61 protein-coding genes, 1 pseudogene and 1 riboswitch (2 of these 63 only partly in view) are annotated in these 52,955 nt (G+C 68.3%); of the genes and pseudogenes, 33 read left to right on the forward strand and 29 right to left on the reverse strand.

Annotation, left to right across the window (positions count from 1 at the left end; all coding sequences use genetic code 11):
• Positions 1 to 978, reverse strand: the 5' portion of a protein-coding gene (locus OMW55_RS08290) for a hypothetical protein (RefSeq protein WP_264882335.1). 105 nt of this gene lie to the left of the window's left edge; the window shows 978 of its 1,083 coding nt (coding positions 1-978); the start codon lies at positions 976 to 978; its stop codon lies off the left edge, out of view.
• Positions 979 to 1,113: 135 nt separating this feature from the next.
• Between OMW55_RS08290 and OMW55_RS08295 the strand changes: the two genes are divergently transcribed.
• Positions 1,114 to 1,461 (forward strand): DUF3140 domain-containing protein, encoded by a 348-nt coding sequence (locus tag OMW55_RS08295; RefSeq protein ID WP_264882336.1) that lies wholly within the window; start codon positions 1,114 to 1,116, stop codon positions 1,459 to 1,461.
• Between the two features lie 32 nt (positions 1,462 to 1,493).
• On the opposite strand, the gene OMW55_RS08300 is transcribed toward OMW55_RS08295, so the two are convergent.
• Complete coding sequence (locus OMW55_RS08300; RefSeq protein ID WP_264882338.1) at positions 1,494 to 1,901, reverse strand: hypothetical protein; 408 nt, start codon at positions 1,899 to 1,901, stop codon at positions 1,494 to 1,496.
• A 113-nt stretch (positions 1,902 to 2,014) separates the two neighbouring features.
• Complete coding sequence (locus OMW55_RS08305) at positions 2,015 to 2,389, reverse strand: DUF1801 domain-containing protein (RefSeq protein WP_264882340.1); 375 nt, start codon at positions 2,387 to 2,389, stop codon at positions 2,015 to 2,017.
• Between the two features lie 224 nt (positions 2,390 to 2,613).
• On the opposite strand from OMW55_RS08305, the gene OMW55_RS08310 reads away from it, so the two are divergent.
• Positions 2,614 to 2,754, forward strand: a complete 141-nt coding sequence (locus OMW55_RS08310; protein ID WP_264882342.1) for a hypothetical protein — start codon at positions 2,614 to 2,616, stop codon at positions 2,752 to 2,754.
• 263 nt (positions 2,755 to 3,017) lie between these two features.
• Here OMW55_RS08310 and OMW55_RS08315 read toward each other — a convergent pair whose 3' ends face one another.
• On the reverse strand, positions 3,018 to 3,566 hold the full coding sequence (locus OMW55_RS08315; protein WP_264882343.1) for a hypothetical protein: 549 nt from the start codon (positions 3,564 to 3,566) through the stop codon (positions 3,018 to 3,020).
• Positions 3,567 to 3,671: 105 nt separating this feature from the next.
• On the opposite strand from OMW55_RS08315, the gene OMW55_RS08320 reads away from it, so the two are divergent.
• The 5 genes from OMW55_RS08320 to OMW55_RS13965 all read left to right on the forward strand — a co-directional run bounded on the left by OMW55_RS08320 (position 3,672) and on the right by OMW55_RS13965 (position 5,443).
• On the forward strand, positions 3,672 to 4,070 hold the full coding sequence (locus tag OMW55_RS08320) for a DUF1810 domain-containing protein (RefSeq protein ID WP_264882344.1): 399 nt from the start codon (positions 3,672 to 3,674) through the stop codon (positions 4,068 to 4,070).
• 1 nt (position 4,071) lies between these two features.
• Positions 4,072 to 4,518 (forward strand): YaiI/YqxD family protein, encoded by a 447-nt coding sequence (locus OMW55_RS08325; protein ID WP_407822149.1) that lies wholly within the window; start codon positions 4,072 to 4,074, stop codon positions 4,516 to 4,518.
• Between the two features lie 73 nt (positions 4,519 to 4,591).
• On the forward strand, positions 4,592 to 5,017 hold the full coding sequence (locus OMW55_RS08330; RefSeq protein ID WP_264882346.1) for a hypothetical protein: 426 nt from the start codon (positions 4,592 to 4,594) through the stop codon (positions 5,015 to 5,017).
• Positions 4,966 to 5,154 (forward strand): hypothetical protein, encoded by a 189-nt coding sequence (locus tag OMW55_RS08335; RefSeq protein ID WP_264882348.1) that lies wholly within the window; start codon positions 4,966 to 4,968, stop codon positions 5,152 to 5,154. Before OMW55_RS08330 ends, OMW55_RS08335 begins: the two co-directional genes overlap by 52 nt.
• A gap of 142 nt (positions 5,155 to 5,296) precedes the next feature.
• Positions 5,297 to 5,443: a DUF1810 family protein gene (locus OMW55_RS13965; protein ID WP_407822150.1), complete on the forward strand. Its 147-nt coding sequence runs from the start codon at positions 5,297 to 5,299 to the stop codon at positions 5,441 to 5,443.
• Positions 5,444 to 5,474: 31 nt separating this feature from the next.
• On the opposite strand, the gene OMW55_RS08340 is transcribed toward OMW55_RS13965, so the two are convergent.
• The 3 genes from OMW55_RS08340 to OMW55_RS08350 form a co-directional block, all read right to left on the reverse strand.
• Positions 5,475 to 5,639: a hypothetical protein gene (locus OMW55_RS08340; RefSeq protein ID WP_264882349.1), complete on the reverse strand. Its 165-nt coding sequence runs from the start codon at positions 5,637 to 5,639 to the stop codon at positions 5,475 to 5,477.
• Entirely contained in the window at positions 5,639 to 7,555 is a 1,917-nt protein-coding gene (thiC, locus tag OMW55_RS08345; protein ID WP_264882350.1) for a phosphomethylpyrimidine synthase ThiC, read from the reverse strand. The genes OMW55_RS08340 and thiC overlap by 1 nt, the downstream gene beginning before the upstream one ends.
• Positions 7,556 to 7,582: 27 nt before the next feature.
• Positions 7,583 to 7,726: riboswitch (TPP riboswitch) on the reverse strand.
• A 35-nt stretch (positions 7,727 to 7,761) separates the two neighbouring features.
• Entirely contained in the window at positions 7,762 to 8,250 is a 489-nt protein-coding gene (locus OMW55_RS08350; RefSeq protein ID WP_264882351.1) for an EF-hand domain-containing protein, read from the reverse strand.
• A gap of 168 nt (positions 8,251 to 8,418) precedes the next feature.
• Between OMW55_RS08350 and OMW55_RS08355 the strand changes: the two genes are divergently transcribed.
• Positions 8,419 to 8,715, forward strand: a complete 297-nt coding sequence (locus tag OMW55_RS08355) for a hypothetical protein (RefSeq protein ID WP_264882353.1) — start codon at positions 8,419 to 8,421, stop codon at positions 8,713 to 8,715.
• A 95-nt stretch (positions 8,716 to 8,810) separates the two neighbouring features.
• Here OMW55_RS08355 and OMW55_RS08360 read toward each other — a convergent pair whose 3' ends face one another.
• The 4 genes from OMW55_RS08360 to OMW55_RS08375 all read right to left on the reverse strand — a co-directional run bounded on the left by OMW55_RS08360 (position 8,811) and on the right by OMW55_RS08375 (position 12,893).
• Positions 8,811 to 9,668: a MipA/OmpV family protein gene (locus OMW55_RS08360; RefSeq protein ID WP_264882354.1), complete on the reverse strand. Its 858-nt coding sequence runs from the start codon at positions 9,666 to 9,668 to the stop codon at positions 8,811 to 8,813.
• Positions 9,669 to 9,729: 61 nt separating this feature from the next.
• Positions 9,730 to 10,068 (reverse strand): ferredoxin FdxA, encoded by a 339-nt coding sequence (gene fdxA / locus OMW55_RS08365; protein ID WP_264882357.1) that lies wholly within the window; start codon positions 10,066 to 10,068, stop codon positions 9,730 to 9,732.
• Between the two features lie 30 nt (positions 10,069 to 10,098).
• Positions 10,099 to 10,383, reverse strand: coding sequence for an RNA-binding S4 domain-containing protein (locus OMW55_RS08370; RefSeq protein WP_264882359.1), 285 nt, complete (start codon positions 10,381 to 10,383; stop codon positions 10,099 to 10,101).
• Positions 10,383 to 12,893: a helicase-related protein gene (locus tag OMW55_RS08375; protein ID WP_264882360.1), complete on the reverse strand. Its 2,511-nt coding sequence runs from the start codon at positions 12,891 to 12,893 to the stop codon at positions 10,383 to 10,385. Before OMW55_RS08375 ends, OMW55_RS08370 begins: the two co-directional genes overlap by 1 nt.
• An 83-nt stretch (positions 12,894 to 12,976) precedes the next feature.
• Here OMW55_RS08375 and OMW55_RS08380 point away from each other — a divergent pair, with 83 nt between their 5' ends.
• The 4 genes from OMW55_RS08380 to OMW55_RS08395 all read left to right on the forward strand — a co-directional run bounded on the left by OMW55_RS08380 (position 12,977) and on the right by OMW55_RS08395 (position 16,520).
• Positions 12,977 to 14,389 carry a M23 family metallopeptidase gene (locus tag OMW55_RS08380; protein ID WP_264882361.1) on the forward strand — a complete coding sequence of 471 codons (1,413 nt, stop codon included), beginning with the start codon at positions 12,977 to 12,979 and terminating at the stop codon, positions 14,387 to 14,389.
• 66 nt (positions 14,390 to 14,455) lie between these two features.
• Positions 14,456 to 14,962: a hypothetical protein gene (locus OMW55_RS08385; RefSeq protein WP_264882362.1), complete on the forward strand. Its 507-nt coding sequence runs from the start codon at positions 14,456 to 14,458 to the stop codon at positions 14,960 to 14,962.
• 43 nt (positions 14,963 to 15,005) lie between these two features.
• On the forward strand, positions 15,006 to 15,881 hold the full coding sequence (locus tag OMW55_RS08390; RefSeq protein ID WP_264882364.1) for a hypothetical protein: 876 nt from the start codon (positions 15,006 to 15,008) through the stop codon (positions 15,879 to 15,881).
• Between the two features lie 87 nt (positions 15,882 to 15,968).
• Complete coding sequence (locus OMW55_RS08395; protein ID WP_264882366.1) at positions 15,969 to 16,520, forward strand: PilZ domain-containing protein; 552 nt, start codon at positions 15,969 to 15,971, stop codon at positions 16,518 to 16,520.
• A 164-nt stretch (positions 16,521 to 16,684) separates the two neighbouring features.
• Here the strand turns inward: OMW55_RS08395 and OMW55_RS08400 are convergent, their stop codons facing one another.
• The 3 genes from OMW55_RS08400 to OMW55_RS08410 all read right to left on the reverse strand — a co-directional run bounded on the left by OMW55_RS08400 (position 16,685) and on the right by OMW55_RS08410 (position 20,116).
• On the reverse strand, positions 16,685 to 18,370 hold the full coding sequence (locus OMW55_RS08400; RefSeq protein ID WP_407822130.1) for an ATP-binding protein: 1,686 nt from the start codon (positions 18,368 to 18,370) through the stop codon (positions 16,685 to 16,687).
• Positions 18,371 to 18,435: 65 nt separating this feature from the next.
• Positions 18,436 to 19,200: a TIGR02186 family protein gene (locus tag OMW55_RS08405; protein WP_264882368.1), complete on the reverse strand. Its 765-nt coding sequence runs from the start codon at positions 19,198 to 19,200 to the stop codon at positions 18,436 to 18,438.
• 4 nt (positions 19,201 to 19,204) lie between these two features.
• Positions 19,205 to 20,116 carry a sulfite exporter TauE/SafE family protein gene (locus OMW55_RS08410; RefSeq protein WP_264882369.1) on the reverse strand — a complete coding sequence of 304 codons (912 nt, stop codon included), beginning with the start codon at positions 20,114 to 20,116 and terminating at the stop codon, positions 19,205 to 19,207.
• A 119-nt stretch (positions 20,117 to 20,235) separates the two neighbouring features.
• Here OMW55_RS08410 and OMW55_RS08415 point away from each other — a divergent pair, with 119 nt between their 5' ends.
• Positions 20,236 to 21,186, forward strand: coding sequence for an aldo/keto reductase family protein (locus OMW55_RS08415; protein WP_264882370.1), 951 nt, complete (start codon positions 20,236 to 20,238; stop codon positions 21,184 to 21,186).
• A gap of 28 nt (positions 21,187 to 21,214) precedes the next feature.
• Here OMW55_RS08415 and OMW55_RS08420 read toward each other — a convergent pair whose 3' ends face one another.
• The 3 genes from OMW55_RS08420 to OMW55_RS08430 are packed head-to-tail and all read right to left on the reverse strand — an operon-like array spanning position 21,215 to position 25,836.
• On the reverse strand, positions 21,215 to 22,342 hold the full coding sequence (locus OMW55_RS08420; protein WP_264882372.1) for a M48 family metallopeptidase: 1,128 nt from the start codon (positions 22,340 to 22,342) through the stop codon (positions 21,215 to 21,217).
• A gap of 7 nt (positions 22,343 to 22,349) precedes the next feature.
• Positions 22,350 to 23,429: a YjgN family protein gene (locus tag OMW55_RS08425; RefSeq protein ID WP_264882374.1), complete on the reverse strand. Its 1,080-nt coding sequence runs from the start codon at positions 23,427 to 23,429 to the stop codon at positions 22,350 to 22,352.
• Between the two features lie 55 nt (positions 23,430 to 23,484).
• Positions 23,485 to 25,836, reverse strand: a complete 2,352-nt coding sequence (locus OMW55_RS08430; protein WP_264882375.1) for a S8 family peptidase — start codon at positions 25,834 to 25,836, stop codon at positions 23,485 to 23,487.
• Between the two features lie 131 nt (positions 25,837 to 25,967).
• Here OMW55_RS08430 and dapD point away from each other — a divergent pair, with 131 nt between their 5' ends.
• Positions 25,968 to 26,789 carry a 2,3,4,5-tetrahydropyridine-2,6-dicarboxylate N-succinyltransferase gene (dapD, locus tag OMW55_RS08435; protein ID WP_264882376.1) on the forward strand — a complete coding sequence of 274 codons (822 nt, stop codon included), beginning with the start codon at positions 25,968 to 25,970 and terminating at the stop codon, positions 26,787 to 26,789.
• A gap of 10 nt (positions 26,790 to 26,799) precedes the next feature.
• Here the strand turns inward: dapD and OMW55_RS08440 are convergent, their stop codons facing one another.
• A complete protein-coding gene (locus OMW55_RS08440; RefSeq protein ID WP_264882377.1) occupies positions 26,800 to 27,516 on the reverse strand; it encodes a CPBP family intramembrane glutamic endopeptidase, BDIM_20840 family in 717 nt (238 codons plus the stop codon).
• A 184-nt stretch (positions 27,517 to 27,700) separates the two neighbouring features.
• Between OMW55_RS08440 and OMW55_RS08445 the strand changes: the two genes are divergently transcribed.
• Positions 27,701 to 28,444, forward strand: a complete 744-nt coding sequence (locus tag OMW55_RS08445) for a hypothetical protein (RefSeq protein WP_264882378.1) — start codon at positions 27,701 to 27,703, stop codon at positions 28,442 to 28,444.
• 10 nt (positions 28,445 to 28,454) lie between these two features.
• Here OMW55_RS08445 and OMW55_RS08450 read toward each other — a convergent pair whose 3' ends face one another.
• Positions 28,455 to 29,009, reverse strand: a complete 555-nt coding sequence (locus OMW55_RS08450; protein WP_264882381.1) for a TlpA family protein disulfide reductase — start codon at positions 29,007 to 29,009, stop codon at positions 28,455 to 28,457.
• On the opposite strand from OMW55_RS08450, the gene OMW55_RS08455 reads away from it, so the two are divergent.
• Positions 29,008 to 29,358, forward strand: coding sequence for a hypothetical protein (locus tag OMW55_RS08455; protein ID WP_264882382.1), 351 nt, complete (start codon positions 29,008 to 29,010; stop codon positions 29,356 to 29,358). The two genes, OMW55_RS08450 and OMW55_RS08455, sit on opposite strands and share 2 nt — an antisense overlap.
• Positions 29,355 to 30,218 carry a UTP--glucose-1-phosphate uridylyltransferase gene (locus tag OMW55_RS08460; RefSeq protein WP_264882384.1) on the forward strand — a complete coding sequence of 288 codons (864 nt, stop codon included), beginning with the start codon at positions 29,355 to 29,357 and terminating at the stop codon, positions 30,216 to 30,218. Before OMW55_RS08455 ends, OMW55_RS08460 begins: the two co-directional genes overlap by 4 nt.
• On the opposite strand, the gene OMW55_RS08465 is transcribed toward OMW55_RS08460, so the two are convergent.
• Positions 30,215 to 30,781, reverse strand: a complete 567-nt coding sequence (locus tag OMW55_RS08465) for an HNH endonuclease (protein WP_264882386.1) — start codon at positions 30,779 to 30,781, stop codon at positions 30,215 to 30,217. The genes OMW55_RS08460 and OMW55_RS08465 overlap by 4 nt on opposite strands.
• A 168-nt stretch (positions 30,782 to 30,949) precedes the next feature.
• On the opposite strand from OMW55_RS08465, the gene gluQRS reads away from it, so the two are divergent.
• The 10 genes from gluQRS to OMW55_RS08515 are packed head-to-tail and all read left to right on the forward strand — an operon-like array spanning position 30,950 to position 37,827.
• Complete coding sequence (gene gluQRS / locus OMW55_RS08470; RefSeq protein ID WP_264882387.1) at positions 30,950 to 31,786, forward strand: tRNA glutamyl-Q(34) synthetase GluQRS; 837 nt, start codon at positions 30,950 to 30,952, stop codon at positions 31,784 to 31,786.
• Between the two features lie 11 nt (positions 31,787 to 31,797).
• Entirely contained in the window at positions 31,798 to 32,001 is a 204-nt protein-coding gene (locus OMW55_RS08475) for an HIG1 domain-containing protein (protein WP_264882389.1), read from the forward strand.
• 1 nt (position 32,002) lies between these two features.
• Entirely contained in the window at positions 32,003 to 32,569 is a 567-nt protein-coding gene (locus tag OMW55_RS08480; protein ID WP_264883966.1) for a cob(I)yrinic acid a,c-diamide adenosyltransferase, read from the forward strand.
• A 50-nt stretch (positions 32,570 to 32,619) separates the two neighbouring features.
• Entirely contained in the window at positions 32,620 to 33,153 is a 534-nt protein-coding gene (locus OMW55_RS08485) for a DUF1440 domain-containing protein (protein ID WP_264882390.1), read from the forward strand.
• A 19-nt stretch (positions 33,154 to 33,172) separates the two neighbouring features.
• A complete protein-coding gene (egtB, locus tag OMW55_RS08490; protein ID WP_264882391.1) occupies positions 33,173 to 34,411 on the forward strand; it encodes an ergothioneine biosynthesis protein EgtB in 1,239 nt (412 codons plus the stop codon).
• Positions 34,401 to 35,345, forward strand: coding sequence for an L-histidine N(alpha)-methyltransferase (gene egtD, locus OMW55_RS08495; protein ID WP_264882393.1), 945 nt, complete (start codon positions 34,401 to 34,403; stop codon positions 35,343 to 35,345). Before egtB ends, egtD begins: the two co-directional genes overlap by 11 nt.
• 44 nt (positions 35,346 to 35,389) lie before the next feature.
• A complete protein-coding gene (locus OMW55_RS08500) occupies positions 35,390 to 35,683 on the forward strand; it encodes a YggT family protein (protein WP_264882395.1) in 294 nt (97 codons plus the stop codon).
• Between the two features lies 1 nt (position 35,684).
• On the forward strand, positions 35,685 to 36,578 hold the full coding sequence (gene folD / locus OMW55_RS08505; protein ID WP_264882396.1) for a bifunctional methylenetetrahydrofolate dehydrogenase/methenyltetrahydrofolate cyclohydrolase FolD: 894 nt from the start codon (positions 35,685 to 35,687) through the stop codon (positions 36,576 to 36,578).
• Entirely contained in the window at positions 36,575 to 37,210 is a 636-nt protein-coding gene (locus OMW55_RS08510; RefSeq protein ID WP_264882397.1) for a hypothetical protein, read from the forward strand. The genes folD and OMW55_RS08510 overlap by 4 nt, the downstream gene beginning before the upstream one ends.
• Entirely contained in the window at positions 37,207 to 37,827 is a 621-nt protein-coding gene (locus OMW55_RS08515; protein WP_264882399.1) for a MarC family protein, read from the forward strand. The genes OMW55_RS08510 and OMW55_RS08515 overlap by 4 nt, the downstream gene beginning before the upstream one ends.
• A 24-nt stretch (positions 37,828 to 37,851) precedes the next feature.
• On the opposite strand, the gene OMW55_RS08520 is transcribed toward OMW55_RS08515, so the two are convergent.
• Positions 37,852 to 38,406: an EF-hand domain-containing protein gene (locus tag OMW55_RS08520; protein ID WP_264882400.1), complete on the reverse strand. Its 555-nt coding sequence runs from the start codon at positions 38,404 to 38,406 to the stop codon at positions 37,852 to 37,854.
• A gap of 115 nt (positions 38,407 to 38,521) precedes the next feature.
• On the opposite strand from OMW55_RS08520, the gene OMW55_RS08525 reads away from it, so the two are divergent.
• The 3 genes from OMW55_RS08525 to OMW55_RS08535 are packed head-to-tail and all read left to right on the forward strand — an operon-like array spanning position 38,522 to position 42,721.
• Positions 38,522 to 40,042 (forward strand): hypothetical protein, encoded by a 1,521-nt coding sequence (locus tag OMW55_RS08525; RefSeq protein WP_264882401.1) that lies wholly within the window; start codon positions 38,522 to 38,524, stop codon positions 40,040 to 40,042.
• A gap of 46 nt (positions 40,043 to 40,088) precedes the next feature.
• Positions 40,089 to 41,672: a hypothetical protein gene (locus OMW55_RS08530; protein WP_264882402.1), complete on the forward strand. Its 1,584-nt coding sequence runs from the start codon at positions 40,089 to 40,091 to the stop codon at positions 41,670 to 41,672.
• The gene (locus tag OMW55_RS08535; RefSeq protein ID WP_264882403.1) at positions 41,669 to 42,721 is read left to right on the forward strand and encodes a glycosyltransferase family 2 protein; all 1,053 of its coding nucleotides are present in this window, start codon (positions 41,669 to 41,671) and stop codon (positions 42,719 to 42,721) included. Before OMW55_RS08530 ends, OMW55_RS08535 begins: the two co-directional genes overlap by 4 nt.
• On the opposite strand, the pseudogene OMW55_RS08540 reads toward OMW55_RS08535, so the two are convergent.
• Together OMW55_RS08540 and OMW55_RS08545 are read right to left on the reverse strand one after the other, a co-directional pair.
• Positions 42,649 to 43,374: pseudogene (locus tag OMW55_RS08540) on the reverse strand (class I SAM-dependent methyltransferase); the annotation flags it as partial. The gene OMW55_RS08535 and the pseudogene OMW55_RS08540 sit on opposite strands and share 73 nt — an antisense overlap.
• Before the next feature lies 1 nt (position 43,375).
• On the reverse strand, positions 43,376 to 43,780 hold the full coding sequence (locus OMW55_RS08545; protein ID WP_264882404.1) for a GtrA family protein: 405 nt from the start codon (positions 43,778 to 43,780) through the stop codon (positions 43,376 to 43,378).
• A gap of 71 nt (positions 43,781 to 43,851) precedes the next feature.
• Between OMW55_RS08545 and OMW55_RS08550 the strand changes: the two genes are divergently transcribed.
• The gene (locus OMW55_RS08550) at positions 43,852 to 45,687 is read left to right on the forward strand and encodes an AcrB/AcrD/AcrF family protein (RefSeq protein WP_264882405.1); all 1,836 of its coding nucleotides are present in this window, start codon (positions 43,852 to 43,854) and stop codon (positions 45,685 to 45,687) included.
• On the opposite strand, the gene OMW55_RS08555 is transcribed toward OMW55_RS08550, so the two are convergent.
• The 6 genes from OMW55_RS08555 to OMW55_RS08580 all read right to left on the reverse strand — a co-directional run bounded on the left by OMW55_RS08555 (position 45,620) and on the right by OMW55_RS08580 (position 50,405).
• On the reverse strand, positions 45,620 to 46,858 hold the full coding sequence (locus OMW55_RS08555; RefSeq protein WP_264882407.1) for an SAM-dependent methyltransferase: 1,239 nt from the start codon (positions 46,856 to 46,858) through the stop codon (positions 45,620 to 45,622). The two genes, OMW55_RS08550 and OMW55_RS08555, sit on opposite strands and share 68 nt — an antisense overlap.
• Positions 46,859 to 46,890: 32 nt before the next feature.
• Positions 46,891 to 47,739, reverse strand: a complete 849-nt coding sequence (locus OMW55_RS08560; protein ID WP_264882409.1) for an oxygenase MpaB family protein — start codon at positions 47,737 to 47,739, stop codon at positions 46,891 to 46,893.
• A 38-nt stretch (positions 47,740 to 47,777) separates the two neighbouring features.
• On the reverse strand, positions 47,778 to 48,536 hold the full coding sequence (locus OMW55_RS08565; protein ID WP_264882411.1) for a sulfite exporter TauE/SafE family protein: 759 nt from the start codon (positions 48,534 to 48,536) through the stop codon (positions 47,778 to 47,780).
• On the reverse strand, positions 48,529 to 49,734 hold the full coding sequence (gene rlmN / locus OMW55_RS08570) for a 23S rRNA (adenine(2503)-C(2))-methyltransferase RlmN (RefSeq protein WP_264882413.1): 1,206 nt from the start codon (positions 49,732 to 49,734) through the stop codon (positions 48,529 to 48,531). Before rlmN ends, OMW55_RS08565 begins: the two co-directional genes overlap by 8 nt.
• Before the next feature lie 36 nt (positions 49,735 to 49,770).
• The gene (locus tag OMW55_RS08575; RefSeq protein ID WP_264882415.1) at positions 49,771 to 50,118 is read right to left on the reverse strand and encodes a hypothetical protein; all 348 of its coding nucleotides are present in this window, start codon (positions 50,116 to 50,118) and stop codon (positions 49,771 to 49,773) included.
• A 119-nt stretch (positions 50,119 to 50,237) separates the two neighbouring features.
• Complete coding sequence (locus OMW55_RS08580) at positions 50,238 to 50,405, reverse strand: hypothetical protein (RefSeq protein ID WP_264882417.1); 168 nt, start codon at positions 50,403 to 50,405, stop codon at positions 50,238 to 50,240.
• 397 nt (positions 50,406 to 50,802) lie between these two features.
• Between OMW55_RS08580 and OMW55_RS08585 the strand changes: the two genes are divergently transcribed.
• Together OMW55_RS08585 and OMW55_RS08590 are read left to right on the forward strand one after the other, a co-directional pair.
• Positions 50,803 to 52,170, forward strand: a complete 1,368-nt coding sequence (locus OMW55_RS08585; RefSeq protein ID WP_264882419.1) for a glycosyl transferase family protein — start codon at positions 50,803 to 50,805, stop codon at positions 52,168 to 52,170.
• A protein-coding gene (locus OMW55_RS08590; RefSeq protein ID WP_264882421.1) for a hypothetical protein crosses the window boundary here: on the forward strand, positions 52,167 to 52,955 show its 5' portion. 399 nt of this gene lie beyond the right edge of the window; 789 of the gene's 1,188 nt are visible here — the first part of the coding sequence; it begins with the start codon at positions 52,167 to 52,169; its stop codon lies beyond the right edge, outside the window. Before OMW55_RS08585 ends, OMW55_RS08590 begins: the two co-directional genes overlap by 4 nt.

Genomic DNA, 52,955 nt, shown 5'->3' on the forward strand with positions numbered 1-52,955 from the left:
TGACGCTGCGACGGGCACCGGTGCTTCCGGCGGGGCCAGCCGCTGCCGCAGGCTCGCGCCGCTGGCCGGGTCGGCAGTCGGGTCCTCCCGCGGTATCCACGGCTTCATGGTCAGCGCGGCGAATTGCGGCTCTGCAGCGGATTTGGCGGTCGCGCGCTTGCGCTTCCCCCTGCGGGCCGGTTCGATGAGGGTGACGAAGTCGGCGTTCACGCCAACGGCGCCACCGACCACCCGGCAGCCGTCTGGCAGGCCGCTCGCGGCGGCGCGTTGCACCGCCTGCAGGAAGCGGGTCGACCGCAGCCAGCAGCCGAGCACATATTCGACATAGCCGCCCGGCGCGCGTCCCTCCACGCCATCACGGCCATCGCGCAGGAAGTGGCGGTGCTTGCACTGGATCAGCGCGGTATTGAGCTCGGCCAACCCCGCCGACTGGCAGTAGAACTCCACGTCTTCCTCTTGGCCTACCCAGGCCGGCAGCTCACGGCTGCATTCGGCCAGTAGTTCGTCGGCGGCGGCTGAGGAAAAGGGATAGGCCTCGTCCGAGTAGAGGCCGAGCAGCAGTTCGGGCTCGTGGGTAGCACCCGCCTCGAACACCAGGTCGGGCGCGTTGGTCAGGCCAAGCGTCATGGCAGTGATCGGCGGGCCTTCCCACTCGGCCAGGATTGGCAGCAGGTCGTCCCAACCATCGATGGCGACGGTCTCTGCCGTTGTGGCTAGGCACAGCTTGGCGAGCGCGCCTTCGAACCCGGCCAACTCCGTCGTCAGCCGCTCGGCCGCGGTGTCAGCGTCGCCCGCCGCAAGCAGCGTCCGCAACTCTTCAATGAAAGCGCGTTCGCCGGCTTCTTCAAGAAAGGTAAGCTGAAGGCGGTGGGGCTCGGCCGGTTCGCGGTAGGCGCGCACGCCGGCGGTGCGAGCGGGATCGGGAATGGCGACGAACGAAGGGTGCGACGCTCCTCCAACCTGCCGATTCACGTTCACCTGGTCCCCTCCGCCGCAGCCGCACCAACCGGGCAGCGGTAGGGCGTGCGGGTTAAGACATGGTTGCGGGGAATGGACCAAAGGCGGGGCCAACCGCCGCGACCGCGCAGCGTTGGGTGCTTGAGGAGACGAACGATGAGCGAGACAATCGACCGAGCGGAGATCGCCCGCGACTTCCACCAGGCGGTGAACATGACGGCGGCGGCGCTGGAGAAGTGGCTGGCGACCGAGCATAGCCGCGCGGTTGGCGACAGCCACCTGCCGGGTGGTGACGGCGGCGAGTCGACCGGTCACAAGTCCGGTCGCCGGATCATCGAATTGCTGCACAAGAAACAGGCGGAGCTGACCGATGACGACCTGGCGCACATGCGCAAGGTCACTGGCTACGTCCACCGGCACATTGCGCAGCGGCCCGCCGGTGATGTCGGCGAAACCAAGTGGCGCTATTCGCTGATGAACTGGGGCCATGACCCGCTGAAGTAGGCGGAGGGCGGCGCCGGGCCACCCCCACCCTATCAGCGAACCTGGACGCGGACGACCGGCCGGGCGGCGTTGCGCAGGATCGGCTCGTAGCGGAGCCGCACCGCCTCGACGTCGCGGCGGTTGCCGCGCAGGTCGACCGCGCGGGTGCAGCGGCCCGCCGGCAGAACGGCGCGGGTGTTCACGTCCTGGCTGCCGCCATTGGCGAAGCGCACGTCGAAGTCGCGCAGGCGGAGGGGAGCATTAAGTGAGCAGATGCGGATGGCACGCTGCCGGGTCACGCCGGGCAGCCTGATGGTGTCATTGTCGCGCCCGTCGACACGAGAATAGCCAACGGTGCGCCAGCCGCGCTCGTTATAGCTCCATTGCTGCGCCGCCACGGGCGCCGTAGCGGCCATGGTCGCAGCGGTGCCGGCAAGAGCGAGGATCAGGGTACGGGTCATCGGATCAACCTCCTTGATGGTCCGCGTTCCAACGGCAGCGGTCCGGCAAAGGTGCCCGCTTCGACCCACTTTGGCGCTCGGCTCGTCGTATGTGAACGCCGGCGAAACGACCCTCAGCGCTGGCGATTGAACGCGATGGCGGCGCGGACCAGCGCCTGGAAGGCGTCAGCGTCGACCATCTCGCCCTCATGGAGGTCGATTGCCCGCATCTTGGTGCCCCCGGTGCTGCCATTGAGCAGACCGGCCGGGTCGGGCAGCTTCGCGCCATTGGCGAAGGTCAGCTTGACCTTGGCCCGGTAAAGCTCGCCCGTGCAGATAATGCCGTCGTTGCTCCACACCGGAACGCCCGCGGGGTTCGACGGCTTGCGCCACTTGATCTCCTCGACGATGCCCGGTTCCGTGCTGAGGACCAGGTCGCGCATGCGGGCGAGCACCGGACCCCGCCAATCGGTCAGGCGGGCGATGATCGCGTCTACCTCTTGGTTCATAGGCCCAGACTCTCCAGAACGGCACGGCGGAAGGCAACAAAGGCTACGCCTAGAGTTTTGTCGGTTCCATCCCGATCAGGGCGCTTGCGACGACGGCCGCGTTCACCAGTCCGGATGCGCATCGATCGATGATGAAGCACAGACCAAAGCCTGTAGGACGGACCTTTTGTTCGACTCGGCAGGAAGGCGTAGAGTGGCCGCTCCCTGATTGAAGGAGCGCTGCCATGGACGAGCGCCACTACCACGCGGAACAGGTCACCGGCGGACGCCAGGAAGGCGTCGTACGGTGGGTACTGGCGATTTCCCTGTTGCTGATCGTGATTGCCATGTCGCTGATCTGGATCGTGCCATCCCTGGGCGATTGAGAGCCGCGGGAAAGCCTGGCCGGTCGAAGCGTTCGGACTTGATATAGGGCCGGCGACGGCCCGCGTCCGGCAGGAGTGGATCATGGCCAAGGGTCAGGTGAAGTCGAACAAGGAAGCCCGCAAGCCGAAGAAGGAGAAGCCGAAGACCATCGCGGCCAATCCGAGCAGCAAGGGTAGCGGCGGCCTGGGGAAGAGCTGAGCGCGCCCGACTTCGCTTCGCCCCCGGGTGGCGTTATGACGCCAGTTCGGCGGTCGGCCGCAATTCAGTCGCCGAGGCGGCGTAGAGTGGTGCGGTTTCGAACCAGCCACGCTTCGGCAGCGTCGTCGGTGAAATCGACTTCCTTGAGCGCAACCATCTGGTCACCGGCCCGGGCGGTGGTGACCCGGATACGCGCCGGACGGTCGTCGTCCCGGCCGGTCTCCTCGCTGACCAAGGTCCAGTTGGCCGGTCCGGTGGCGCCTTCGCGAAGGGAGAGGCGGGCAGTCGACAGCTCGACGTCGCGCCCTTTGCGCAAGCTGACGCTGCTTTCCCTTGCGCCATCCGCCAGTAGCATTGACGCGGTGGTGATCCGCACCGCGCCGACCTTTGGACCGTCGTCGAAATCGGCGACCCGCAACAGCGCCACGCCGTCGCCGCCGTCACGCACCTCGACCGTGACCGGCAGCCCGAACCAGCGGTCCGCCTGATAGTCGCGGTACTCGAGCTTGCCCTGCCACCGTCCGACCTGCGCCATGCGGGCGGCAGCGACGGTGAGCGGACCAGTAGCGGCGGAGACAGGCGCAGCGACCGTGAGCAGCAGGGCGGCGAGCATGGCGGGCTCCTTGGGTGAAAGGCGAGCCGATGCTGACACCGAAACGGTCGCCAAGAAAGGCGGTCCTTTGTGCCGGTGCCGCCCGTCGGGCTAAGCTGCGTGGCGATGGACGACCCCTTCAACCTTCAACGCTTCGTCGAGGCCCAGGCCAGCGGCGTCTACGAACAGGCGCTGGCCGAACTCAGGGCCCGCGCCAAGCAGAGCCACTGGATGTGGTTCATCTTCCCCCAGCACCGCGACCTGGGCCGCAGCGCCACCGCCAGGTTCTACGGCCTCTCAGGCGTTGACGAAGCCCGCGCCTACCTGGCCCACCCGCTGCTCGGCCCGAGGCTGCGCGAGTGCTTTGAAGCACTCCGTCCGCACCTGGAAGCGGGGGTCACGGCCGAGGCCATTCTTGGCAAGGTGGACGCGATCAAGCTGCGGTCGTGTGCGGAGATATTCCGTGAGGCGGCGCCAGGTGAGACGTTCCACTCCGGACTAGAGCGAGGGCCCGAGATTGAGTGAGGTGCAGATCCTGGTGGATGCGGACGCCTGCCCGGTGAAAGAGGAAGTCTATCGTGTGGCTCTCCGGCGTGAGGTGCCGGTCAAGGTGGTGAGCAACATGCGGCTGCGGGTGCCGGAGCATTCGCTGGTCGAGCGGGTGGTGGTGAGCGACGCTTTCAACGCCGCCGACGACTGGATCGCGGAAGCGGCGGATGCGCGAACGGTGGTGATCACCGGCGACATCCTGCTTGCCGACCGCTGTCTGAAGGCGGGCGCGACGGTGATCGGCCACAACGGCAAGCCCTTCACTGGGGCCAGCATCGGCAGCGCAATCGCCACCCGAGCCATCATGGCCGACCTCCGCGCCGGCGGCGACGTGGTCGGCGGGCCGGCGCCGTTCGCCAAGGCCGACCGTTCGCGTTTCCTGCAGGCGCTCGACGAAGCGCTGGTTCGGCTGGAGCGGAGATGAGGATCGATGTCGGGCAGGTTGCTTGCCCGCACCGAACGGCGCGCTACTCTGAGGTGCACACAGGGGGGCCGAAGTGGACGCATTCTCCTATCTGTCGGTCCTGCTGTCGATCATCCTGGGCCTCGCGATCCAGCAGGTGCTGCAAGGGTATCGCGCCCTGATCCTGTCGCGGCGTACCATCCGTTTCTACCCGCTGCCGCTGATCTGGTCCGTGCTGATACTTCTGATGGTGACCCAGCATTGGTGGGCGAGCTTCAGCCTGGCCCGGCGGACGGACTGGTCGTTCGCGGCATTCGCCACCACGCTGGTCCTGACTGGCTTCATCTACATGCTGGCGGCGATCGTTCTGCCCGATGTGCGGGCAGACGAGCCGCTGGATCTCAAGGGCATTATTACCGCGAGGCGCCGGCGTTCTTCGGCATCGCGGTGGCGGTGCTGCTGTGGAGCATGTTCCGCGAATATATGCTGGAAGGCCGGCTGCCCGAGCGGGAGAACCTGATTTTCCACCTGCTGTTTCTGGCCTGCGCCATCCCTGCCGCCTTCTCCCGCCGCGAGCGCCTGCACCAGCTGCTGACCGGAGCGATGATCGTCCTGTTCGTCGCTTATATCGTGCTGCTGTTCAGACAGCTGCGGTGACCAGCGCGGCCGACGATTCGGTCAACCAAGAGCGCTTCGTCGCGGCGCAAGCCCGCGGCGTGTACGGGGCTGCGCTTGCCGAGCTGCGGGCCGGGCGGGGGCGCAGCCACTAAATACGGTCACCCTTGCCCAGCACCGCAACCTGGGCCGAAGCGCCACGGGCAAATCTTACCGCCTGTCAGGCGAGGAAGAAGCCCGCGCCTACCTGACTCACCCGCTGCTCGGCCCGAGCCTGCGCGAGTGCGGCAAGGGGCCGGTTGTGACAGCGCGTGGGCCGTGTCGGCGTTAAGGCTGACGTTCACTGGTCGCACCAGCGGAACTCAGGACGCCTCCGGTCCACGCTTCGCCTTGTGCTCGGCGATTGCCTGGTCGGTCGCAGCGATGCGCTGACGCTCGGGGGTTTCCTTGGGCAGGCCCTTAAGGCGGCAGGTTGCCCACAGGGTCTTCCGCTCAGCCTCAAGCTTCTTGAGGTACAAGTCCGCCATCAGTCGTGCTCTCGCCCGCCCGCGCCGATGTAGAGCTCGTTGCCGCCGGCGCGGTAGCGTTCGGACATCTCGGCCATGCCCTGTTCTGCCTCCGCCTCACTCCCGATGGGAGCGCCGGAAGAACGCCCTTCGACAGGCTCAGGGCGAACGGGAGTGGAGTTGAGCACCCCCGCCTCCTGCTTAGCCGCGAAGTCGCGGACTTCCTGGGTGATTTTCATGCTGCAGAACTTGGGTCCGCACATGGAGCAGAAGTGGGCGGTCTTGGCGCCTTCGGCGGGGAGGGTCTGGTCGTGGTATCGCTCGGCCGTGTCAGGGTCGAGGCTGAGGTTGAACTGGTCGCGCCAGCGGAACTCGAAGCGGGCGCGGGACAGGGCGTCGTCGCGCAGGCGCGCGGCCGGGTGACCCTTGGCGAGGTCGGCGGCGTGGGCGGCGAGCTTGTACGTGACGACGCCGACCTTGACGTCGTCGCGGTCGGGAAGGCCGAGGTGCTCCTTGGGCGTGACGTAGCAGAGCATCGCCGTGCCGAACCAGCCGATCATCGCCGCGCCGATGCCACTGGTGATGTGGTCGTAACCGGGCGCGATGTCGGTGGTCAGCGGGCCCAAGGTGTAGAAGGGCGCCTCGCCGCAGCTCGCCAGCTGCTTGTCCATGTTCTCCTTGATCTTGTGCATGGGCACGTGGCCGGGGCCCTCGATCATGACCTGGACGTCCTGGTCCCAGGCGCGCTTGGTCAGCTCGCCAAGGGTATAGAGCTCGGCGAACTGGGCCTCGTCATTGGCGTCGGCGATGGAACCCGGGCGGAGGCCGTCGCCTAGCGAGTAGGCGATGTCATAGGCCTTCATGATCTCCGTGATCTCGTCGAAGCGCTCGTAGAGGAAGCTCTCCTGGTGGTGGGCCAGGCACCATTTGGCCATGATCGAGCCGCCGCGGCTGACGATGCCGGTGACACGCTTGGCGGTCAGCGGCACGTAGGGCAGGCGGACGCCGGCATGGATGGTGAAATAGTCGACGCCCTGCTCGGCCTGCTCGATCAGCGTGTCGCGGAAGATCTCCCAGGTGAGGTCCTCGGCGATGCCGCCGACCTTTTCCAGCGCCTGGTAGATGGGGACGGTGCCGATCGGCACGGGCGAATTGCGGATGATCCACTCGCGCGTGTCGTGAATGTTGCGGCCAGTGGACAGGTCCATCACCGTGTCCGCGCCCCAGCGGATCGCCCAGACCATCTTGTCGACCTCGGAGGCGACGTCTGAAGCCACGGCCGAGTTGCCGATGTTGGCGTTGATCTTCACGAGGAAGTTGCGGCCGATCGCCATCGGCTCGGTTTCGGGATGGTTGATGTTGTTGGGGATGATGGCGCGGCCGCGGGCGACCTCGTCGCGGACGAACTCGGGGGTGACGAATTCGGGAATGGTGGCACCGAAGGACTCGCCGTCGTGACGCCAAGTCGTCTCGCGTGACTTTTCCCGTCCGAGGTTCTCGCGCGCCGCGACATATTCCATCTCGGGCGTGATGATGCCGCGGCGGGCATAGTGCATCTGGGTGACGTTCTGGCCGGGGCGGGCGCGGAGGACGCGCTTGCGAACGTTGGGGAAGGGCTGGACGCCGCCGCTGCGATCAGGGCCGAGCTGGCCGTTGTCCTCCGGGCGGACCTCGCGCTGGGCGACTTCCTCCACGTCGCCGCGGGCACGGATCCAGTCACGGCGCAGCTCCGGCAGGCCGGCCATGATGTCGATGCGGGCGTCGGGGTCGGTGTAGGGGCCAGACGGATCGTAGACCACGACCGGGGACTCGCCCGAGGAAGGCTCCAGCACGACTTCGCGCATGGCGACCTTAAGCGGGCCGACGTGGACCTTGCGGCTGCCGCGGATCGGGCCGGTGGTAACCTTGAGTTCGGTGCGTGCGGGTATGTCGGCCATGGGTCGTCCTCTCCAATGGAGGGACACGGGAGGCCCGCATTCCCTCCCTACGCCGGTGTGAGCCGGATCAGGTTCAGCGGGTCGAGCGGAGTTTCACCGCCCCTCTCAGCCGTACAGGGGACCCATCCAAGTATCACTTGGATGGGAACCCAGGCTCCCCGGGGATCGGACGTGCATAGGCGCAAGCCGCGGCTCGCGCCAGTGACTTAGCGACCCTGGGGACCGGACTCGCGCCGCTCTGCCGCCTGCAGTTCGGCCGGAGTCACGGTGCCGTCCTTGTTCGTGTCCAAGCCCATGAAATTGGCACCGGTGCCGGCAGCGAACTCCGCCTTGGTGACGCTGCCGTCCTTGTTGGCATCGAACTGGAGCAGGGGCGCAGGGGGGAGCTTGGCCGGGTCGACATCCAGCATCTTGGCGAACTCGGCCTGGCTGAGGCTGCCATTCTTGTTGATGTCGAGCTTGCTGAACATGGCTTGCGACTGCCGCTGGAGGGCGGCGGCCGTGGCGCGCTGGCGGGCGCTGGCCAGCTCGGCCGCGCTGACCGTGCCGTCCTTGTTGGCGTCGATCTCGCCGAATTCACGGTTCATGTTGGCGTCGTATTCGGCGCGAGTGACGGGCTTAGGGGCGCCTCCCTGCTGGGCCGCGGCCGGGGTGGCCAGAATGGCGACGAGGCCGATGACGATGACTGCGCGCATGAGAAAACTCCTGAGAAATCGGGGCGCCACTAGGCTGCTGCTGCTGGCCTCAAGCTGAACACCGGGCAACGGCTCGTCCCGGCCGAAGCGCCGGTCGGCGTGAGGAAGGAGGGACCCAAGTCGCCGCCGCCGAGTTATGACACCCGTTCCAACAGGGAGTTTACCCTTATGCGCGCTTTGATCTTGGTCGCCGGTGCGGCCCTTTCGCTTTCCGCCTGTGGCGGGAACTCGTCGACCAACGACGCCAACACCATGGCGACCGACAACATGATGATGGACAGCGGCAACATGTCGATGGACCAGAACATGATGATGGACAGCAACATGTCGAACATGGGCATGGACGCCAACATGTCCGGTGGCATGGACGGCAACATGAGCACCAATGCCGCCACCGAGAGCAACATGATGGCGCAGGACCGGAACACCAACGCTCCGGACACCAACATCGCCAACGGCATGTAAGAGAATTGGAGCTAAGACAGGGCGGCCGTCACGCAGCTGCCCTGGCTCCCGGAGCGCCCGCCCTCACCGGCGGGCGCTCTTTTTCGTGGTGTTCGCTAGAAGCTGTAGCCGACGCCTGCGGCGAGCAACCATTGGCTCCGGCTGCCGGCGATGCGGACGATCGGGCTGTCGCCGGCATCGCCGGTGAGGCGCTTGTAGTTGGCCGAGCCGAACAGGCCCCAGCCCTTGCGCAGGTCGCCACTGAGCGACAGGCCGGTCAGCGCTCCGAGTTGCCAGCTCTTCAGGCCGCCACCGCTTGGATTGTAGGCTGGCAGACCGCTGGCGAGCGCACCGGCCGGCGAGATGCCGAAATAATAGTCGTTGTACTTGCCGCTGACGTAATCGGCCGAGGCCGACACGCCGACGTAGACGGTGCGTGACAGCGGCGTGCCGAACTCGGCCGTCGGGGTGACCACCCAGCTTTCATGCGCGTTGCCGAGGTCCTTGACCGCGTCGAGGCGGAAGCTGAGCGCGTCATAGGGGTTGGTCAGGCCATGGAAGGTGACGCCGCCGAACGCGCCGACCTCGAACCCTGTGTTGAGCTCCGGCAGAGCGTCGACCCGGTCGTCCTTGACCTTGCCGGTGCGGTTGAGGCGGACGCCGACGATCGGGCCGACGTCGAGGTCGACCTTGCCAGGCCGGTCGACCAGGTCGGCATAAAGGTAGGTTCCGCGCGAGAAGATGCTGATCCCCCCGGTGCGGGCCTGGAGCACGGCGCCGGGAATGATGCGGTGATCGTCGGAGCCTTCGTAGTCGGGCACGAAGGCGGCACCCACGCCAATGCGTAGATAGTCGCTGCGGTCATTGGGGTCCGGCAGCGGCTGGAGCGCCGAAGATTGATCAACGGACTGCGCAGCGGCGGGCACGGCAGCAAGCAGCGCGGCCGCAACCGCGGCAAGACGAATGGCAGTCATGCGAATTTTCCCCTGTGGTGCGGCACGCAGTAGCAGAAACGCGCCGTTTTTCCAGTCAGCCTCAGTCGCCGGCGCCGGCTTCGGGCGTGAAATACTTATCGTACTTGCCGGCTTCGCCCTTGTGCTCGTCGGCGTCCGCGGGCGCATCCTTCTTGCGAGTGATGTTGGGCCATTGCGAGGAGAAGGTGGCGTTCAGCTCCAACCACTGTTCGTTGCCGGACTCGGTGTCGGGCAGGATCGCCTCGGCCGGGCACTCGGGCTCACACACGCCGCAGTCGATGCATTCATTCGGGTTGATGACCAGCATGGTCTCGCCCTCATAGAAGCAGTCAACCGGACAGACCTCGACGCAGTCCATGTACTTGCAGCGGATGCAGGCGTCGGTGACGACGTAGGTCATGTGTCTGTGGCTCCCTTGTTGGCGGAAGCGCTATGCCGGGTCCGTGGTTCCGTCAACGGGCGAGGCTTCGACGATCTCCTCGTAGCAGGCCTGGGCTTCGGGAGCGGGGCCGCGGCGGGCGGGCAGCGCAAGGACGCGCAACACGCGGACCTTGCCCCTTAGCGGCAGGGCAACGACGCTGCCGACCCGGACCTCGTCGCTGGGCTTTTCCACCCGGCGGCCGTCGATGCGGGTGCGGCCTTGTGCGAGCAGCTCCTGCGCCTGGGTGCGACTCTTGATCAGGCGTATCATGAACAGGAACTTGTCGACGCGCACTAGGGCTTGAGGCTCGCGAAGGCGGCGGCGAAGGCGTTGCCGGGCTTCAGCGGCGCGGGACGTTCGGGGCGGCGGCGCTGGCCGCGCCAACTCCAGCTCTCACCCTTGGGCGTAAAGCCGACCTCGGCCAGCAGGCGGACGAGCGCCGTTTCGTCAAGACCGAGCGAGGTGACCAGTTGGCGGTCGACGATGTCTTCACCGCCGGCCGCACGAACCTTGTGCGCGTGGGCGGCGAGGCGGTCGGCAAGGTCGATGCGCAGCCAGCCCGTGCCGACCCGGCGGTAGGCCAGAACAGCGCCGCGCGGGTCGGCTTCGGCGGGCAGGGTGGCCGCGCCCGGCGGCGCCAGCGCGGGCATGGCGTCGCCTGTCCGAACGGTGATCAGCGCCGCGCGCCAGCGCTGCGCTTCGGGCTTGAGCAATGACGGCAGAAACACGTCAAGCGCACCAAGGCGGACCCGCAGCTTGTACAGCGCGGCCCGGTCATCCTTGGCCAGCTGGCCGATCGGCGCGGCAAGAACCTTGCGTGGCGTCACGCCGCCGGCGTCCGCCAGCATGGCGGTGAGCGCGCGGACGGCGGGCGAGTGCTTCGGGTCGGATGAGGCGCGGGCGAGCCGCTGCAGGTCACCGAGATGACGGCCGACCTGCGCCTCGACCCATTGCTCCAGCCGTGCGCGCAGCGCGGACCGGACCGGGGCGGACAGGCGGTCGAGCGCACGGGCGGTGCGCAAGGCCGGCTCCGTCAATGAGCGCCCGGGCGCGAGCCGCGCGAGCAGGTGCCCGTCGCCGGTAACCGCCACGTCGCTGCCGCTGGTGGCGAGCAGGGCGAACTTGGTGTCATCGCCAGCGGTGAGGTCACGGGCGCGACGGTCGAGTTCCTCGCCCAGGCGGCGCTCGGCGGCCGCGAGCAGCAGTCGCTTGTCGGCCAGCCGAGCGGTCGGATCAACGGTGAAGTCGAAGCCGGCTAGGTGGCCGATCGGCTCCGGCCCGACGCTGACCTCGCCGTCGGCGGCGACGGTGACTGGGAGGGCGTCGGCCCCGCGGGCGCCGATGTCGCGGACCAGCACGGCCGTGCGGCGATCGACGAAGCGCTGCGTCAGGGCGGAATGAAGGGCATCGCTGAGCCGACCTTCGACGGCGTGGGTGCGCTCCGCCCACTTGGCGGGATCGGCCAGCCAGTCGGCGCGATGGGCGATGTAGGCCCAGCTGCGGACGCCGGCGAGCCGGTCGGCCAACGCCTCGATGTCGCCCTGAACGTTGTCGAGCCGGGCGACTTCGGCGGCGAACCAGTCCTGCGAGATGTGTCCGCCCTCGCCGATGTAGCTATACACCCGGCGGACCATGCGGGCATGGTGCATCGGTCCTACCTTGCGGAAGTCGGGCAGCCCGCAGGCGGCCCATAGCTGGCGCGCCTGGCGGCCGCGGCGGGCGGCGACGGCGGGATCCTCGGCGATCAGCTTCAAGACGGCGAGGTCGATGCTGAGCGGGGCCGGGCGGAGCAAGGGGTCGTCGCTCCTCGCCTCCAGGCTGGCGATCAAGGCACGGACGTCGGTGAAGTCGAGCTCGGGGTTGCGCCAATAAAGATGGTCGAGCGGGCGGAAGCGGTGCTCCTCTATCGCGCCGATCTCCTCGTCGGTGAAGTGGGCTCCTTCTTCCCCGCCCAGGCCCAGCGTGCCGAAGCTGCCATCGCGCTGGTGGCGACCGGCGCGGCCGGCGATCTGCGCCATCTCGGTGATGAGCAGGCGGCGCTGGCGGCGGCCGTCGAACTTCTCCAGGCCGGCAAAGGCAACATGGGTGACGTCCATGTTAAGGCCCATGCCTATGGCGTCGGTGGCAACCAGATAGTCGACCTCGCCGCGCTGGAACATGGCAACCTGCGCGTTGCGAGTGGCGGGCGACAGGGCGCCCATCACCACCGCCGCACCGCCCTTGAACCGGCGCAGCATCTCGGCCAGCGCGTAGACCTGCTCGGCGGAGAAGGCGACCACGGCCGAGCGCGGTGGCAGGCGGGACAGCTTCACCGCGCCAGCGTAGCGCAGGGTGGAAAAGCGCGGCCGGCTGATCACCTCGGCCTCCGGCACCAGCTTGCGAATGAGCGGACGCAGCGTGTCGGAGCCGAGGATCAGCGTCTCTTCCCGCCCCCGCGCGCGGAGCATGCGGTCGGTGAAGACGTGTCCGCGCTCCGGGTCGGTGCCGAGCTGGGCTTCATCAATGGCGCAGAAGGCGAAGTCCTGCTCCACGGGCATCGATTCGACAGTGCTGAGCCAGTAGCGGGCCGTCGGGGGAACGATTCGCTCCTCGCCAGTCAGCAGCGCGACGCTGGCCTCGCCCTTAAGCTTTACCACCCGGTCGTAGACCTCCCGGGCGAGGAGGCGGAGCGGGAAGCCCATCACCCCCGAGGAATGGGCGCACATGCGCTCGATCGCGAGGTGGGTCTTGCCGGTGTTCGTCGGACCGAGAATTGCCCGCACCGAACCGTCGCCGTGAATGGCCATGAGCCGATGTGGGGCCATGCGGGGCACAAGCGCAAGCGATCATATCGCCTCCGTTCCGTCTCTTAGCGGCACGTTAACCCTGCTGGGCGACAAGGCACGGGATGTTTCATTCGCGCGTTCTCCCCGCCGACGCGGTGCCGGTCTTTGGACTAAGGGCACCGCCGCGAGCGCCGTTCAGCCTGGTGGTGGACCTTGGCGGCGACCTGTTCAGCCGTCGTTGGTGGCGCGGGTTGGGAACGCTACTCGCGCTGACCGGGGCAGTGGCGGCGCTGGCGCCGGGGCTGGAGCCGCTCGCGGGCGGACGCACCGCGGAGTTCGACGAGCCGGCCGCCGAGCAATGGGATTCCGTTGGCATCGGTGCGCTGGACGGGGGGGCGAAGACCGGCCTGCCGATGGCGGAGACGGCGGCTGTGAAGCCGCTGGCGGAGGCGCCGGTGCGGACGTCGGTGGCACTGTTCGCCACCCTTGGGCCGGGCGACACGATCGGGCGGCTGCTGGCCCGCAACGGGGCGGGCGGGGCGGATGCGGCGCAGGTCGAGGCGCTGGTTCACTCGGCCGGGCGGACGTTGACGCCGGGCACGGCCGTGAGCTTCACGCTGGGTTTGCCGTTGGCGGGCGGGGCGCGGCCGGTCGAGCGGGTGAGCCTCAGGGCCGGGCTGGACCTCAAGCTCGAGCTCGCGGCCGGAGCAGACGGGTTGACGATGACGCGAGTGGCCATCCCGGTCGATCGACGGCCGCTACGCATCCGTGGTCGGGTCGGGTCGGGGCTCTACTGGTCGCTCCGCGCGGCTGGGGCGAACCCGGCGGCGGCCGCGCAATATCTGCAGGCGCTGGCGACCCAGATCGAGGTCGGCAGCGAGGTCGGGAGCGAGGACCGTTTCACCTTGGTCCTGGAGAGCGCGCGGGCCGCGACGGGCGAGCAGGTGACGGGGCCGTTGCTTTATGCCGGGCTCGACCGGGCGGTGGGATCTCCGCTGCAACTGCTGCGCTGGCGCACCGGCGGCCAGGCGCAATGGCTCGACGCGGGCAACGCGAGTGATCCGCGGCCGCGGGTCTCGAGTGGCATCACCTGGCCGGTGCAGGCGCCGATCACCTCCACCTTCGGGATGCGGCTGCACCCGATCCTGCGCTTCCTGCGCCCGCACAAGGGGATCGACTTCGGCGCGCACTGGGGCCAGCCGATCGTTGCCGCCGCCGACGGGCAGGTCGAACGCGCCGGCTGGGCCGGCGGTTACGGCCAGCAGGTGCGGATCGCGCACGGCGGCAGCCTAGAGACCAGCTACAGCCACATGAGCCGGATGGTCGTGGCGCCGGGCAGTGCTGTCAGGCAGGGGCAGCTGATTGGCTATGTCGGTACCACTGGCCTGTCGACCGGCCCGCACCTCCATTTCGAGACGTTGCGGAATGGCGTGGCGGTGAACCCGATGGGCGTGCGCTTCGTGCATGTCGCGGCAGTCGATCCGGGGCAGGCGGCCGCGATCCGGGCGCGGGTACGGGCACTGCTCGGCGCCTGATCAGGCGTATCTCGTCAACTTCCGTTCAGGTGGCGCGTTGCACCCGTCGCCTCGGGAGACACGAAGATGGCGCTGCTGCTCACCCTGATCGCGGCTCAAGTGGTGGCTGCCGGACCGCCGGCGCCGCCCAGGCCCAAGGTGGCCGCCGCTCCTGCGCAGACCTGCATAACCGCTACGTTGACGGAGCCGGGCGTGATCGTGGTCTGCGCCGAGCGGCCGCAGGGCTATCGGCTCGATCCGGACGTGACCAGGGCCAAGAAGGAAGCGCGCAACCATACGCTGCCCAAAGATCGCGAGCTGCTGCGCGACAGCGCGTGCAAGTCGGTCGGACCGGCCGGCTGCATGAACCAGCCGGCGATCAACGTCGTGGGCGCCGTCGGCACCGCGGTGGCGATGGTGCGGACCGCCATGTCGGGCGGCAATGTCGGCAAGATGTTCGTCAGTGACCCGCAGATGAGCGAATATGATTACTACCTTGCGGCCAAGCAGGAGCGGGAAGAGGCCGCGGAGCAAGCCGCCGACCAGGCCGCCGTCGCCGCCGCCGGGCACTCCGAGCCGAGCGCCGCCAAGTAGGCGTTTTTTTGCGATATTCGTTCGGGCTTGATAGACCGGCGCCATGTCGAACGCAGTATTCATCCAGGCCAATCCGCGGCAAATGCTGGGCGCGAGGATCTCGGCCTACAGCTTCCGGCGCAACTCGGCCGCGCCCGATAGCTTCACCGTGCACATCATGGACGTGCGCGACCATCCAAAGCTGATGCTGCCGGGCCAGACAATCCTCCGCGGAGGCCACGTGCGGGCGTGGGACCCGGACGACCTGCAGAGCTTCACGCCGCTTCGCTTCTACCCCCCGCAGGCCATGGGTTTCGAGGGCCGCGCGGTGGTCACGGACCCGGATGTGTTCGCGGCCAGCGACGTTGCCGAGCTGTTTGCGCGGGAGCTGGATGGCAAGCCGGTCTGGGCGGTGCCTCGGCCGGGGCATAACGGCCGGGCCGATTATGTCGCAACCTCGGTCATGTTGCTCGACTGCGCACGGTTGACCCACTGGCAGTTCGACCGCGACCTCGATGACCTGTTCGCGCATCGGATCGACTATGTCGAATGGATCGAGCTCCGGCGCGAGGACCCGGCCAACATCGGCCACCTCGAACCGGAATGGAACAGCTTCGACAAGCTGACTTCGGCGACCAGGCTGCTGCATACCACCAAGCGACGGACGCAGCCGTGGAAGACGGGGCTGCCGGTCGACTATACGCTGCGGGAGAAGGGCGGCCTCATGGACCTGTTGCGACCGTTCCGGGCGCGCCGGTACCAGCGGCACCCGGACAGCAATCAAGAGGCTCTGGTCTACTCGCTGTTGGCCGAGATGATCGACGCGGGCGAGGTGAGCCGGGCCGAGCTGGAGGCCGAGATGGCAGCCAACCACGTCCGGCACGATTCGCTGCAGATGGTGGACCGCTGGCGGGGGTGGGAGATGCAGGCCGCGGCCTGAGCACCTGGGCCATTCTGGATGCAGTTTCGCCCAGACGTAAGACTTTGTTAACTACTCGGCGGCACCGTTCTCCCAAAGGAGACGCGCGTGGGCCTGGTTGCATATATCGATGATAGCCTCGCTTCCGAGAAGCGGCGGGCACCCCGGCGCACCCTTCGCCTCGAAGTCGGTGTTGCTACCGGCGCGCCGGAGCAGGCGCGAATGATGATTCACGACCTGTCCCCGACGGGCCTGCTGGTCGAGGCCGAGGATGGGCCTACGGTTGGTGAGAAGCTGCAGATCGAACTGCCTGGCTCGGGAAGCTTCCCGGCCAAGGTGATGTGGAGCAGCGGGCGGTTCGTCGGCTGCAAGTTCGAGCAAGTCTTGCCGCAGGCTGCGATCAGCGCTGCGCTGCTCAAGAGCGTGCGGGCGCCGGAGCGGACGGCCCCCGCCGGCAACCTGACCCCCGTGCAGGAACTTCAGGCGCGGGTCCAGCGGCTCGTGGAGGGGGGCGAGGCTGTCACCGAGGGTTCGGCCGCGCAGGTAGCCGCCAACGATGATCGGCTGCCGTTCCATGTGCGCGGGCGCATCATGCTGGGCCTTAGCCTGGCTTCGGCTGGCGTGTGGGGCGCGCTGCTCTGGGCGATCGGAGTGATCTGAGGGTCACCCGAGCCTTCTCGTAAATGGTTGAGGTAGGAGTGCGCCACGCGGGGAGAATCCGCGTGGCGTCGGTCGGGATCGGCTGGCGCCGACCCGCCGGCCGGGTCGACGCAATCTCTTGCAAGCACGGCGGCGCTTCGCACCGGCGTGCTTGCAAGAGATTGCTACCGACCGTGCCCCCGCCACCTTTTGATCGTCCGCCCGATGATCTCCTCCTCGCCGCCGACCTCGCGCCACAGGGAGGCGAAGCTCGGGTCGGCCGAGGCCGGGCGTTTCTCGGGCTCGAGGTCGTCGAAGCGGACGCGGATGGGAATGGCGACGCCTTCGCCGCACACGATGCATTCTCGGTTCCGGAGGGCCGGAATCGAGTCGAGGAAGCCTCGGGCGCCCTCCGGCATGGCGGCGCGGACGCAGGCTTGGTCGCGGTCGTTGTTGAGTCGCATGGAGATGATGGTGCCGCACTGCGACAGCACGCCTTCTGCGAGGTCGGACGGACGCTGCGTGATCAGGCCCAAGGAGACGCCGTACTTACGGCCTTCCTTGGCGATCCGCTCCAGGATCTTGCGGACCGCCTGACCTTTGGCGCTTTCGTCCTTGGGGACGTAGCGGTGCGCTTCCTCACAGACCAGCAGGATCGGGCGCTGCGCCTCGGTACGTGACCAGATGGCATAGTCGAACACCATTCGGGCGAGCACCGATACCACCACGCTGGTGATGTCGGACGGTACGCCCGACACGTCGACGATCGAGATCGGGCGACCGTTGGCGGGCAGCCGGAACAGCTTGGCAAGAAAGCTGCCCATCGTGTCGCTGACCAGCATGCCGGAAAACATGAAGGTGTAGCGCGGGTCGGCGCGCAGCTCGTCCAACTTGTTCTTCAGGCGCTGGTAGGGGGTGGTGTCGCCGGCGCGGTCGAGCTTGCCCATCTCGTTCACGATGACCTGGTTGAAGTCGGTCAGCAGGTAGGGAATCGGCGAATCCACCGTCACCTTGCCGTATTGCTCGGCCGCCTTGGTCTTCATCCGCGCGGCCAACAGGCACTTGGCGAGAATGTCAGCGTCGCGCTGCCGCTCCGCGCCGTCCGTGGTAAGCAGGACCTCGCAGTGCTCCTCGAAGTTCATCAGCCAGTAGGGCAGTGCCAGGTTGTCGACGTTGAACAGCTCGCCGCAACCCTTGAACGCGGCGCTATATTCGCCGTGCGGGTCGATCATCACGATGTGCCCCTCCGGCGAGTAGCTCGAGATGCGATGAAGGATCAGGGCAACGGAGGTCGACTTGCCGGTGCCGGTCGAGCCGAGGACCGCGAAGTGCTTGGACAGCATCGGATCAATGTACAGCGCGCCGCGGATATCGTCGGTCGGGTAGACCGTGCCGATCTCGACGTTGGCGCTGCCGCTGGCGGCGAAGATGGTCCTGAGGTCGTCGGTGGTGACCGGCATCACCGTGCAGCCGGGGATGGGATAACGGGTGACGCCGCGGCGGAAGTTGCTCATCCTTCCGGTGCTGTCGCTGCTGCCCTCGCCGAGGAAGTCGATCATGGCGGTGATGGAGCCATCGTCGTCGCGCTTCATGGTGCGCACGTTGGCGATTAGCCAGGCACCGGGCAGAGCCATTTTGACCTGGCTGCCGACCTGTCCGGACATGGCGACGGACGGATCGGCGTGGTCCTGCAGCGCCATCAGGCGCTCGGTGTTCATGCGGATGCGCGAGCCCGAGCCGGCTATCTCCAGCACCTGGCCGATCGGCTCGACCTGCTGAGAGGGTGCGGGGACGTGACCGCCGGTGGTTTCCTCGTCGTTGTAGCTCTTCAGCTCGTCGAGGAAGCTCTTCAGGCTCACTTCGTCGGTCATGGTGTGCACGCGCTCCGAAAACAGGTCCAGGAGACGCGGTTAACGGGGCGGCAGTTAAGATTCCGTCACGCGCCGCGGCGGCGGAACAACTCGGCGGCCGCCCAGCCGAGCAGCAGGGGCAGGAGGATCGCCGCCAAACCGTAGAGGAAGGACTGGCGCTGCGCCGTCTGGGCGACGAACCGCTCGAACCCGGACTTGCCGACCTCGATGTCCTTGGTGGCCGCGGCGATGACCTTTCCCCGGTCGATCAGAAAAGTTTCCGCCGTATAGGTGCCGACCGGCACCTGGCTTGGGATGAAGATGCGCGCCCGGTAGAGGACCCCGCCGCTGATCTCTACGCCGTTCGGGTTCTCGGCGTAGAGGCCCTGGCGGTGGCGCAGCTCGAGCAGGCCTGCCTCGAAGCGGCGTTCCTTGTCCGGCTGGGCGCCGCCCCCGGGCGACAACTGCAGGTTCTGGAGGCCGAGTTCGTAGATGGCGGCGGTGCGCTCGTCGACGAGGTCGGCGATCGGCTTGGACGAGGCCACGGCGTAAAAGCCAGGTGCGGAGCGAAACCGGCTGCTTTCCGCATTGGTCCAGATGCCGGCGATCTTCTGCTTTTCGCGGACCAGGATCGGCTGGACCGGGCCTTTCAGGACCACGGCGATGTCGGCCTGGCGCTTGGGCACGCGCCCGCCGGGGTAGAGGATGGCACCGAACAGCAGCAGCTGGGCGCCGGTGAAGCTGTACTGGATATCGACCCGGCGGGCGGAGATGTCGGGCACCAGCTGCGGCGCGGACTGCGCCATCAGCAGCGGGGCAAGGAGCAGCATGGCGAGGCGGCGCGCCGTCATGGCGTCACAGATACTCGATCGAGAAGATCTCGTCCGGGCGGTAGGTGAGGCCCAGCGCCATGCGCAGCGCGACAAGGAGGATGATGATCGCCAGCGTCAGGCGCAGCAGGTCCGGCTTCAGCCGGGTGGTCATCATTGCGCCGTACTGGGCCCCGATCACGCCGCCGACCAGCAGTAGCGCCGCCAGGACGATGTCAACCGACTGGGTGGTCAGCGCGTGGATCATGGTCGTGGCGGCGCTGACCGCCAGGATCATCACCAGGCTGGTCCCGACCACCACGCGGGCGGCCATGCCAAGGATGTAGATCATGGCCGGCACCAGGATGAAGCCGCCGCCGACGCCGAGCAGGACGGTGAGGATGCCGGCGCCGAAGCCGAGCAGCGCTGGCGCGATCGGCGACAGGTAGAGTCCGGACGCATAGAAGCGCCAGCGGCCGGGAAGGGCGGCGACCCACTTGTTGTGGCGCGGGCGAGCGACTGCCTGCTCGGGCGTCTTGAGCCAGCCGAGTGCCTTCAGCGCGTCGCGCAGCATCAGCACGCCGATGGAGCCCAGCAGCAGCACGTAGAGGATGCCGATCACCGTATCGATCTGGCCCGTGGACTGGAGCAGGCGGAAGATGCCGGCACCCGCCAGGCTGCCGACCAGGCCCCCGGCGATCATCACCAGTCCCATCCGCAGGTCGACGCCGCCGCGCCGCATGTGGGCGAGTACGCCGGACACGCTGGCGCCGGTGATCTGGGTGGTGGCGGAAGCGACCGCCACGCTGGGCGGGATGCCGTAGAAGATCAGGAGCGGGGTGGTCAGGAAGCCCCCGCCGACCCCGAACAAGCCGGACAGCACGCCCACCAGCCCGCCCAGCACCACGATCAGCAGCGCGTTGACCGACATGCCGGCGATCGGGAGATAGATGTCCATGGCGCAGCGGACGCTAGCGGCAAAGCGCGGCGGTGCTAACCCCTTCTCGGACCGGTTGGCCAACGGTGGGATCGTTCGCGGGACGCTGAGGTTCTCCCCCCCGACAAAGGAGAGCGGCGATGAAGTACCGGCGGCTGGGCGACAGCGATCTGGAAGTATCGGAGATCAGCCTTGGGTCGTGGCTGACCTACGGCGTCGGCGTGGAGGCCGACAAGGCGCGGGCGTGCCTGGACACGGCGTTTGAGCAGGGCATCAACTTCATCGATACCGCCAACGTCTACGGGCGGGGCGCCGCGGAAAGCTTCCTTGGCGAGGCGCTGAAAGGGCGACCGCGCGACAGCTATGTGCTGGCGACCAAGCTCTATTTCCCGATGAGCGACACGGACCGCGGCCTGAGCCGGGTCCAGGTCGAAAAGCAGCTGGACGACAGCCTGGTGCGCCTGCGGACGGACGTGATCGATCTGTACCAGTGCCACCGCTACGACTGGGACACGTCGCTCCACGAGACCATGGAAGCGCTTTCCCGCGCGGTGGAGAGCGGCAAGGTGCGATACATCGGCTTTTCCGAGTGGCCGGCGGATCGGATCCAGGCGGCGCTGGACCTGGGCGACGTGGAAAAGTTCGTGTCGAGCCAGCCCCAGTACAGCCTGCTGTGGCGCGAACCGGAGGCGGAAGTGTTCCCGCTGAGTTTCGCCAACGGCATCGGCCAGATCGTCTGGTCGCCGCTTGGCCAGGGGGTGCTGACCGGCAAGTACGACCCGAACAGTCCGCCACCGGCCGGCAGCCGCGCGACCAGCGACGAGATGGGCGGCTGGATGGACCGGCTGATGCAAAAGCCCGTGCTGGAAGCGGTGCAGCGGTTGAAGCCGGTCGCGGCCGAGGCCGGGCTGAGCCTGACGCAGTTCGCGCTGGCCTGGGTGCTGCGCCGGCCGGAAGTATCCAGCGCCATCATCGGCGCGTCACGGCCGGAGCAGGTGGTCGAGAATTGCGGTGCCAGCGGTGCGCAGGTCGACCCGACGCTGTTCGCGCGGGCCGAGGAGATCATCGGCGAGGTGCTGGCGCCGGCGTAGCGGATGCTGGCGGCGGCGTGGGGTAGTGTTAGCGGACTTCGAAAGAGCCTGGGGGACCGCCGGATGCTGGGTGGACCGTAACCCGGTCCGGCTTCGTGGGTCCCTGCGGCAGCCGCATGGTCTCGAACTTCACGCAGGCAGTGTTGAGCGCGAACGCTTGATCAGGGCTTAGCGAGCGCTGGTAACGGTGCGTTGGATCGAAGCTGGCGGCGAACAGCTTGGCACGGCCCCCGCTGGCCGGATGGCTCTTCAGCCACTCGACGGAATAGCTGCGGTCCTCGCCGGTCTCCTTGGCCAGCCGCGCGAACAGCCGGGCGGTCGGGCGGGGATCGACGTTAGCTCGGCGCAGCGCCGCAATGGCGTCGGCGTCGGCCTGGGCTTCGTTGGCGCGGGTGTAGCTGAGCGACGCAACCTGCTGCGCGTTCGCGCCGATGCCACCGGCGAACAGCCGGATCAGCGCGCCGATGCCGAATTCTCGCAGGAGAGCTTCAGTCACGTGGCGGCGGCGGACGTGGGCGATCTCGTGCGCGAGCACGCCGGTCAGTTCATCCGAGTTCTGCGCACGGGCGATCATCTGCTTGAACACGATGATGTGGTTGCCCGGGATGGCCGCGGCGTTGAAGATGTTCACGTCGAAGGCGGCGAACCGGATGCGGTCGGGACCGCGGGTGACGCCAGGTTCGATCCGCTCCGCCAGGGTCTCGAGCGCACGTTGGCCAGAAGGGCTGCGGCAGCGGTTGTCGCCGAAGTCGCCGACGATGCTGTCGCCAAGGTTGCGCTCCCACCCGACGGGCACGTGCGGGGCGAGCCAGTGCGGCGCGGTGTAGCCGACCGCAACCACGGCAGCGGCGACCACGGCGCAGGCGGCTGCGGCCTTGCCGAGACCGAAGCGATCGATCCAGCCACCATAGCGACCGGGCCGGGGCAGCCGCGCAGCGAGGTCGGGATCGAGCGGCTCGTCCAGCAGTAGGCGCCAGCCGGAAACGTCCGAACGGCCGAGCCGCACCCGGCCGCCTTCGTCCGTCCGGACCAGCGTGTCGAGCGGCGCTACCAGCCGGTGCGCTGTTTCGGTGGTAAGCTCCAGTTCGTTGCCGGCCGTGCTGACCGTCACGGCATGCGGAAAGGCGGTGGTGCCGTCGTACAGTGTTCCGCGCATGGCCGGCTCAGATCGCGCCGAGATCGAAGGCATCCGCGAAGCCTTCGCTCTCGCGCGGGGCGCGGGTAGTCGACTGGGTCAGCTCGGCTAGGTCGATATGGCCATAGAGGTGCGCGTGGCGGACAATGAAGGACCAGTTGCGGTAGCCCCAGAAGGAGATGCCGAAGCCCAGCGTGACCATCGCCCACGCTATGTTGCCGAGGAACAGCTTAAGCCAGTCCCAAGTGGTGGCGTCAAAGCCGAATTGGAGCTCGCCGAGGCTCGTGGCGGCGGCGGCGTGGCGGTAGTACTTGGCATACCAATGAAGGGTGGCAAGCGGGATGGCGAGGTAGACCAAGGCGAACAAGCCGACGAAGATCACGCCCAAGGTGGCGCCGTTGACGCTGGAGCGGAGCGAAAACCCGACGATCGCCGCAAGAATGCCGCCGACGATCAGCATCGCGAACGGGGCGATATACAGCAGCGCCCAGCGGCGCTTCAGGCCCTCGGTGGTAAGGTCGGCGCGGAACGGCAGCGGGCCGAAGCTCATCTTGTTCCAGCGCAGGTTCCATAAGCTCGTCTGCGCCCAAGGGAACATGATGAACAGGGTGGCGAAGGCGGCCAGGCTACGACCGAGGTACTCGGCGGCATAGCTCCAGCCGCTGTCGTCACTCCCGCCGCGGATGCCGTGCCACCAGGTCCGGCTCAGCCGGTAGCGCAGGGCGCGGAAGCGGGCGAAGCCGATCAGCACGAAGATGCCGAGGTAGACGAGGGTGGCGAGGCCCGCCGCGGCGCCTTCCTTGCCGCGTGCGACCAGGGCCGGGAACACGAGCTGGATGAACAGGAAGAAGGGCAGCATGACGGCCATGACCATCAGGAAGCCGAAGAACATCTCCTTGCCGGTGCCGGTCCATTCCAGCGTGTCATCGATGACGTGCGTGCGCGACCACAGGTAGCGCCGCTCGCGGGCCGAGGCCCAGAAGCGATAGACGCCGAGGGTGACGACGACCAGCAGGACGTTGGTGGCGGCGATCGGCAGATATTCCCGCCAGTTGCCGGTGAACCGGATGGCGCGGCCGCCGAGGCCGTCGTGACGCACACTATCCATTCACTCTCCCCGGTAGCGGCGAAGAGTGAAGCGGGACTAAACGCTTGGCAAGCGGCTAGAAGCCTAGGCTGTAGCGCACCGCGCCGCCGATATCGGCGGGCGCATCCGCGATATGGCCGGGCTGCCGGCGGGCGAACAGGTTGGTGCCGAGCCACGCCTTGCCGCCCTGCAGCCGCCGGCTGTAGCCGAGTTCGGCGTCCACTTCGCGCCCGCTGGGCGTCAGGCCATAGCGGGTCTGCTGCAGCGTCGGGCTCATCGTGTCGAAGCTCCACGCGGTGGGCAGCAGCAGGTCGAGGCCGCCACCTACCACTTTGAGCGGCTGCGACAGGCGGAAGCCCAGGAGGTCGCCATCGGTCAGCAGGCCGGTCTTCGCAAGATCAAGGCCGTACGCGCGGGTGCGGAAGGCGCCGGAGCCGAAGCTGGTCCAGCCTTGGCGCGCGCTGAGGCCGCCGGACCAGCCGCGGCCGAAGTCGCGCCGGGCCTCCAGGTCGAGGAAGGTGGTGCGGGCTCCCTGCACGCCGCCAAGCGCCGCGGTGAATTCGCCGCCGAGCACGGTGCGGTCCTCATCCAGGCGGGTGAGGCCAGCGCTGAGCGCAGTACCGCCGTAGCGGCGGTCGACCGTCAGACTGGTGGAGCGGTAGCTGGCGTCGGGTCGCGCCAGCGAGGGCCGCAGGCTGCGCGCGACCTGGCCAGCCTCGCCCGCGAGGGTGATCCCGACGGCGCCGAGCTGGTGGCGAACGGCCATTGCGGAGCCGCGGTTGGCGTCGAAGCCGGGCTCGGCGGTGACGTCGCGAGCAGTCAGGAACGCACTGGAAGCCACGCCGGACAGGCGGCGCTGCATCGCCTTCGCCCCTTCCCTGAAGCCCAGTGCCACCGCGGTGCGGTTGTCGATACTGGCGACCATGGTGCCCGCGACCAGCCGCGCCTGGCGCAGGTCATTCGGGCCGATGCCGGTCTGGGCAAGCGCGAAGCCCTGGCGGAGGTCCGTCCGGCGGGTAACGGTCATGGCCACGCTGACTGGGCCGGTGCTGGCGCCGGCTTGGCTGACGTTGCCGGTCAGCGATCGGGCGAGCAGTGGCTGCTGCGGCGCCTGGCGCAGGCCGGCGGCGAGATCGACCGCGAAGGGGCGGGAGAAGCCGTCGAGGATGATGGCGCCCAGCGCCTTCCCGCCCGCATCTCCGACCGCGGACGGCGCGGTGCTGCTGGCGGCAACCGCGACATCGGTCCCGGCCAGGGTAGCCGTGCCGATCGGCTGGAAGGCCCTCGCCACATTGAGGCGGCCGCGGCCATAAACGTTGTCGATCCCAGCAGCGCCGAGGTCGTCGGCGCTGGCGAACAGGATCTTGACGATCTGCTGGCCCGTGAGGTTCGGATAGGCTTGGGCGAGCAGGGCAACGGCGCCGCTGATGGTAGGCGCCGAGAAGCTGGTGCCCGAATAATAGTAACGGGCGCCGTCCTGGTTGATGGTCTTCACGCCCGCACCAAGCGCCATCAGCGTGTAGTTGGCGCTGGTCCCCGCCCGGTTCGAGAAGGGCGAGATGGTGTCCGTACTCGTCGTGGTGCGCAGGTCGCCGTTGAAGGTGCCAACCGAGCCGGCGACAATCACCGAACCGGCGAACTGCGCCGCGGGTACGGCCGCAAACGGATCGGCGTTGGCGCCCTCGGGCTTGGCGCCGTCATTGCCGGCGGAGATGACCAGCACCACGCCCTTGCCGACCGCATAGCTGAAGGCGCCGAGCAGGGCCGCGCCGGGCGGGTCGCCGCCGAGCGAGAGGTTGATGACTTTGGCACCCGCGTCCGTCGCGACCCGCACGCCGGTGGCGATGGCCGGATCGCCGAACGAGCATTCCTTGTCCGGATCGGCGGTGCAGGTCCCCGCGGTGTCCGCGCGCATCATCACCACCGTCGCATCGGGAGCCACGCCGTGAATGTAGACGCCGTCCTTGGCCGCGGCCGCGGTCGCCGCGACGGCGGTACCGTGCCCGTCCTCGTCGGCGAGCGGGCGGTTGGCGCCGGTCACGTCGCGGCTGGCCGAGTCGATCCGACCGGTGAACTCGCTCAAACTCGGGTTGATGCCGCTGTCGATTACGCCGAGCTTCACGCCCCGGCCGGTCCAGCCCCCGTCGTAGGCGGGCAGCGCGCCGGACACCACCGCCGCGTTGCTGTTGCGGTATTCGATCGTGTCGTAACCACCCGTGGGCCGCGGAGTCGGGGTGCCGGTCATCGGCACGGTGGTCGAACTGGGGGTGGGGGTCGGCGTCGGCGTCGGCGTCGGCGCGGGCGGCGGAACCTCCGCGGCCACTGGGGCGGGCGCCGGCGCGGGGCCGCCGCCGCCGCCGCCACCCCCACAGGCCGAAAGGGACAGCACGAGCATGCAGCCGGTACCTGCCAGAAGCTTCTCGCGCATTCGTCCGACCTCCACCAAGCCGCTGATAAGTTTACAGATTTATTGGCCTATGCGGAAGGGAAGCTTTCAGTTTGCTGAAAGCGGACCGCGCGCTTAGGAGCGGGGCCGCTTGGTACCCAGGGGAGCATGACGTGGAACAGCTGCAGCAGGTCATTGAACACGCCTGGGAAGAGCGGGACGGCATCGGTCCAGATACCCGTGGTGACGTGCGCGGGGCAGTCGACCGGGCGTTGGCGCTGCTTGATTCGGGCGAAGCGCGGATCGCCGAGCAGGCGAACGACGGCTGGCAAGTTCACCAGTGGCTCAAGAAGGCGGTGCTGCTGAGTTTCCGGCTGCAGCCGATGGAGCTGATCGGCGGTGGTCCGGGCGCGGCCCACTGGTGGGACAAGGTCCCGAGCAAGTTTGCCGGCTGGAGCGAGGCGGAGTTCAGGGCGGCGGCGTTCCGCGCGGTGCCGGGCGCAATCGTCCGCCGCGGCGCCTACATCGCGCCCGGCGCAGTGCTGATGCCGAGCTTCGTCAACATTGGCGCGCGGGTCGGCGAGGGCGCGATGATCGACACCTGGGCGACGGTCGGTAGCTGCGCGCAGATCGGTCGCAACGTTCACGTCTCCGGCGGTGCAGGGATCGGCGGCGTGCTGGAACCGCTTCAGGCCGGGCCGGTAATCATCGAGGATGATTGCTTCATTGGCGCGCGGTCCGAAGTGGCCGAAGGCGTGGTGGTGGAGCGCGGCTCCGTGCTGAGCATGGGCGTGTTCCTGGGCGCCTCGACCAAGATCGTCGACCGCGCTTCGGGCGAGGTCATGTACGGCCGAGTGCCGGCCTATTCGGTGGTGGTGCCGGGCACGCTGCCGGGGAAAGACGGCGGCCCGAGCCTCGCCTGTGCGGTGATCGTCAAGACCGTGGACGAGCGCACCCGGTCCAAGACGGGGATTAACGAGCTGCTGCGCGACTGAGCGGCCTCGCTCAGATCCACAGCGAGATCGAGTTGCCGAAATTATGCAGGAGGACGGGCAGCAGCAGGCTGCCGGTCCGGTATCGCAACCAGACCGCGATGAAGGACGGCATCGCGGTCAGGGCCATGACCATGGGATCGAACGAGAAGGCTCCGTCTCCGTAGCCGAACGCGTGAGCGAGGCCGAACAACAAGCAGGACAGGACCGCACCCCAGCCCCAATCGACGCCGAGCAGCCGAACCCGAGCGGTGAACGCGCGATCGAGCGCGAAGAGGAGGATGCCGCGGTAGAAGGGCTCTTCCTGGAAGCCTGGCATGGTCAATTGGAAGGCGACATCCTCAGGCGTGCTCGTATCGCCGCCGAAGACGAGCGCGATGCCGAGGAAGAAGGCGCAATAGAGCAGGGCGACCGGAACGGCGGCCCGCAGGCTCCCGCCGCGCTGCTTGATTGTCAGTCCGACGCGGCGCCAGCCGAATGCGGGCAGCGAGGCAAGGACCAGGGTGGCGCCGAGGGCAAGGATCTGCCCCTGCCAGTTGCGGGTCGCCGCCGGAACCAGCTTTGGCAGCAAGCCGTAGCCACGGGTGAGCAGTAAGTCGTTCACCGCCACCAGCAGCGCGGCGATCAGCAACCAGCGAACATCGAAGTTGCGGCGTTGCGCCAGGCCGATGACAGCTCCAGCCACCAGCAGCAGGCCCAGCGTACCCCCAAGCGCGATCAGTCCGTCCATCGGCCTACCCCCCCACCAACAAGTGTAGCCAACGAGGCTGCCGACGCCAGCCCGCCGGTGCCTGGGCGATTGGTGCTGATTGCCGGGCCAGCGAAACCTGCCGGTAAGGGTTCCGGCCCCATGGGCGCCCGATTGATCAAGGCCGCCGGGCTGCATATCCGGTTGGCTCAGGGGGGAAGAAAAGATGTCGTTCAATCTCATGCTCGCGCTCGCGGCCGCCGCTGTCGGCAAACCGACGACTACCGATGCGATGAAGCCGCCCGTCATCACCACCGCGCCGGCCACGGGCCGGCGAGCCGTCGATCCGATGGAAGCGATGGCGGGCATGATGAAGATCATCGACAAGGTGTTTCCGGCCGGTCCGGAGCCAGAGCCGGCCCGGCTGGCGATCGCGCGCGACGCGACGTTCCGAATGTTCCCGAAGGGCGCCTATGCGCAGGCCATGAACGGCTTCATCGACAAGACGGTCGACCATGTGCTGAGCATGAGCGAAGCCGACCTTGCGGACCTGGCGCCGACGTCGGCGAAGAAGAATGGCAAGGCAGGCAAGCCGCCGAGCACGGAGCCGCTGCGCCTCGCGCTCACGCGTAAGGACCCAAACTTCGACGCCAAGCTTGCGGCGGGCAAGGCGTTCGCGCAGGTTATGTTGACCAAGGTGGCCGACGCGGCGGAGCCCCGCTTCCGCGACGGCATGGCGCGGTCGCTGGCACGCAAGTTCGACACCCGGCAGTTGGGCGAGATCCAAGCGTTCCTGGCGACTCCGACTGGCGCCGCCTACGGCCGCCAGATGATCGGCCTGTGGTTCGAGCCCGACGTGATCCGCGGTACCTTTGAGGCCTTTCCCGAGATCATGCGCCTGATGCCGGAACTCGCCAAAGACGGCGCTACATTCCAAGCCCAGATGGAAAGCGGGCCCAAGAAGAAGTGAGCAGAGCTCCCTAGCGCGCCTCGCTCAGCAGCTTCGCCGCCTCCAGGCCGGTCCAGTCAAGGTCACCCGAGTAGCGCCAGATCTCCTTGCCGTTCGAGCCGTAGAGTATCGTCGTCGGCAGGATGTTGACGCCAAGTTCGCTGCTCATCGCCATTTCCTTGTCCTGGAACGGCTCCAGGTCGATCTTCCGCTCGTCCAAGAAGGCGGCAACGGTCGACTGGGGCTGCATGTCCTGGCTCAGGGCGACGACCTGCGGCGCGTTCGCCTGTTTGGACAGCTTGGCGAGGGTGGGCAGCTCCTTGATGCACGGCGCGCACCAGGTCGCCCACAGGTTCAGCAGCACGGGCTTGCCGGATAGCTCGGCAAGGCTGGTGTCCTCCGCATCGCCGTTCTTGAACTCGATCGCCGGCGCGGCCTTGCCGGCCTGGGTACGGTCGAGCCCGCCGGCCTTCTGCGCGGGGGCTGCGGCCGGAGCGGACGCGGGTTCGGCTTGGTTCTGCGGGGAAACTTGCCTATCGCAGCCGACGATGAGCAGTGCCAGGAACAGCAGGGCGGGGGAGCGCATGATGGTGGCCTACCCGCTTGCCCCCACGCTTGGGAAGGGCATCGTGCTGCTGTGTGGCGCGTTGCTGGTGGCGGCTTGCGGCAAGGTGGGCGATCTTGAGCCGGCGCCGGGCCAGCCGCTGCCGGTCAAGCCCAAGCTGGCGCAGACAGTGCCGACTGCCGAGGAATTGCTGACGCCCCCGCCGTATGCCCGGCCCGAACGGACGGACGAGATCCAGTCGCGGAACCGGCCCCGTAGCGCCGACCGTTTCGACCTTCCGCCGCCCGACGGCGGGGCCGCGCCGACGGTGGAAACCAATGGCCAGGCCGAAACCCGCACCAACGATCCAGGACCCGCCTCACCCAAATGAACCAGCCCTTTAAACCCGTTCGCAAGGCCGTTTTTCCCGTCGCTGGACTCGGCACCCGCCTGCTGCCCGCAACCAAGACCATGCCCAAGGAGATGCTGACGGTGATCGACCGCCCGCTGATCCAATATGCGGTGGATGAGGCGCGCGAGGCGGGGATCGAGCAGCTGATCCTGGTGACCGGCCGCGGCAAGTCGGCGCTGGTCGACTATTTCGACCTGAGCTTCGAACTTGAATCGACTATGCGCGCGAAAGGCAAGGACCTGGCCGTGCTGGAACCCAGCCGGGTCCCGTATGGCGAACTGATCAGCGTCCGCCAGCAGGAGCCGTTGGGCCTCGGCCATGCCGTTTGGTGCGCCCGGCACGTAGTCGGTGACGAACCCTTCGCGGTGCTGCTGCCTGACGACCTGATGGCGGGGACGCCCGGCGCGCTCAGGCAGATGGTTGACGCCTACAACAAGGTCGGCGGGAACATCGTCTGCGCGGAGGAAGTCGCGCCGGAGAAGACGGCGAGCTACGGGATCGTCACGCCGGGCAATATGGACGGCAGGCTGACCGAAGTGCGCGGGCTGGTGGAGAAGCCGGCGCCCGAGGTTGCGCCGTCCCTCCTGGGCGTGATCGGTCGCTATATCCTGCAGCCGGAAGTCATGGGCGTGCTCGACGCGCAGGAACCCGGCGCTGGCGGCGAGATCCAGCTGACCGACGCCATGGCCAAGCTGATCGGCCGGCAGCCGTTCCACGCGGTCAAGGTGGATGCGGTGCGGCACGATTGCGGCGACCGGGCGGGGTACGTGCGAGCGACGATCGCGTTGGCGCTCGGACGGGACGACCTGCGTGACGTGGTGCGGGAAGCCGTCGCCTAAGGCTCCAGTTCGACGTCCCAGTAGAGATAGTCGCGCCAGCTCGCGTGGAGGTGGTTGGGCGGAAAGCTCTTGCCATGGTCCTGCAACTGCCAGCTGGTCGGCCGGATCGGTTCGCGGTGGATCGGCATGCCGGCCTGGCGCGGGGTGCGGCCGCCCTTTCTGAGGTTGCACGGCGCGCAGGCCGTGGCGACATTCTCCCACGTGGTGCGGCCGCCCTGGGCACGCGGGATGACGTGGTCGAAGGTCAGCTCCCGCCCGGAGCCGCAATAAACGCAGCGGAAGCGGTCGCGCAGGAACAGGTTGAAGCGGGTGAACGCCGGATACTCGTTGGGCCTGACAAACTGGCGCAGCGCGATGACGCTGGGCAGTTTCAGTGTGTGGGTCGGCGAATGAACCTCGCGCTCATAGTGGGCGACCACGTCGACCCGTTCGAGGAACATCGCCTTGACCGCGGTCTGCCACGGCCACAGGCTCAGCGGGTAATAGCTCAGCGGGGTATAGTCGGCGTTGAGGACGAGGGCGGGACAGCTGTCGGGATGGCGGATAAGTTCGGGTTGGTACACGAGCGCGCGGTGCCTCCGGTCGTTCAATGACCGAACCCGCGCTTCCCGGCCCGTCGCACCCAGGAGGAGAAACCGTTTTCGGCCCTTCCCTGATGCCAGCCGGGTGCCAGACCGGCGTGACAAGGGCATGAATCGCAAGTTGCAGGTTGGCGGTCAAGTGGGCACCAAGTGAGCACTTCCCGGTTCGCGCCCTCGCCGACGGGGCGGTTGCACCTTGGCCATGCCTATAGTGCGGTGCTTGGGCGGCGGGCCGCCGGGCGGTGGCTGCTCAGGATCGAGGACCTCGACCCGGGAAGAGCGCGGCCGGAGTTCGTCGCCGGGATCACCGAAGACCTCGCCTGGCTGGGGCTGCAGCATGATGGCGCGCCGCTGGTGCAGTCGGAGCGGGTCAGCGCCTATGCGGCGGCGCTTGACGAGCTCAAGCGACTTGGGCTGGTCTACCCGTGCTTCTGCACGCGCGCGGACATTGCCGCCTCGCTCACGGCGCCCCACGGGGATGCCGGGAGTGGCTATCCGGGCACCTGCCGCGGGCTGGCCGACGATCCGAAGCGGCGAGAGACGACGCCGCACAGCTGGCGGCTGGACAGCGCAACGGCGATCGCCAGGGCCGGAATGCCGGGGTGGATGGAAGCGGACGGGACTACCTTCGCCAGCGATGCGGCGCAGATCGGCGACGCGGTGCTGGCGCGCAAGGATGCGCCCTCGTCATATCACCTTGCCTGCGTGGTCGACGACGCCGCCAGCGATGTGGACCTGGTCGTGAGGGGCGCGGACCTGCGACCATCCACGCCGGTGCAGCGGCTGCTCCAGGTGCTGCTCGGCCTGCCGGAGCCGACCTATCTTCATCACCCGCTGGTGGCGCATGACGATGGGCGGCGGCTGGCCAAGCGCGACCGGGCGCCCACGCTGCAGGCGCTACGGGACTTAGGGCAAGACGGCCGGGAACTGGCGCAAAGCCTGGCCTTGGACGTTTTGCCCACTGGTTTCCGCTTCCTCCAGCCCTAGATAGGATCCCTATGTCCACCCTTCTCATCATCGTGCTGGTCGTCGCCATGGGCGCGACCGCCTACGTGCTGGTCCGCGGCGTCATGGCGATGGCGTCGGGCAAGGTCGGCAACCAGGAGCAGCAGCAGCAATGGATGCGCAAGCGCGTCCTGTACCAGGCGATCGCCGTGTTCCTGGCGGTGGCCATCCTGATGCTTGCCGGCGGCGGGCGCTAAGCTGGTCAAGCTCAACCGCATCTACACGCGGACCGGCGACGCCGGGGAAGCGGGGCTGGTCGACGGCAGCCGGGTGAGCAAGGCCGGGCTGCGGCTGACGGCGATCGGCGAAGTCGACGAAGCCAATTGCGCCGTCGGGCTCGCCCTTGCCGAATTGCCGGCGGGACATGCGGTCGCAGTCGCCTTGTCGCGGATCCAGAATGAGCTGTTCGACCTCGGCGCCGACCTCGCCACTCCCGGCGAGATGGAAGGGGCGCTGCGGATCGTCGCCGAACAGGTCGAGCGGCTGGAACGCGAGATCGACACGATGAACGAGGCCTTGGAGCCGTTGACCAGCTTCATCCTGCCGGGCGGGAGCCGGACGGTCGCCGCGCTGCACCTCGCTCGCGGGGTGGTGCGCCGGGCCGAGCGGGCGGCGGTCGCGCTGAACGAGGCCGGCCCGCTCAACCCGCACTTGCTGGCCTATCTGAACCGGCTGTCCGACCACCTGTTCGTCGCTGCCCGTGCCGCGGCGGCCGAGCAGGGCGGCGACGTGCTGTGGGTGCCCGGAGCCACGCGGGGCGACTGAACGGAACTGTGCTTCCCCGCTGCTCATTCAGCACGGGAAGGAGCACACCCATGAACGCACAGACCATCGTCCGGAACGGGGCACTGGGCATTGTCGGCGGCCTGGTGGCATCATTGGCGATGAACAGTTTTCAGAGCGGCTGGAGTGCGGCCAGCAAGCTCCTCAAACCTGAACAGGACCGCGGCGGCGGCGGCGAGCCGAGCACTGTCAAGGCCGCCGACCAGGTCTCCCAGGCTACCACCGGCAAGCCGATCCCGAACAAGGAGCGTCAGACGGCCGGGCAGGCCACCCATTACGCGTTCGGCGCCTTGCTCGGCGGGCTCTACGGCGCCGCGTCAACTGCTTACCCGGCGGTGCGGACCGGCTTCGGCGCACCGTTCGGAGCCGCGGTCTGGGCCGTGGCCGACGAGCTGGCAGTGCCCGCGGCCGGGCTGGCCAAGCCGCCGACGCAGACTCCGCTGTCCACCCACGCTTATTCCCTGGCATCGCACCTGCTGTTCGGCGCGGTGCTGGAATCCAGCCAATTGGCGTTGCAGCGCGGGTTCCGGGCGTTTGAAGAACGACGCGAACGACAGGCGGCCTGAAGCGAGCTATAGAGCGGGCATGGCCTCCGCCGCACCCGCCTTCCCGCCCGATGATCTCGCCGCGCGGCTGGCGGCGACTCGCGCCCTCACCCTGGAGCTCGCCCGGCCGCTCAGCGACGCGGACGCCTGCCTCCAGCCGTTCCCCGACGCGTCCCCGGCCAAGTGGCACCTGGCGCACACGACCTGGTTCTTCGAGACGTTCGTGCTGCGTGACCACGCGCCGGGCTACCGGTTGTTCGACGAGCGCTGGCCGTTCCTGTTCAACAGCTATTACGAGGGCGAAGGCGCGCGAATCGAGCGGGCTCGCCGCGGGCTGGTCAGTCGCCCAAGCCTGGAAGAAGTGCGCGCCTGGCGCGGGCATGTGGACGCGGCGCTTGAGCAGGCCTTGCCGGGTCTGTCCGGGGAGGCGCTGGCACTGGTCGACCTGGGCATCCAGCATGAGCAGCAACACCAGGAGCTGTTCCTGACCGACCTGCTGGCCGCCTTCGCTGCCAACCCGCTTGAGCCCGCTTACGGCGATCTGCCGCCTGCATCACGCCGTGCCAGCGAACCGCTAACCTGGCTGCGCGGACGCGAAGGCATCGTGGAGATCGGGGCCGCCGAGGGCGGGTTTGCGTTCGACTGCGAACGGCCGCGCTACCGCGTGCTGCTCGGCGCCCACGAGATCGCGCATCGGCCGGTGACCAACGGCGAGTGGCTGCAATTCATTGCTGATGGCGGTTACCGGACGGCCAGCCTGTGGCTGAGCGACGGCTGGGCCTGGGTGCAGGCGGAGCGTGTGGAAGCGCCGCTGTATTGGCGCATTGAGGAGGAAAGCGCCTTTACCCTCGCGGGCCGTCGGCCGCTCGACCACGCCGCACCGGTGGCGCACGTCAGCCATTACGAGGCAGACGCCTTCGCCCGCTGGGCCGGCGCGCGCCTGCCGACGGAATGCGAGTGGGAGAGCTTCGCCGCTTGCGCCGACCCCTCGACTGGCCACCAGCTCGATGCGGCCGGACCGGTGTTGCCGCAGCCCGGGGGTAGCATCTTCGGTGATGTCTGGAACTGGACGGGCTCGGCTTTCCTCCCACATCCGGGCTTCCACCCTGCGAAAGGCACGGTGGGCGAGTACAACGGCAAGTTCATGAGCGGGCAGATGGTGCTGAAGGGCGCCAGCTGCGCCACGCCGCGCGGGCACAGCCGGGCGAGCTATCGCAACTTCTTTCAGCCGGCGGCCCGCTGGCAATTCACCGGGGTGCGGCTCGCGCGTGACTGCTGATCCCCAATTCCGGACCGACGTGCTGCGCGGGTTGGCCAGCACGCCCAAGGCGATCCCGGCGCGCTGGCTGTACGACAGTCGCGGGTCGGAGCTGTTCGACGAAATCACCCGGCTGCCGAGCTATTACCCGACGCGGACCGAGTCGGCGCTGCTTCAGCGGATCATGCCGGAGGTGGCGGCGCGGGTCGGCCCAGGGCGGGCCGTGGTCGAGTTCGGCGCCGGATCATTGACCAAGACGCCCCTGCTGCTGGAAGCGATTGCACCGGCGTTCTATGTGCCGGTGGATATATCGGGCGATTACCTGCGCGCGAGCGCTGAGGAGCTGGTGGCCAAGCTGCCGGGCGTGCCGATCCATCCGGTGGAGGCGGACTTCGTCCAAGGCATGGACCTGCCGGACGACCTCCTTGCGCTGCCGAAGCTTGGCTTCTTCCCTGGCTCCACCATCGGTAATTTCATCCCCGCCAGCGCGACGGACCTCTTGCGCCACTTCCGCCGGACGCTGGGCACCGGCGCGCTGCTGCTGATCGGGATGGACCGGGTCAAGCCGGTCGAGCGGCTGTTGGCGGCATACGACGACCCGGAAGGGGTGACCGCTGCGTTCAACCTCAACCTGCTCGAGCGGATCAACCGCGAGCTCGATGGGACGGTGCCGATCGATACCTTCCGCCACGAGGCGCGCTGGAACGACATCCTAGGCCGGATCGAAATGCACCTGGTGGCTGGCCGCGACGTCGAGTTCCGGATCGGCGGCCAGCCGTTCCGGATGACCAAGGGCGAGAGCATCCACACGGAAAACAGCCACAAATATGGGCCTCGCGGTGGGCGGACACTGCTGCTGGCCGGCGGGTGGACGCCTGTGGTCGAGTGGACGGATGCGGCTCGGGATTTCGCGGTGGTGCTGGCCGAGGCGTTGCCGGAGCGGTTCGCGCCATGAGGCCGCGTGTTGCCCCGTTCACGCGGCCCGGCTAAGCCCCGCCCATGCTGCTCGCCTTGTTCAACATCGCCGACCTGATGCTGCGGGTACTCGGCTGGATTGTCATCGCCCAGGTGATCCTGAGCTGGCTGGTGGCATTCAACGTCATCAACACCAGTTCGGAAGGCGTGCGTCGCTTCCTGGTCGGCTTGGACAAGTTCCTGGCGCCTATCTACCGCCCGATCCGCAAGGTGCTGCCGGACTTCGGCGGGCTGGACCTGTCGCCGGTGGTGCTGCTGATCGCCATCCAGATCGTCCGCATGCTGCTGGCGGGGCTCGCCAGCGACGTCGCGGTCTAGCATGGCCGCGGCGCTGATCGACGGGCGGGCCGCGGCCGAGGCGCTGCGGGCGCGGGTCGGGATCGCCGCGGACTTCTTCCGTGCCGCGAGCGGGCGTGCGGCCGGTCTCGCCACCGTGCTGGTCGGCGAGGACCCGGCGAGCAGCGTCTACATCCGCTCCAAGATCAAGGCGACGCACGAAGCCAACATGCACGGGGTGCACCACCCCTTGCCGGCCGACACGCGCGAGGAGCAATTGCTGGCGCTGGTCGAGCAGTTGAACCGCGATCCCAGCGTGGACGGCATCCTGGTACAGCTGCCCCTGCCCGACCAGATCGACACCGCCCGGGTGATCGCCGCCATCGATCCGGACAAGGACGTCGACGGCTTCCATGTCGTCAACGCTGGCCGGCTGGCCGTCGGCGACCCGGACGCGCTAGTGCCGTGCACGCCGCTCGGCTGCCTGCATCTGCTCAAGAGCCACCTCGGCAGCCTCAGCGGCCTGGAGGCGGTGGTGATCGGGCGCTCCAATATCGTCGGCAAACCGATGGCGGCGCTGCTGCTGGCGGAAAGCTGCACCGTGACGATCGCGCATAGCCGCACGAGCGACCTGCCCGAGGTCTGCCGCCGCGCCGACATTCTCGTGGCGGCGGTCGGCCGGGCGGAGATGGTGCGGGGCGACTGGATCAAGCCGGGCGCTTGCCTGATCGACGTCGGCATCAATCGCGTTGCCGGGGCCGAGCCGGGGAAGACCCGGATTGTCGGCGACGTGGCGTTCGACGAGGCGCGCGAGGTAGCAGGCGCGATTACGCCCGTCCCGGGAGGCGTCGGCCCGATGACCATTGCCATGCTGCTGAGGAATACGCTGGTCGCGGCGCACCGCCGAGCCAACCTGGCCGTACCGGAGGACCTATGATCATCGCCATGCTGCTTGCCGCCGCGCCCGTCGCAACCGCCGTGGATGCGGAGCGCGCTTTTGCCGCCGATGCACGCCGGCTCGGCCAGTGGACCGCGTTCCGCAAGTGGGCCGATCCAGGCGCCGTGATGTTCACGCCGCAGGCGGCTTGGGCGCAGCGTTTCCTGCGCGGCCGCAAGAACCCGCCAAGGTCGGTGGAATGGTGGCCGGAGCAGAGCTTTGTGTCTTGTGACGGGCGCACGGCAGTCAACACCGGGCCGTGGCGGTTGGCGAGTGCTACCGGTTACTTCACGACCTTGTGGATCCGTGGCGCGCGGGGCTGGCGGTGGAGCGTGGATGGCGGGGACGAGGGCGCCCGGGCGACAACCATTCCGCCGCGGCTGACCGTGCGGCGGGCCGCGTGCACCAACCGCGCTCTCAGGCTCAAGCAGATCGAGGCCGCCTACCGCGCGCCGATCAACCGTGCCAACCCGCCGGGGGACACCGGCTACAACCAGTCGGCTGATGGCACCCTGCTCTATCAATGGAAGGTGGCGCCGGACGGCGCCCGGCAGCAGCAGGCCAAGCTATGGACCGGGCGGCGGTTCGAGCTGGTGCTCGATCAGCGGGTGGCAGTGCCGCCCAAGCAATGATCGAGCTGTTCACCTCGGCGCTGGTCACCTTCCTGGTGGTGATCGACCCGCCGGGGTGCGCGCCGATCTTCGCTTCATTGACCAGCGGCGCCGTCGCGGCCGAGCGACGGCGAATGGCGATCCGCTCCGCACTGATCGCCTGGGGCGTGCTGATGTTCTTCGCGCTGCTGGGCGAGCCACTGCTCCGAGCGCTTGGCATCCAGCTCGCAAGTTTTCGCATCGCCGGCGGGATCATGCTGTTCGCGATCGCGCTCGACATGGTGTTCGAAAAACGGACGGAGCGGCGGGAGGAGCGGGCCAGCCAGGTTGTTCAGGAGGACATCTCGGTCTTCCCGATGGCCATTCCGATGATCGCCGGACCCGGCTCAATCGCGTCCGCCATGCTGCTCACCGCCCGCGCCAACGGAACGGTGGAGTCGATCACGGTGCTGGCGGCGATGACAACCGTAATCCTGCTGACCATGGTCTCGCTGCTGATCGCGGGACCGCTGATGCGGCTCATCGGCCATCGGCTCGAAGCCATGGTCACCCGGATCCTAGGTGTGATCCTGGCCGCGCTCGCGGCGCAGTTCGTGGTGGACGGCCTCAAGGAGAGCTTTCCGGCCGTCCTGGCCTGAGGCTTAGCGCCGGCCACCACCCCACTAGCCGCGGGCTTGTTGCCGCTCGGCGTTCGTCAGCACGCCGTCGCGATTGCGATCGGCGGCGTCGAAGCGCTGCAACGCCGCGCCGGTCGCCTCCTGCACCGTCACCCGGCCATCGCGGTTGAAGTCGGCGGTGGCGAACATCCGGCTCACGGCTACGCCGCCCATCCGCTGTCCGCGCCGGCCAGCCTGACGCCGATCGGCATGCTGGGCACGGACCTGATCGAACTCGGCGCGGGTAATCACGCCATCATTGTTGAGGTCGCGCCGCGCAAACGCTTGGGCCAAGCGCTGCTGGCGGAGCGCCGGGTTCATGGCCCGTTGGCCACGCTGTCCGCGTACCTGCTGGCCGGCAGCCTGCGCCTCCTGCTGGGTCAGCACGCCGTCGCGGTTCAGGTCCAAACGGGCGAACATGCCTTGAACGCGCTGCAAGACTTGCGCGCGGGTCTGGGTGGCGTTGCGCTGTCCGGGGCCGAGACCGCCCTGCGGTACCTGGGCGACGGCGGCGGTGGCAGCGAGGCCGGCAAGCAGGCCGGCGACAAGCTTGAGCGTCATGAGAGCAAACTCCTGGTGCGTTGTTGACTGCTCCTTAGGCATGCACCGCTGACCGCTTGTTGAACTCCTTGTTCACCTGCTGGCTTCCCGGCCAAACACTTGTAGGTTGAGGGCCGTGGACCGGCCTGCACGCGCCCTGATCGACCAGCAAGAGGCCGCCGGCTGGTGGCAGTCGCGCGCGATCGCGACTGCGCTGGTGCTGTTGTGCGCCGTACCGTTTGTCTGGCCGGCGCTGCCGCCCCTGGTCGACCTGCCGGCGCACATGGCGCGCTACCAGGTCGCGCTGCACCTCGAGGACTCGGCGGAGCTGCGGCGCTTCTTCGGCTATCATTGGGCGCTGATGGGCAATCTGGGCGTGGACCTGCTGGTGCAGCCGCTCGCCCGGCTGGTCGGCCTCGAGCCGGCCGTGAAGCTGATCGTGGTCGCCATCCCTGCGCTCACTGCCGCCGGCATGCTGGCGATCGCTCGCACCGCGCACGGGCGAGTGCCGGCAACGGCGTTCCTGGCACTGCCTTTTGCCCTGTCCGCCCCGCTTCTGTTCGGCTTCGTGAACTTCGCGCTGGCGGCAGGGCTGGCGCTGGCGGTGTTCGCCGCCTGGCTCCAGCGCCGGTCGCCGCTGCTGCTGCTCGTTGCCGGGCCGATCCTGTTCGTGGTTCACCTGTACGGCTGGGCCATGCTGGGCGTTACGACGATGGGCGCGGTGCTTGGGTCCGCCTACGCTGAGCGCCAGCCGCTGCGAATGGTTCTGCCGCAATTGTCGGCGGCCATCCTGCCGCTGGCACCCGTCCTGTTGTTCTTGCTGCTCGGGCCACACGGATCGGGCGGGCTGCTTGCCGAAGCCTGGTTCGACGTGCCGCAGAAGCTCGGCTGGCTGATGGGTGCGCTGCGCGACCGCTGGGCGCTGCTGGACATGGCTCCGGTGATCGCGGCCGTGCTGGCGATCGCTCTCGCCCGCGTCCGCCGTCTCGGCTTCGACCCGGCTCTTGGCGGAGCGGCGGCGTTGCTTGGGCTGGCCGCGCTGCTGCTACCCTACAAGCTCATGGGCTCGGCCTATGCCGACATGCGGCTGTTCCCCTTCGCATTGGCGCTGGGCGTGCTGGCGATCCGGACCGAGCGGCTGGGTCCAAGCGCCGCCGCCCGTGTCGCCGTGGCGGCGCTTGCCTGCGCGGGACTGCGCGTCGGCACGGTCACGGCCAGCAACCTTCTCGCCGCCAGTGAGCAGCAGCGGCTGCTGACGGCCCTGACCGTCCTGCCACGCGGCGCGCGCCTCGCCGTGCTGGTCGGGCAGCCGTGCGACAACCGCTGGGCCTTGCAGCGGCACGCGCACCTTGGGGCGATGGCGACCGTGCGGCGCGACGGCTTCAGCAACGACCAATGGGCCGCGTCCGGGCTGAACCTGCTGGAGCGGCGCTACCAGCCGCCTGGACGGTTCGCCGCCGACCCGTCGCAACTGGTCCAGCCGGCCACGTGCGTTCTCACCTGGAGCGTCGACCAGGCGCTTGCCGAGGTGCCGAGCGACGCCTTCGACTACCTGTGGCTGATCGGGACGGAGCCGTCTGACCCGCGGCTGCTCGCCGGGTTCGTGCCGGTGTGGCGCAGCCAAGGCGCGATCCTGTACCGCCTACCACGCCGGTGACGCTGGCCGCTGGCAAAGCCACGCGACTGCGCTAGGGAGGCGCCGCATGGACTGGATGGTCGCTTCCCCGCCGAACACGGCCGCGCTGAGGCGATCGAAGCAGTGGTGGGAGCGGCGCTGGTTCGTGGCGCTAGTGATTCTCCTTACCACCGTGCCCCTGCTCTACCCGCCGGTGCCGCCGCTCGTGGACCTGCTCGGCCACATGGGACGGTATCGGGTGGCGCTGGACCTTCAAGACAGCGCCAGCCTGCAGCGCTTCTATGCCTTTCAATGGAAGATCGTCGGCAACCTCGGCGTCGACTTGCTGGTGGTGCCGCTGGCCAAGCTGATCGGGCTAGAGGCGGCGACCAAGCTGATCGTAATCGCCATTCCGCCGCTTACCGCCGGCGGCATGCTGTGGGCCGCGCGCGAGGTCCACTATCGCTTGCCGCCGACCGCGCTGTTCGCGCTGCCGTTCGTCTACGGCCACCACTTTCTGTTCGGCTTCGTCAATTTCGCGCTGTCGATGGCGTTCGCGTTCGTGGCGTTCGGGCTGTGGCTCCGGCTTGGGCGGCTCGGCAAGACGCGGCTGCGAGCCGCGCTGTTCGTGCCGATTTCGATCCTCGTCTGGCTGACCCATGCCTTCGGCTGGGGCATGCTGGGTCTGCTGGCATTCGCGTCGGAAACGGTGCGGCAGCACGACAAAGGCAAGGGTTGGCTGATGAGCGCGCCGCACGCCGCGTTCGAGTGCCTGAGCCTGGCGCCGCCCGTGCTGCTGATGATCGCCTGGCGCGAAAGCAGCGGCGGCAACACGGTCGACTGGTTCAACTGGGAGATCAAGTGGCGCTGGATCACCATGGCGCTGCGCGACCGCTGGCGAACGTTCGACCTGGCGTCCGTGGCGGTGACCGGGGGCGTGTTCCTGCTGGCGCTTATTCACCCGCGGCTGACCCTGTCGCGCATGCTGTTCTTCACCCTGCTGGTGCTGAGCATCGCTTTTGCCATCCTGCCCCGGATCATCTTCGGCTCGGCCTATGCCGACATGCGGCTAGTGCCCTATCTGTGGGCCGTCGCCATGCTGGCGATCCGGTTCAGGGAGAAGACGGATCTCCGGCTGGCGCGGATGCTGGCGGTGGCGGCGCTGGCCTTCTTCCTGGTGCGGATCGGCGCCAACACGTGGAGCCTGGCGCTCGCCGCTCACGAGCAGCGGCAATTGCTGACCGCGCTCGACCGGATGCCGCAGGGCGCGCGGGTGGCGTCGTTGGTGGGCATCAGCTGCCGCGAGCGGAGCTGGCCGATGTGGCGGAACTCGCACCTTGGCGGCCTGGTGGTCGTGCGCAAGCAAGGCTTCTCCAACGACCATTGGGACGTGCCAGGCGCCAAGCTGCTGACGGTCACCTACGGCGACGCCGGGCTGTTTCGCTACGACCCGTCCAACCTGGTGCGCGATCCCGCGTGCCGACTTGGCTCGGCCCATCCGATCGGGCCGATGCTGCGGCTGCTGCCGGCTGACGCGTTCGATTATCTATGGCTGGTCGACCCGCCGGCCTATGATCCGGCGCTGGTCGCGGGCTACCAGAAGGTGTGGGCGGGGCCGAACGGATCGGCCCTCTACCGCCTGCCCGGCGCAGACGCTAACAATGCTTCATGACAGCGCTGTCGATCGTCGTTCCCTGCTTCAATGAGGAAGCCTGCCTGCCCCTGCTGCACCAGCGACTGACGGGCGCCGCGCGGTCGGCGGTAGGCGAAGATTACGAGATTCTGCTGGTCAACGACGGCTCGCGCGACGGTAGCTGGCCGCTGATGCAGCGGCTGAGCGCTTCCGATCCGCGGCTGGTGTGCGTCGACCTGTCCCGCAACCATGGGCACCAGCTGGCGCTGACCGCCGGGCTCGACTTGGCACGGGGCGAGCTGATCCTGATCGTGGACGCCGACCTCCAGGACCCGCCCGAATTGCTCCCCGACATGATGCGGACCATGGGGGAGGAGGGCGCCGACGTAGTTTACGGCGTGCGCCGCAGCCGGGCCGGCGAAACCCACTTCAAGAAGGCCACGGCCGCCGCCTTCTACCGGCTGCTGTCACGGGCAACCGATATCGCGATCCCCGTCGACGCCGGCGACTTCCGGCTGATGAGCCGCCGCGCGCTTGACGTGCTGCTGGCGATGCCTGAGCAGGCGCGCTTTATCCGCGGAATGGTGGCCTGGATCGGCTTTCGCCAGGTGCCGTTCCTTTATGACCGGGCCGAGCGCGCGGCGGGCGAAAGCAAATACCCGCTCGGCAAAATGCTGCGCTTCGCGTTCGACGCGCTGACTGGGTTCAGCTCGGCGCCGCTGAAGCTCGCCAGCCATGCCGGCCTGCTGCTCAGCCTCGGCTCGCTGCTGATCATCTTCTACATCGCCTACGCCTTCATCAGCGGGCAGAGCATCCAGGGCTGGACCTCACTGATGCTGGTCGTCGTGGTGCTTGGCGCGGTGCAGATGTTCGTGCTGGCGATGATGGGCGAATATATCGGCCGGCTCTACAGCCAGGCCAAGCAGCGCCCGCTGTACATCGTCCAGGAGGTCACCGGCGCCCCGCGTCAGGCGCGCGCGGGGCTCGGCCAGGTTGCGGACGGCGGCAGTCGCTCAGCCGTCGAAGCGATCGCGAACAGCGACAGCCCGGGCGGCAGCGGGACGCGGCCGATCAGCCGCGCTTCCTGAGCGAACACCTTCTCCAGCGCAGCGTTCAGCGGGGCGGGCGGCAGCGTGTCGTCGCCGTCGTCCTTGCCGCGGAGCTTGCCCGCCAGCCGCGCGGCGACCGCCACCGGAAACAGCAGGCTGTTGAAATAGCCGATCGCCTCCAACCGCAGCGGTGAGGCGTCGACCAGCTGCTTCAGCGACGCCTTGGAATAGCGACGCTGGTGGTGGTTTACGACATCGTGCGCCGACCACATCCACTGGTGAGCGGGCACGGTCATGACGAACTTGCCGCCGGGCTTCAGGCGCGTAGCGATGCTGGCGAGCGCCGCCGCGTCGTCGGCGATGTGCTCGATCACGTCGAACGAACCGATCAGGTCGAAGTGGCGCTCGGGCACACCGTCGAGCGACGGCAAGGGCGCGGCGCTGATCGGGCGACCAAGGCGCTGCTCGGCCATGCCACGGGCGGACTCGTCGACTTCGATCGCCTCCACTGAACCGAACGCGCCGAGCATGGGCAGGTTGTGGCCAGTGCCGCAGCCGATCTCCAGGATTCGCGCACCGTGCGGCGGCCGGACCCTCCGGCGGATGAGGGCGTCCAGCACTTCGCGGCGGGCGCGGTACCACCAATGCTGCTGGTCGAGCTCCGCCATGCGGTCGTAGACTTGACGTTCCATTCTAGGCGAACACCCACAAGCGGTTGAGGAGGTAGGTGGCGAACGGGGTCACCAGCACGGCCGGGACCAGCGGCCACCAGGTGGGGCCATGCAGCACGTCCGTGCCGATCCAGGTGAAGGCGGCATTGAGCAGAAAGCCGAAGGTCTGCACTGTGAAGAACTGAACCTTGGTCTTGCGGTCCTCGACCTTGCCATGGCCCTTGAAGCTCCACCGGCTGTGCCCGAAGAAACCGGCGGTCACCGCGACGATGAAGGCGATCACCACCGCGAACACCGGCCACATGACATAGGTGGCGAGCGGCCAGTATATCGCGGCGTACAGCAGGGTCAGCCCGATCCCGACCACTCCGAAGCGGATGATCTGGGCCGCGGTCTCGCGGTGCTGGGGCGGCAGGGTCGACAACATGGCTCGCCTTGCCCTTTAAGCCGGACCGGCTAGAGCGCCAGCCACTTTGTTCCGCTCGCCAAGGGTCTGCAGTGACGACCACCACCGACAAGATCCTGGCCTGGACGGCGAAGAACTGGCGCTGGCTGGTTTTGATCTATTGGTGGGTGGCGTGCGCCTGGTTCGTGTACAGCCGGTGGCGCGGGATCGAGCTCTTCCAGCTCAACGACACGGACGACAATCTGCGGTTGGCGCAGGTGCGCGCGTGGATGCACGGGCAGGGCTGGTACGACCTCAGGCAGTATCGACTGGACCCGCCGGCGGGAGCGAACATCCACTGGAGCAGGATCGTCGACCTGCCACTGGCGGGGCTGATCACCATCTTGCGCTGGGTCACCAGCGGACCGAACGCAGAGCGTTTCGCGATCGCGGTGGCGCCTTTGCTGCCGTATCTGCCGATCTGCGGCGCGCTGGCGCTGACCGCGCGGCGGCTGATTCATCCAGCGGCGTTCGTCGCGGTGCTGGCGGCGCTGTTCTTCGCCGGCTCGGTCAACGGCATGGTGTCGCCGACCCGAATCGACCACCACGGCTGGCAGCTCGCGTGCCTGGCCATCGCGCTGGCGGGGCTGGCCGACCCTGATCGGCGACGCGGCGGCCTGACCGTGGGTCTGGCCACCGCCCTGTCCCTCAGCATAGGGCTTGAGATGCTGATCTACCTGGCACTGGCGGCGGCCGCGCAGGTGCTGATGTGGGTCGACGACCGCGGGCAGCGCGAGCGGCTGGCCTGCTATGCCGTCAGCCTGGCGGGCGGCTGCACGGTCGGCTTCCTGCTGTTCGCCAGCTACGCCAACCGGGCACCGGTGTGCGATGCACTGTCGCCGGTGTGGCTGTCCGATGCCCTGCTCGGCGGCGCGTTGCTGTGGCTGGTGGCCACTCTTTCGCCAGAGCGGTGGACGGTACGGCTGGGGATGGCGGCCGTTGCGGGGGTGATCGTCGCCGCCTTCCATGCGCTGGCCTGGCCGCACTGCCTCCACCGGCTGGAAGGCGTCTCGCCGGAAGTGGCGCAGCTGTGGCTCAACAATGTGCGGGAGGCCAAGCCGATCTACGAACATGGCTGGCGCACGGTGCTGCAGGTGGTCACGCTGCCCGCCGTGGGTGCGCTTGGCTGGCTGTTGCTGACGGCGCGCAACTGGCGGGTGGAGCGCGACCTGTTCCGCCGCACGGCGGCCGTCGCGGTCGTGTCCATCGTGCCGCTGGCGCTGCTGCTCTGGCAGACCCGCGCCGGTCCGTCCGCGCAGCTGCTCGGCTGCGCTGGCGCGGCGGCGCTGGTATGGCTGCTGCTGCCGCGGGCGTGGCACGCCAAGAACTGGCTGGTCGCCTCGATTGCGACGGCGGTGCTGGTGGTGGCCGGCCTAGGCGCGGCGGTCCCGTTCGCGTTCAACCTGGGGCTACTCAAGTCGCCGCCGCAGACCAGGTACGAACGGCAAGTCGCGCGCGCCAACAGCCTGTGTCCCTCGATGCGGGCGCTGCGGCCGATTGCGAAGCTGCCGAAAGGCACGATCTTCACCTTTCTCGACCTGGGCCCGCGGATCATCACCGTGACCCATCACAACGCCATCGCCGGACCCTACCACCGCAATGGCGAGGCGATCGCCGACCTCATGAAGGCGTTCCGCGGTTCGGAGGCGCAAGCCCACCAACTCGTCGCCAAGCACCGCGCCGACTACCTGCTGATCTGTCCGATGATGAGCCAGGCGACGATCTTCATGGCCCGCGCGCCGCAGGGCTTCTACGCGCAGCTGGTGCGCGGCCGGGTACCCGGCTGGCTGCAGCCGATCCCCTTGCCCAAGGACAGCCCATTCAGGATCTGGCGGGTGCGCCCAGCGTCCGGTAGCGCGCCTCCGCCTCGGCCAGATAGTCGCGGGTGATCGGCACGGCGCGGCGGTCGCGGATATACTGCACCTGGTAGTTGCAGGCCGCGCCGCTCTCGAACATCACGATTCCGCCGGCGAGGTAGAACTCCCACATGCGGAGAAAGCGTTCGTCATAGATGGCAACGATCTCCGCACGCCGCTCCTGGCAGCGCTGGAGCCAGTGGCGCAGCGTGTAGGCATAGTGCAGCCGCAGCGTCTCCGTATCGCCGACGATCATTCGGTGTTTCTCGCTGGTCGCCTGCATCTGGCTGAGGCTAGGCAGGTGGTAGCCGGGGAAGATCCACTTGTCGGTGAACGGGTCGGGTGAGCCCGCACCGCCGAGCTTGCCGATGGTGTGGAGCAGCATGACCCCGTCCGCTTTGAGCAGGCAGGCGCAGGTGCCGTAGAATTCGTCATAATGGGCTAGGCCGACATGCTCGAACATGCCGACCGACACGATCCGGTCGAACGTGCCGGTGACGTGGCGGTAGTCGATCAGCTCGAACTTGACGTGATCCGCAACGCCCTCCCGCTCGGCCCAGGCGCGAGCGTAGGCGAGCTGCTCGGTCGACAAGGTGACGCCCAGCACCTTCACTCCGGCGACCCGGTGGAGGTAGATGGCCAGCCCGCCCCAGCCGCAACCGATGTCAAGGACGCGGTGGCCGGGCTTGAGGTCGAGCTTGGCGGCGATGTGCGCCAGCTTGTCGAGCTGCGCCTGTTCCAGGCTGTTCTTGGGATCGGTGAAGTAGGCGCAGCTGTATTGGCGCATCGGGTCGAGGAACAGGTCGTACAGCCGGTCGTCGAGATCGTAATGGTGGGCGACATTGCGGCGGGACTTGGCGGCCTGGTTGCGGCGGAAGATCGCCTTCAAGTCATTGAAGCGGCCCTTGCTAAGCGCCGTCTTGCCACGCTTGCCGCCCTGCTCCCACGGGTTGGAGCCGACCACGATTTCCAGCAGGTCGAGCATCGAGCCGCGCTCGATCACCAGCCGGCCGTCCATGTACAGCTCCCCGATCGCAAGACGCGGCTTGCGAAGCAGCTGGCGTAGCGCCTTGGCGTCGGTGATCCGCAGCGCGACTTCCTTGCCGTCGCCCGGTCCGAGCGTCTCGCGGCGACCGCCGGGTAGCTCCACCTCGATGCGCCCGCGCTTGACCAGCGAGCCCGCCAGCCTGGTGATCAGCGACATATGGTACCCCTGAAGATGCGTTTGGCGCCTTCCTAGCGCGGCGACAGCGCCCAACGCAAAGTCGAGGCGAGGCCGAAGGTGGCCGCCCCGAGCACCGGCTGGCCGACACCGGACGAACGCAGGCCGTGCAGGCGCCGCGCCCACGGCGGCAGCAGGTCCACGGCTGATTGCATCAGCAGGGCCTGCAGCGGCAGGGTGCGGAGCTTCTCGGGCGGTGCCTTGAGGATGATGTCGCGCACCGTGCGGCTGCGCTCGTCCGGCTTGAGCTCGGGCAGAAACCCGTTCAGCAGCGCCTGGGCGTGCGCATCGGTGTCCGGCACCGGATCAGCGCCGAGCAGGCGGGCGACCGGCGCGACCTCCGCCCAGTAAAGGTCGCGGTCGGCCAGGCTCATGGACGGCTCGCCGAAGCGCCGCCAGCCGGCCAGGAACATGGCCGAGCCGGCGAGGTGGACGAAGGCCAGCAGCCGCGGGTCGTTCGCGTCGTACGGCGTGCCGTCCGGGAGCGTTCCGTTCACATGGTCGTGGATGCGCCGCACCCGCGCGATCGCCGCCTCGGCGTCGGCCCGGTCGCCGTAAGTTGTCACGGCGATGAAGCGCGCCGTGTTGCGTAGCCGGCCATGCATGTTGCGCCTGAAGTCGCTGTGGTCCCACACGCCCGCCAACGCCTTGGGGTGGAGCATTTGCAGCAACAGCGCCGCGATGCCGCCGACCATCATGCCGGTGACGTCGCCATGCACGCGCCAGGCAACGCCGCCGGGCGGGCACAGCGCCTGCTCGCTGCGGAGAATCGGCCGCTGTCCTCGCTCGGAATCGTTGAAAAAGGCGACCACTTCACCGGCAATCCGGCGGCGCAATGCTTCGGTCGGGGCGAGGGAGGCCATGGGAGAGCTAACGCCTGCCGCGGGCAAAGGTCGCGAGCTTAACTGTAGGCGCGGATGAAGAAGGCAATCGTGGTGGCGCCGCTGACCAGCAGGGTCCAACCGCGAACGGCCTCGGCCGGCAGGCGCTTGCCCCAGTGGGCGCCAGCCCAACCGCCGACCACCGCCCCGGTCAGCATTACGGCGCAGGGCAGCCAGTCGACCATGGCAAAGGCGACGAAGACCAGCGCCGCGGCGAGGTTCGTGACCGCCAGCATCAGGGTGCGGGGCGCGAACAGGGCCCGAGGATCGAGGCCGGCGAGGAGGCCGTAAGTCGCGGTCATCATCAGGCCGACGCCGCCACCGAAGTAGCCGCCATAGATGCCGAGCAGGCCCTGCATCGCAAGAAGGGTCCGCCGCCCGATGCTGACCCGCTCGGCCAGCCAGTCCGACGCCTGCCGGCCGGCCAGCAGGACCAGGAACGCGTAGAGCACCAGCCAGGGGATAAGGAGGTCGAAGGTGCGGGTGGGGGTCAGCACCAGCAGCAGGCTGCCGATGAGTCCTCCGGCGAAGTTGATCACCGCCAGCCGCTGCCACGTCACGCCGCCGACGGGCCCAAGCTCGTCGCGCAGGGTCCAGGCGCTGGCTGCTGCGCCGGGCAGCAGGGCGACATTGGAGGTGGCATTGGCGATGTTGGCCGGGAGACCGACGGCAAGCAGGGCCGGCAGGGTGGCGAAGGTGCCGCCGCCGGCTAGCGCGTTCATCGCGCCACCGGCCAGTCCGGCGGCCGCTACCAGCGCCAGCCAGGCCGGCTCAGCCAAGCGCCCGCAGCTTTTCCTCGGCCTGCCGGTCCAGCTCGGCGCGGCTCCGCTTCTCGGCCGCCGTCTTCAACTGTCCGCAAGCGGCGTCGATGTCGCGACCGCGGGGCGTGCGAACGGGCGCGCTGATGCCGGCCTCGAACACGATGTTGGAGAACGCGCGGATCCGCTCTGGCGTGGAGCATTCATATTCGGCGCCGGGCCAGGGATTGAACGGAATCAGGTTGACCTTGGCCGGCAGGCGGTAGTGGCGGATGAGCCGCACCAGCTCGCGGGCATGCTCGTCGCTGTCGTTCTTGTCCTTGAGCATCACGTACTCGAAGGTGATTCGACGCGCATTGTTCGCGCCGGGATAATCGGCGCAGGCCTGCAGCAGCTCCTCGATGCCGTACTTGCGATTGAGCGGCACGATCTCGTCGCGGATCTCCTTGGTGACCGCGTGCAGCGAGACCGCGAGGTTGACCCCGATCTCCTCGCCGGCTCGCGCCATCATGGGCACCACGCCCGAGGTGCTGAGAGTGATCCGGCGCTTGCTAAGGCCCAGGCCGTCGCCATCCATGACGATCTTCAGCGCGTCGCGGACGTTGTCGAAATTGTACAACGGCTCGCCCATGCCCATCATCACGATGTTGGTCAGCATGCGGCCTTCCGGCTGACTCGGCCATTCGCCCAGGGCGTCCCGAGCGAGCATGACCTGCCCGACGATCTCGTGCGGTTCCAGGTTGCGGACCAGGCGCATGGTGCCGGTATGGCAGAAGCGGCAGTTGAGCGTGCAGCCGACCTGGCTCGACACGCACAGCGTGCCGCGATCCGTGTCGGGGATGAACACCATCTCGAAGTCATGGCCGTCGTGCGTCTTCAATAGCCACTTGCGGGTGCCATCCGTCGACACCTGCGCCTCGACCACGCCCGGGCGCTCGATCGAGAAACGCTCGGCCAGCCACGGCTGCTGCGTCTTGGCGATGTCGGTCATCAGCGCGAAGTCGGTGACCCCGCGGTTATAGATCCAGTGCCACAGCTGCTTGGCCCGCAGCTTGGCTTGCCGCGGCTCGAGGCCGGCTGCTTCAAGGGCGGCGCGAATCTGCTCGCGGGACAGGCCGACCAGCTCGACACGCCCATCCTCGCGCGCCGGGGCGGCACGGGGAACGGGCACAGGGTCGACCGGGCCGGGGATCGGCATCAAGGTGGTATCAGCGCTCATGGGAAGCCGCCATGTAGCGACGAATGCTGCAATTTCCTAGCGGGCGGCGGAACAGGCCGCCGCGGCGGCGTCGATCGCGGTCGGCGCGCCGGGCAGCAGGTAGCGGTCGGTGTGGGCGCCGTCCGCCGAGCGGAAGCGGAGGCGCATGTCGCCGGACGCCCGCATGGCGCCGATGATCGCGGCCTCCTGCGACGGACCGCTGCTCCACGCGTCGACGCCGCGGGTAATCAGCTGGAAGCTCGTCCCGCCGACCTGCAGCAGGGCGGCGGTGCCGGACCGGGCCGGGCGACTGAGGCGAAGGTGCAGCTCGCCGCGGCGTGGGCCGGGACGGCGGTCGAAACTGACCGTGGCGCGGGCCTGATCCCGGCCGGGCGGGGCAATCACTTCCGAGCGGGCATTCGCCGCGCAGGTCGCGCCGCGATCGAACGCGGCCCAGTAGGGATTGGCGAACAGGAGGCGGGATGGCGCGGCGGCGCCGAGCGCGGCCGCGCCGAGCAGGGCAATCAGCGAACGGCCGTGCCGGCCTGCACCGCCCGATCCTGCGCAACCGCCTGCTGAACGGCGGCGTTGAGACCGATCGAGCCCACTACCACCGCCGCTCCGGCCAGTGCCACGCCCAGCGCGACCTCGGCCAGCGCCGCTCCCGCTATGTTCGTCAGCAACCTGCGCATCACCTTGCGTCCGTTTCCTTGAGCCGCCCCCAGCCAGTGGCGCGGCTACCTGCTCCAATCGCAAGGTTAACGCAGAGTCAACCGGCGGAACTTCCAAGGCACGCACCATGGCGCGACCATCCTGCCAAGCCGTTGAATTCGCAAGAGCCTGATTGATCCCGCAACCGCGCAGGCCGACGGCGCGGCGACCATGACCGTTACGGCGAGGAAACAGCGCTGGCCGAGTCGCCATTCGCACGTACCGGTGCGTGGCGGGAAAGACACTTAACCTAAACCATTTCGGACCCGTGTTGCACCTGCCCGATCGCCGTGCCAGACGGCCCCTGCTCGGTTGTCACATGGGGGGTGTGGTGACGACGGGGCAAATTCCCGGACGATGTGCCGATTGCGTGCGGCGGTGAGCCTGGCCTGGCTGGTCCAGCAGGCCGCGGCCGAACTGTCGCTGTTCGCGGCAGCCGGGTTCCTGTTCTTCGCGCTCGACGACCTCGCGCTGGATCTCATCTTCTTCATCCGGCGCGCCTGGCGAGCCATGACCGTCTACCGCCGTCACCCGCGGGCGGATTCTCGGTTGCTTGCGGACGATGTCGGGGCCGGCTGGATGGTGGTGTTCATCCCCGCCTGGGACGAAGCGGCGGTGATCGCGCAGATGCTCCGCGCAACGCTGGAGCGGTTCGATTATCCAAACTACGCGCTGATGGTCGGCCATTACCGCAACGATCCCGCGACGGCGGCCGCGATCCGCAGCGTCGGCGATCCGCGGGTGGTCGCCGTGGACATCGGCGTGGACGGCCCGAGCACCAAGGCCGACTGCCTGAACCGGCTGTACACGGCGCTCGTCCGGCTTGAAACCGAGCAGGGCCGGCGTGCCAAGGCCGTCGTGCTGCACGACGCCGAGGACCTGGTCCACCCGCAGGAGCTGCGGTTGTTCAACCGGCTGATTGGCCGCGCTGGCGTTGTGCAATTGCCGGTGGTGCCGCTGATCGACCCCGCCAGCCCATGGATCGGCGGTCATTATTGCGACGAGTTCGCCGAGAGCCACGGCCGTGACCTGGTGGTGCGCGAAGCGGTCGGCGCTTCGATCCCGCTCGCCGGCGTCGGCTGTGCCATCGGGCGGGAGGCGATGGGCCGGCTGGCGGTCATGGAGGACGGGCGTCCCTTCGCCGGTAGCAGCATGACGGAGGATTACGAGATGGGGCTGCGGCTCGGCGCGCTGGGCGAGCGGACGGTGTTTGTCCGCTTGCCGGTGCTGCACGGCGAAGGCGGCGTGGTCGCCAGCCGCGGCCACTTCCCGGCAACGCTGTCGGCCGCCGTCCGGCAGAAGGCGCGCTGGCTGGGCGGGATTGCTTTCTCAGGGTGGGACCGGCTGGGCTGGGCTGGCCATTGGGGCGAGCGCTGGTTCCGGATGCGCGATCGGCGCGGTCCGCTGGCGGCGCTGTTGTTGCTGGCCGGTTACCTCGGCGCGCTGTTGTGGAGCCAGCTGTGGCTGGCCGAGCAGCTCGGCGCGCCGGCGATGCCCGTGCCGCCCGGTCTTGCTCTGCTGCTCAAAGTCACGGCGGCACTGCTGGTCTGGCGGGTGGTGCTGCGGGCCGCCTTTACCGCTTCGGCCTATGGCTGGGGCGAAGGGCTGATGAGCCTGCCGCGCATGTTCGTCGGCAACTTGGTCGCCATCCTCGCCGCCCGTCGGGCGCTCGCCATTCACCTCAGCGGAGGCCCCAAGACGTGGGACAAGACCGACCACATGTTTCCAGCGGACGCGGCGCGATGAGCGCGCCGACACGCTTTCTGGCCGTGGCGGTCGCCGGCTGGGTGACCTTTCGCGCGGCGGCGAGCGTGCTGCCCTTGCCCGCATTGGCCTTGCCGCAGGTGGCGCCAGCCTCGGACGAAGGCACCCCGTCCGCCCAGCCGCCGGCCTTTGAGGCGCCGCTGAGCTACGCGCCATTGTCACCGCCACCTGCCGCGCCGGTGATTCCGGCCAGCTATGCCACGGCGCCCTGGCCTCCGCAGGGGTATCCAATGGCGGTGCCTTACCCCGCAGCGATGCGCTACCCGGTGCCCCGTTACGTGCCCGCCGCCATGCCCGCCTACTATCAGGAGCCGCCGCCGCCTTCGGCCATGCCCCAGCGGGGGCAGTCGCCGTGGCTGGCACCAGCGCCGGAGGGCGTCGATTTCTCCGGCATGCCGGAGGCGGAAGAAGCGCCTGTCTCGCGCATGGCGGCGGTATCGCTGCCGCTCGTCCGGCCCGGCCGGTCCGCCACCCTGCCGAGCTTCGCTGCGGGCGGTCCACCACGGCTGGACCGCTGGAGCCTCACGAGCTGGGCATTGATGCGGCAGGAGCAGGCTTCGCTCGACGGCTCGGGCACGCAGCCGGCGCTCGCCGCCGGCGGGCAGCTCGGCGGTAGTCAGGCCGGCGTGCGGCTCGGCTACCGGTTCAACCGGCATCTTGGTGTCAACCTGCGATTCTCGGCGCCGATCCCCGCACCTGGCGCCGCGCAGACCAAGGTCAATGGTGAGGCCGCCCTGGGTGTCGCCTGGCAGCCGCTGTCTGCCCTG

The organism is Sphingomonas arvum (assembly GCF_026013565.1).
GTDB classification, from domain to species: Bacteria; Pseudomonadota; Alphaproteobacteria; order Sphingomonadales; family Sphingomonadaceae; genus Sphingomicrobium; species Sphingomicrobium arvum.

What these genes read in the sequence shown, in the direction of transcription:
- OMW55_RS08295 (WP_264882336.1), top strand. Translation starts at nt 1,114, where the DNA reads ATGAGCGAGACAATCGACCGAGCGGAGATCGCCCGCGACTTCCACCAG.
- OMW55_RS08300 (WP_264882338.1), bottom strand. Translation starts at nt 1,901, where the DNA reads ATGACCCGTACCCTGATCCTCGCTCTTGCCGGCACCGCTGCGACCATG.
- OMW55_RS08305 (WP_264882340.1), bottom strand. Translation starts at nt 2,389, where the DNA reads ATGAACCAAGAGGTAGACGCGATCATCGCCCGCCTGACCGATTGGCGG.
- OMW55_RS08310 (WP_264882342.1), top strand. Translation starts at nt 2,614, where the DNA reads ATGGACGAGCGCCACTACCACGCGGAACAGGTCACCGGCGGACGCCAG.
- OMW55_RS08315 (WP_264882343.1), bottom strand. Translation starts at nt 3,566, where the DNA reads ATGCTCGCCGCCCTGCTGCTCACGGTCGCTGCGCCTGTCTCCGCCGCT.
- OMW55_RS08320 (WP_264882344.1), top strand. Translation starts at nt 3,672, where the DNA reads ATGGACGACCCCTTCAACCTTCAACGCTTCGTCGAGGCCCAGGCCAGC.
- OMW55_RS08335 (WP_264882348.1), top strand. Translation starts at nt 4,966, where the DNA reads ATGTTCCGCGAATATATGCTGGAAGGCCGGCTGCCCGAGCGGGAGAAC.
- OMW55_RS08340 (WP_264882349.1), bottom strand. Translation starts at nt 5,639, where the DNA reads ATGGCGGACTTGTACCTCAAGAAGCTTGAGGCTGAGCGGAAGACCCTG.
- thiC (WP_264882350.1), bottom strand. Translation starts at nt 7,555, where the DNA reads ATGGCCGACATACCCGCACGCACCGAACTCAAGGTTACCACCGGCCCG.
- OMW55_RS08350 (WP_264882351.1), bottom strand. Translation starts at nt 8,250, where the DNA reads ATGCGCGCAGTCATCGTCATCGGCCTCGTCGCCATTCTGGCCACCCCG.
- OMW55_RS08355 (WP_264882353.1), top strand. Translation starts at nt 8,419, where the DNA reads ATGCGCGCTTTGATCTTGGTCGCCGGTGCGGCCCTTTCGCTTTCCGCC.
- OMW55_RS08360 (WP_264882354.1), bottom strand. Translation starts at nt 9,668, where the DNA reads ATGACTGCCATTCGTCTTGCCGCGGTTGCGGCCGCGCTGCTTGCTGCC.
- fdxA (WP_264882357.1), bottom strand. Translation starts at nt 10,068, where the DNA reads ATGACCTACGTCGTCACCGACGCCTGCATCCGCTGCAAGTACATGGAC.
- OMW55_RS08375 (WP_264882360.1), bottom strand. Translation starts at nt 12,893, where the DNA reads ATGGCCCCACATCGGCTCATGGCCATTCACGGCGACGGTTCGGTGCGG.
- OMW55_RS08380 (WP_264882361.1), top strand. Translation starts at nt 12,977, where the DNA reads ATGTTTCATTCGCGCGTTCTCCCCGCCGACGCGGTGCCGGTCTTTGGA.
- OMW55_RS08385 (WP_264882362.1), top strand. Translation starts at nt 14,456, where the DNA reads ATGGCGCTGCTGCTCACCCTGATCGCGGCTCAAGTGGTGGCTGCCGGA.
- OMW55_RS08390 (WP_264882364.1), top strand. Translation starts at nt 15,006, where the DNA reads ATGTCGAACGCAGTATTCATCCAGGCCAATCCGCGGCAAATGCTGGGC.
- OMW55_RS08400 (WP_407822130.1), bottom strand. Translation starts at nt 18,370, where the DNA reads ATGACCGACGAAGTGAGCCTGAAGAGCTTCCTCGACGAGCTGAAGAGC.
- OMW55_RS08405 (WP_264882368.1), bottom strand. Translation starts at nt 19,200, where the DNA reads ATGACGGCGCGCCGCCTCGCCATGCTGCTCCTTGCCCCGCTGCTGATG.
- OMW55_RS08410 (WP_264882369.1), bottom strand. Translation starts at nt 20,116, where the DNA reads ATGGACATCTATCTCCCGATCGCCGGCATGTCGGTCAACGCGCTGCTG.
- OMW55_RS08415 (WP_264882370.1), top strand. Translation starts at nt 20,236, where the DNA reads ATGAAGTACCGGCGGCTGGGCGACAGCGATCTGGAAGTATCGGAGATC.
- OMW55_RS08420 (WP_264882372.1), bottom strand. Translation starts at nt 22,342, where the DNA reads ATGCGCGGAACACTGTACGACGGCACCACCGCCTTTCCGCATGCCGTG.
- OMW55_RS08425 (WP_264882374.1), bottom strand. Translation starts at nt 23,429, where the DNA reads ATGGATAGTGTGCGTCACGACGGCCTCGGCGGCCGCGCCATCCGGTTC.
- OMW55_RS08430 (WP_264882375.1), bottom strand. Translation starts at nt 25,836, where the DNA reads ATGCGCGAGAAGCTTCTGGCAGGTACCGGCTGCATGCTCGTGCTGTCC.
- OMW55_RS08440 (WP_264882377.1), bottom strand. Translation starts at nt 27,516, where the DNA reads ATGGACGGACTGATCGCGCTTGGGGGTACGCTGGGCCTGCTGCTGGTG.
- OMW55_RS08445 (WP_264882378.1), top strand. Translation starts at nt 27,701, where the DNA reads ATGTCGTTCAATCTCATGCTCGCGCTCGCGGCCGCCGCTGTCGGCAAA.
- OMW55_RS08455 (WP_264882382.1), top strand. Translation starts at nt 29,008, where the DNA reads ATGATGGTGGCCTACCCGCTTGCCCCCACGCTTGGGAAGGGCATCGTG.
- OMW55_RS08450 (WP_264882381.1), bottom strand. Translation starts at nt 29,009, where the DNA reads ATGCGCTCCCCCGCCCTGCTGTTCCTGGCACTGCTCATCGTCGGCTGC.
- OMW55_RS08460 (WP_264882384.1), top strand. Translation starts at nt 29,355, where the DNA reads ATGAACCAGCCCTTTAAACCCGTTCGCAAGGCCGTTTTTCCCGTCGCT.
- OMW55_RS08475 (WP_264882389.1), top strand. Translation starts at nt 31,798, where the DNA reads ATGTCCACCCTTCTCATCATCGTGCTGGTCGTCGCCATGGGCGCGACC.
- OMW55_RS08485 (WP_264882390.1), top strand. Translation starts at nt 32,620, where the DNA reads ATGAACGCACAGACCATCGTCCGGAACGGGGCACTGGGCATTGTCGGC.
- egtB (WP_264882391.1), top strand. Translation starts at nt 33,173, where the DNA reads ATGGCCTCCGCCGCACCCGCCTTCCCGCCCGATGATCTCGCCGCGCGG.
- OMW55_RS08500 (WP_264882395.1), top strand. Translation starts at nt 35,390, where the DNA reads ATGCTGCTCGCCTTGTTCAACATCGCCGACCTGATGCTGCGGGTACTC.
- folD (WP_264882396.1), top strand. Translation starts at nt 35,685, where the DNA reads ATGGCCGCGGCGCTGATCGACGGGCGGGCCGCGGCCGAGGCGCTGCGG.
- OMW55_RS08510 (WP_264882397.1), top strand. Translation starts at nt 36,575, where the DNA reads ATGATCATCGCCATGCTGCTTGCCGCCGCGCCCGTCGCAACCGCCGTG.
- OMW55_RS08515 (WP_264882399.1), top strand. Translation starts at nt 37,207, where the DNA reads ATGATCGAGCTGTTCACCTCGGCGCTGGTCACCTTCCTGGTGGTGATC.
- OMW55_RS08520 (WP_264882400.1), bottom strand. Translation starts at nt 38,406, where the DNA reads ATGACGCTCAAGCTTGTCGCCGGCCTGCTTGCCGGCCTCGCTGCCACC.
- OMW55_RS08530 (WP_264882402.1), top strand. Translation starts at nt 40,089, where the DNA reads ATGGACTGGATGGTCGCTTCCCCGCCGAACACGGCCGCGCTGAGGCGA.
- OMW55_RS08535 (WP_264882403.1), top strand. Translation starts at nt 41,669, where the DNA reads ATGACAGCGCTGTCGATCGTCGTTCCCTGCTTCAATGAGGAAGCCTGC.
- OMW55_RS08545 (WP_264882404.1), bottom strand. Translation starts at nt 43,780, where the DNA reads ATGTTGTCGACCCTGCCGCCCCAGCACCGCGAGACCGCGGCCCAGATC.
- OMW55_RS08555 (WP_264882407.1), bottom strand. Translation starts at nt 46,858, where the DNA reads ATGTCGCTGATCACCAGGCTGGCGGGCTCGCTGGTCAAGCGCGGGCGC.
- OMW55_RS08560 (WP_264882409.1), bottom strand. Translation starts at nt 47,739, where the DNA reads ATGGCCTCCCTCGCCCCGACCGAAGCATTGCGCCGCCGGATTGCCGGT.
- rlmN (WP_264882413.1), bottom strand. Translation starts at nt 49,734, where the DNA reads ATGAGCGCTGATACCACCTTGATGCCGATCCCCGGCCCGGTCGACCCT.
- OMW55_RS08580 (WP_264882417.1), bottom strand. Translation starts at nt 50,405, where the DNA reads ATGCGCAGGTTGCTGACGAACATAGCGGGAGCGGCGCTGGCCGAGGTC.